This window comes from Sphingomonas agri (genome assembly GCF_038148795.1).
In the GTDB taxonomy this organism is placed as follows: domain Bacteria; phylum Pseudomonadota; class Alphaproteobacteria; order Sphingomonadales; family Sphingomonadaceae; genus Sphingomicrobium; species Sphingomicrobium agri.
In genome coordinates this window covers 388,840-446,510 of the sequence record NZ_JBAPEU010000003.1, presented here as the reverse complement: position 1 = coordinate 446,510, position 57,671 = coordinate 388,840, and the positions used below count along the sequence as shown (strand labels likewise).

General features: G+C 61.1%; 50 protein-coding genes (2 of these 50 only partly in view). 13 read left to right on the top strand and 37 right to left on the bottom strand.

What is annotated here, in order from left to right; all coding sequences use genetic code 11:
• Window positions 1-293, top strand: partial view of an EAL domain-containing protein gene (locus V8192_RS14340; RefSeq protein WP_341633782.1) — the end only. Its footprint begins 568 nt before the window's first position; 293 of the gene's 861 nt are visible here — the last part of the coding sequence; the start codon falls outside the window, past its left edge; it ends in the stop codon at window positions 291-293.
• Here the strand turns inward: V8192_RS14340 and amaB are convergent.
• The 3 genes from amaB to V8192_RS14325 all read right to left on the bottom strand — a co-directional run bounded on the left by amaB (window position 246) and on the right by V8192_RS14325 (window position 3,470).
• Window positions 246-1,709 (bottom strand): L-piperidine-6-carboxylate dehydrogenase, encoded by a 1,464-nt coding sequence (gene amaB, locus V8192_RS14335; protein ID WP_341633781.1) that lies wholly within the window; start codon window positions 1,707-1,709, stop codon window positions 246-248. The two genes, V8192_RS14340 and amaB, sit on opposite strands and share 48 nt — an antisense overlap.
• Window positions 1,706-2,860, bottom strand: a complete 1,155-nt coding sequence (locus V8192_RS14330) for an aminotransferase (RefSeq protein ID WP_341633780.1) — start codon at window positions 2,858-2,860, stop codon at window positions 1,706-1,708. The genes amaB and V8192_RS14330 overlap by 4 nt, the downstream gene beginning before the upstream one ends.
• Before the next feature lie 118 nt (window positions 2,861-2,978).
• On the bottom strand, window positions 2,979-3,470 hold the full coding sequence (locus V8192_RS14325) for a PilZ domain-containing protein (protein ID WP_341633779.1): 492 nt from the start codon (window positions 3,468-3,470) through the stop codon (window positions 2,979-2,981).
• A gap of 179 nt (window positions 3,471-3,649) precedes the next feature.
• On the opposite strand from V8192_RS14325, the gene V8192_RS14320 reads away from it, so the two are divergent.
• Window positions 3,650-4,804, top strand: coding sequence for a glycosyltransferase family 4 protein (locus V8192_RS14320; protein WP_341633778.1), 1,155 nt, complete (start codon window positions 3,650-3,652; stop codon window positions 4,802-4,804).
• Here the strand turns inward: V8192_RS14320 and V8192_RS14315 are convergent.
• The 8 genes from V8192_RS14315 to V8192_RS14280 all read right to left on the bottom strand — a co-directional run bounded on the left by V8192_RS14315 (window position 4,736) and on the right by V8192_RS14280 (window position 13,402).
• Window positions 4,736-6,085, bottom strand: a complete 1,350-nt coding sequence (locus V8192_RS14315) for a capsule polysaccharide biogenesis protein (RefSeq protein WP_341633777.1) — start codon at window positions 6,083-6,085, stop codon at window positions 4,736-4,738. The genes V8192_RS14320 and V8192_RS14315 overlap by 69 nt on opposite strands.
• Window positions 6,082-7,605 carry a capsular polysaccharide export protein, LipB/KpsS family gene (locus V8192_RS14310; RefSeq protein WP_341633776.1) on the bottom strand — a complete coding sequence of 508 codons (1,524 nt, stop codon included), beginning with the start codon at window positions 7,603-7,605 and terminating at the stop codon, window positions 6,082-6,084. The genes V8192_RS14315 and V8192_RS14310 overlap by 4 nt, the downstream gene beginning before the upstream one ends.
• A 447-nt stretch (window positions 7,606-8,052) precedes the next feature.
• Window positions 8,053-8,805 (bottom strand): DUF5672 family protein, encoded by a 753-nt coding sequence (locus V8192_RS14305; protein WP_341633775.1) that lies wholly within the window; start codon window positions 8,803-8,805, stop codon window positions 8,053-8,055.
• A 22-nt stretch (window positions 8,806-8,827) separates the two neighbouring features.
• The gene (rfbA, locus tag V8192_RS14300) at window positions 8,828-9,700 is read right to left on the bottom strand and encodes a glucose-1-phosphate thymidylyltransferase RfbA (protein WP_341633774.1); all 873 of its coding nucleotides are present in this window, start codon (window positions 9,698-9,700) and stop codon (window positions 8,828-8,830) included.
• A 13-nt stretch (window positions 9,701-9,713) separates the two neighbouring features.
• Window positions 9,714-10,604 (bottom strand): dTDP-4-dehydrorhamnose reductase, encoded by an 891-nt coding sequence (rfbD, locus tag V8192_RS14295; protein WP_341633773.1) that lies wholly within the window; start codon window positions 10,602-10,604, stop codon window positions 9,714-9,716.
• 4 nt (window positions 10,605-10,608) lie between these two features.
• Window positions 10,609-11,667, bottom strand: a complete 1,059-nt coding sequence (rfbB, locus tag V8192_RS14290) for a dTDP-glucose 4,6-dehydratase (RefSeq protein ID WP_341633772.1) — start codon at window positions 11,665-11,667, stop codon at window positions 10,609-10,611.
• Window positions 11,658-12,233, bottom strand: a complete 576-nt coding sequence (rfbC, locus tag V8192_RS14285; RefSeq protein ID WP_341633771.1) for a dTDP-4-dehydrorhamnose 3,5-epimerase — start codon at window positions 12,231-12,233, stop codon at window positions 11,658-11,660. Before rfbC ends, rfbB begins: the two co-directional genes overlap by 10 nt.
• A gap of 71 nt (window positions 12,234-12,304) precedes the next feature.
• On the bottom strand, window positions 12,305-13,402 hold the full coding sequence (locus V8192_RS14280) for a polysaccharide biosynthesis/export family protein (RefSeq protein WP_341633770.1): 1,098 nt from the start codon (window positions 13,400-13,402) through the stop codon (window positions 12,305-12,307).
• Between the two features lie 319 nt (window positions 13,403-13,721).
• On the opposite strand from V8192_RS14280, the gene V8192_RS14275 reads away from it, so the two are divergent.
• The 4 genes from V8192_RS14275 to V8192_RS14260 are packed head-to-tail and all read left to right on the top strand — an operon-like array spanning window position 13,722 to window position 17,353.
• On the top strand, window positions 13,722-14,894 hold the full coding sequence (locus tag V8192_RS14275) for a KpsE/RkpR family capsule polysaccharide export protein (RefSeq protein WP_341633769.1): 1,173 nt from the start codon (window positions 13,722-13,724) through the stop codon (window positions 14,892-14,894).
• Between the two features lie 58 nt (window positions 14,895-14,952).
• Complete coding sequence (locus V8192_RS14270) at window positions 14,953-15,696, top strand: ABC transporter permease (protein ID WP_341633768.1); 744 nt, start codon at window positions 14,953-14,955, stop codon at window positions 15,694-15,696.
• On the top strand, window positions 15,693-16,400 hold the full coding sequence (locus tag V8192_RS14265; protein ID WP_341633767.1) for an ABC transporter ATP-binding protein: 708 nt from the start codon (window positions 15,693-15,695) through the stop codon (window positions 16,398-16,400). The genes V8192_RS14270 and V8192_RS14265 overlap by 4 nt, the downstream gene beginning before the upstream one ends.
• Window positions 16,401-16,444: 44 nt before the next feature.
• Window positions 16,445-17,353, top strand: coding sequence for a hypothetical protein (locus V8192_RS14260; RefSeq protein WP_341633766.1), 909 nt, complete (start codon window positions 16,445-16,447; stop codon window positions 17,351-17,353).
• A 27-nt stretch (window positions 17,354-17,380) separates the two neighbouring features.
• Here V8192_RS14260 and V8192_RS14255 read toward each other — a convergent pair whose 3' ends face one another.
• From V8192_RS14255 to V8192_RS14220, 8 genes are all read right to left on the bottom strand, one after another.
• Window positions 17,381-18,475, bottom strand: a complete 1,095-nt coding sequence (locus tag V8192_RS14255) for a glycosyltransferase family protein (protein ID WP_341633765.1) — start codon at window positions 18,473-18,475, stop codon at window positions 17,381-17,383.
• Window positions 18,472-19,713 carry a hypothetical protein gene (locus V8192_RS14250; RefSeq protein ID WP_341633764.1) on the bottom strand — a complete coding sequence of 414 codons (1,242 nt, stop codon included), beginning with the start codon at window positions 19,711-19,713 and terminating at the stop codon, window positions 18,472-18,474. Before V8192_RS14250 ends, V8192_RS14255 begins: the two co-directional genes overlap by 4 nt.
• A 34-nt stretch (window positions 19,714-19,747) precedes the next feature.
• Window positions 19,748-21,958 carry a hypothetical protein gene (locus tag V8192_RS14245; RefSeq protein ID WP_341633763.1) on the bottom strand — a complete coding sequence of 737 codons (2,211 nt, stop codon included), beginning with the start codon at window positions 21,956-21,958 and terminating at the stop codon, window positions 19,748-19,750.
• 2 nt (window positions 21,959-21,960) lie between these two features.
• Window positions 21,961-22,596 (bottom strand): hypothetical protein, encoded by a 636-nt coding sequence (locus tag V8192_RS14240; RefSeq protein ID WP_341633762.1) that lies wholly within the window; start codon window positions 22,594-22,596, stop codon window positions 21,961-21,963.
• A gap of 61 nt (window positions 22,597-22,657) precedes the next feature.
• Window positions 22,658-24,373 (bottom strand): hypothetical protein, encoded by a 1,716-nt coding sequence (locus V8192_RS14235; RefSeq protein ID WP_341633761.1) that lies wholly within the window; start codon window positions 24,371-24,373, stop codon window positions 22,658-22,660.
• Entirely contained in the window at window positions 24,370-26,874 is a 2,505-nt protein-coding gene (locus V8192_RS14230; RefSeq protein WP_341633760.1) for a glycosyltransferase, read from the bottom strand. The genes V8192_RS14235 and V8192_RS14230 overlap by 4 nt, the downstream gene beginning before the upstream one ends.
• 45 nt (window positions 26,875-26,919) lie before the next feature.
• Window positions 26,920-27,432, bottom strand: a complete 513-nt coding sequence (locus tag V8192_RS14225; protein ID WP_341633759.1) for an FkbM family methyltransferase — start codon at window positions 27,430-27,432, stop codon at window positions 26,920-26,922.
• A gap of 230 nt (window positions 27,433-27,662) precedes the next feature.
• Window positions 27,663-28,316: an FkbM family methyltransferase gene (locus tag V8192_RS14220; protein ID WP_341633758.1), complete on the bottom strand. Its 654-nt coding sequence runs from the start codon at window positions 28,314-28,316 to the stop codon at window positions 27,663-27,665.
• 191 nt (window positions 28,317-28,507) lie between these two features.
• Here V8192_RS14220 and V8192_RS14215 point away from each other — a divergent pair, with 191 nt between their 5' ends.
• The gene (locus V8192_RS14215) at window positions 28,508-29,686 is read left to right on the top strand and encodes a hypothetical protein (RefSeq protein WP_341633757.1); all 1,179 of its coding nucleotides are present in this window, start codon (window positions 28,508-28,510) and stop codon (window positions 29,684-29,686) included.
• A gap of 36 nt (window positions 29,687-29,722) precedes the next feature.
• Here V8192_RS14215 and V8192_RS14210 read toward each other — a convergent pair whose 3' ends face one another.
• The 3 genes from V8192_RS14210 to V8192_RS14200 all read right to left on the bottom strand — a co-directional run bounded on the left by V8192_RS14210 (window position 29,723) and on the right by V8192_RS14200 (window position 32,807).
• Window positions 29,723-30,640 (bottom strand): FkbM family methyltransferase, encoded by a 918-nt coding sequence (locus V8192_RS14210; RefSeq protein WP_341633756.1) that lies wholly within the window; start codon window positions 30,638-30,640, stop codon window positions 29,723-29,725.
• 19 nt (window positions 30,641-30,659) lie between these two features.
• On the bottom strand, window positions 30,660-31,556 hold the full coding sequence (locus tag V8192_RS14205; protein ID WP_341633755.1) for a hypothetical protein: 897 nt from the start codon (window positions 31,554-31,556) through the stop codon (window positions 30,660-30,662).
• 201 nt (window positions 31,557-31,757) lie between these two features.
• Window positions 31,758-32,807: a class I SAM-dependent methyltransferase gene (locus V8192_RS14200; protein ID WP_341633754.1), complete on the bottom strand. Its 1,050-nt coding sequence runs from the start codon at window positions 32,805-32,807 to the stop codon at window positions 31,758-31,760.
• Between the two features lie 173 nt (window positions 32,808-32,980).
• On the opposite strand from V8192_RS14200, the gene V8192_RS14195 reads away from it, so the two are divergent.
• Window positions 32,981-33,652 carry an FkbM family methyltransferase gene (locus V8192_RS14195; RefSeq protein WP_341633753.1) on the top strand — a complete coding sequence of 224 codons (672 nt, stop codon included), beginning with the start codon at window positions 32,981-32,983 and terminating at the stop codon, window positions 33,650-33,652.
• An 8-nt stretch (window positions 33,653-33,660) separates the two neighbouring features.
• On the opposite strand, the gene V8192_RS14190 is transcribed toward V8192_RS14195, so the two are convergent.
• The gene (locus V8192_RS14190) at window positions 33,661-34,911 is read right to left on the bottom strand and encodes a right-handed parallel beta-helix repeat-containing protein (protein ID WP_341633752.1); all 1,251 of its coding nucleotides are present in this window, start codon (window positions 34,909-34,911) and stop codon (window positions 33,661-33,663) included.
• A gap of 148 nt (window positions 34,912-35,059) precedes the next feature.
• Between V8192_RS14190 and V8192_RS14185 the strand changes: the two genes are divergently transcribed.
• The gene (locus tag V8192_RS14185; RefSeq protein WP_341633751.1) at window positions 35,060-35,956 is read left to right on the top strand and encodes a Kdo hydroxylase family protein; all 897 of its coding nucleotides are present in this window, start codon (window positions 35,060-35,062) and stop codon (window positions 35,954-35,956) included.
• On the opposite strand, the gene V8192_RS14180 is transcribed toward V8192_RS14185, so the two are convergent.
• The 9 genes from V8192_RS14180 to V8192_RS14140 are packed head-to-tail and all read right to left on the bottom strand — an operon-like array spanning window position 35,953 to window position 46,899.
• Window positions 35,953-36,963 carry an FkbM family methyltransferase gene (locus V8192_RS14180; protein ID WP_341633750.1) on the bottom strand — a complete coding sequence of 337 codons (1,011 nt, stop codon included), beginning with the start codon at window positions 36,961-36,963 and terminating at the stop codon, window positions 35,953-35,955. The genes V8192_RS14185 and V8192_RS14180 overlap by 4 nt on opposite strands.
• Window positions 36,963-38,093: an NAD-dependent epimerase/dehydratase family protein gene (locus V8192_RS14175; RefSeq protein WP_341633749.1), complete on the bottom strand. Its 1,131-nt coding sequence runs from the start codon at window positions 38,091-38,093 to the stop codon at window positions 36,963-36,965. The genes V8192_RS14180 and V8192_RS14175 overlap by 1 nt, the downstream gene beginning before the upstream one ends.
• A 2-nt stretch (window positions 38,094-38,095) precedes the next feature.
• Window positions 38,096-39,211, bottom strand: coding sequence for a GSCFA domain-containing protein (locus V8192_RS14170; RefSeq protein WP_341633748.1), 1,116 nt, complete (start codon window positions 39,209-39,211; stop codon window positions 38,096-38,098).
• On the bottom strand, window positions 39,204-39,947 hold the full coding sequence (locus tag V8192_RS14165) for a hypothetical protein (protein ID WP_341633747.1): 744 nt from the start codon (window positions 39,945-39,947) through the stop codon (window positions 39,204-39,206). Before V8192_RS14165 ends, V8192_RS14170 begins: the two co-directional genes overlap by 8 nt.
• Before the next feature lie 5 nt (window positions 39,948-39,952).
• Window positions 39,953-40,750, bottom strand: coding sequence for a hypothetical protein (locus tag V8192_RS14160; RefSeq protein WP_341633746.1), 798 nt, complete (start codon window positions 40,748-40,750; stop codon window positions 39,953-39,955).
• Complete coding sequence (gene kdsA / locus V8192_RS14155; RefSeq protein WP_341633745.1) at window positions 40,747-41,589, bottom strand: 3-deoxy-8-phosphooctulonate synthase; 843 nt, start codon at window positions 41,587-41,589, stop codon at window positions 40,747-40,749. Before kdsA ends, V8192_RS14160 begins: the two co-directional genes overlap by 4 nt.
• Window positions 41,574-43,235, bottom strand: coding sequence for a hypothetical protein (locus tag V8192_RS14150; protein WP_341633744.1), 1,662 nt, complete (start codon window positions 43,233-43,235; stop codon window positions 41,574-41,576). Before V8192_RS14150 ends, kdsA begins: the two co-directional genes overlap by 16 nt.
• Complete coding sequence (locus tag V8192_RS14145; RefSeq protein WP_341633743.1) at window positions 43,232-44,710, bottom strand: hypothetical protein; 1,479 nt, start codon at window positions 44,708-44,710, stop codon at window positions 43,232-43,234. Before V8192_RS14145 ends, V8192_RS14150 begins: the two co-directional genes overlap by 4 nt.
• Window positions 44,707-46,899, bottom strand: coding sequence for a hypothetical protein (locus V8192_RS14140; RefSeq protein ID WP_341633742.1), 2,193 nt, complete (start codon window positions 46,897-46,899; stop codon window positions 44,707-44,709). The genes V8192_RS14145 and V8192_RS14140 overlap by 4 nt, the downstream gene beginning before the upstream one ends.
• Window positions 46,900-47,198: 299 nt before the next feature.
• Between V8192_RS14140 and V8192_RS14135 the strand changes: the two genes are divergently transcribed.
• Window positions 47,199-47,921: a hypothetical protein gene (locus tag V8192_RS14135; protein ID WP_341633741.1), complete on the top strand. Its 723-nt coding sequence runs from the start codon at window positions 47,199-47,201 to the stop codon at window positions 47,919-47,921.
• A 62-nt stretch (window positions 47,922-47,983) separates the two neighbouring features.
• Here V8192_RS14135 and V8192_RS14130 read toward each other — a convergent pair whose 3' ends face one another.
• Complete coding sequence (locus V8192_RS14130; protein WP_341633740.1) at window positions 47,984-49,459, bottom strand: glycosyltransferase family 2 protein; 1,476 nt, start codon at window positions 49,457-49,459, stop codon at window positions 47,984-47,986.
• A gap of 690 nt (window positions 49,460-50,149) precedes the next feature.
• Between V8192_RS14130 and V8192_RS14125 the strand changes: the two genes are divergently transcribed.
• Together V8192_RS14125 and V8192_RS14120 are read left to right on the top strand one after the other, a co-directional pair.
• Complete coding sequence (locus V8192_RS14125) at window positions 50,150-50,932, top strand: outer membrane protein (protein WP_341633739.1); 783 nt, start codon at window positions 50,150-50,152, stop codon at window positions 50,930-50,932.
• 213 nt (window positions 50,933-51,145) lie between these two features.
• Entirely contained in the window at window positions 51,146-52,507 is a 1,362-nt protein-coding gene (locus V8192_RS14120; RefSeq protein ID WP_341633738.1) for an FG-GAP-like repeat-containing protein, read from the top strand.
• Window positions 52,508-52,804: 297 nt separating this feature from the next.
• Here the strand turns inward: V8192_RS14120 and V8192_RS14115 are convergent, their stop codons facing one another.
• Window positions 52,805-55,291, bottom strand: coding sequence for an FG-GAP-like repeat-containing protein (locus V8192_RS14115; RefSeq protein WP_341633737.1), 2,487 nt, complete (start codon window positions 55,289-55,291; stop codon window positions 52,805-52,807).
• A gap of 5 nt (window positions 55,292-55,296) precedes the next feature.
• Complete coding sequence (locus tag V8192_RS14110; protein WP_341633736.1) at window positions 55,297-55,554, bottom strand: hypothetical protein; 258 nt, start codon at window positions 55,552-55,554, stop codon at window positions 55,297-55,299.
• 471 nt (window positions 55,555-56,025) lie between these two features.
• Between V8192_RS14110 and V8192_RS14105 the strand changes: the two genes are divergently transcribed.
• A complete protein-coding gene (locus tag V8192_RS14105) occupies window positions 56,026-56,910 on the top strand; it encodes an alpha/beta fold hydrolase (protein WP_341633735.1) in 885 nt (294 codons plus the stop codon).
• 77 nt (window positions 56,911-56,987) lie between these two features.
• On the opposite strand, the gene V8192_RS14100 is transcribed toward V8192_RS14105, so the two are convergent.
• Both V8192_RS14100 and V8192_RS14095 read right to left on the bottom strand, forming a co-directional pair.
• A complete protein-coding gene (locus V8192_RS14100; protein WP_341633734.1) occupies window positions 56,988-57,611 on the bottom strand; it encodes a glutathione S-transferase family protein in 624 nt (207 codons plus the stop codon).
• Window positions 57,612-57,666: 55 nt separating this feature from the next.
• A protein-coding gene (locus V8192_RS14095; RefSeq protein WP_341633733.1) for a hypothetical protein crosses the window boundary here: on the bottom strand, window positions 57,667-57,671 show its 3' portion. It continues 325 nt past the right edge of the window; the window shows 5 of its 330 coding nt (coding positions 326-330); the start codon falls outside the window, past its right edge; it ends in the stop codon at window positions 57,667-57,669.

Genomic DNA, 57,671 nt, shown 5'->3' with positions numbered 1-57,671 from the left:
CCCCTTATTCGCGCGATTCGCGGCTCATCATCCAGGCAGTGACCGATCTTGCCCATGGCCTCGGGCTCACCACCACGGCCGAGGGAGTCGAGACCATCGAGCAGTTGCGGCTCATCCGGGAACTCGGCTGCGACTGTGTACAGGGTTATCTCGTTTCCGCGCCGATCCAGGCGAATGCGCTCAAGTCCTGGATCCAGAAGTTTCGCCGTGCGTGGCCGGCAATGATCGCCGAGGAGAAGCTTGCGCTATGGCCCGACGTCGAAACGGATTCCCTGGGCGAGCGGCAGGTCTGACCCGAAATTGATCGTGTTGGTCTGGCGGCGCATGTAAGCGCGCCAGCTGTCGGAACCGCTCTCGCGTCCGCCGCCGGTTTCCTTCTCACCGCCGAACGCGCCGCCGATTTCCGCCCCCGACGGTCCGACGTTGACGTTGGCAATTCCGCAATCGGAGCCGCGCGGTGACAGGAACAGCTCCGCCTCGCGAAGATCATTGGTGAAGATCGACGAGGAAAGCCCCTGCGGTACGCCATTGTTGAGCGCGATCGCCTCCTCGATATCCCGGTAGCGCAGCACGTACAGGATCGGGGCAAATGTTTCCTTGAGGACGCTGCCCTCCTGCGCAGTGGCCTCCACGAGCGCTGGTCTCACATAATAGCCGCCCGGGACCGCATCGACCCTTTCAACGTCGTCGCCGATCACCTCGCGCATCGCGTTGAAGGCCGCTTCGTCGATCAGCGGCCCGATTAAGGTGTCGGAATGCCTCGGGTCGCCGATCTTCACGAGGCCGAAGAGGCTTTTGACACGTGTTGCGAGCTCGTCCGCGATGCTTTCGTGGACGATCAGCCGGCGCAGGCTCGTGCAGCGCTGCCCTGCGGTGCCCGCGGCCGAAAAGAGAATGGCGCGGGTCGCCAGTTCAAGATCAGCGCTCGGAGCAACGATCGTCGCGTTGTTTCCCCCAAGCTCGAGAAGGGCCCGGGCAAACCGGCCGGCCACGCGCGGCCCGACCTCCCTTCCCATTGCCGTTGAGCCCGTCGCCGACACGAGGGCGATCGCCGCCTCGTCGACGAGCGCTTCTCCGATCTCGCGCTCGCCCTGGACGAGCTCGACCAGTCCATCAGGCACATCGCCAAACCGCTCGGACGCCCGGCGCACGATCGCCATGACGAGTTCCGCACAAAGCGGAGTTTTCTCGCTCGGTTTCCAGATTACGGGGTTGCCGCACACCAGCGCCAGCGCGGCATTCCACGCCCAGACCGCCACCGGAAAGTTGAAGGCGCTGATCACCAGCACCGGGCCGAGGGGATGCCATTGCTCCATCATCCGATGATTGGGGCGCTCGCTCGCGATCGTGAGGCCATAGAGCTGCCGAGAGAGACCGACTGCGAAGTCGCAGATATCGATCATCTCCTGGACTTCGCCGAGGCTCTCCTGGATGATCTTCCCGCTCTCGAGCGTCACGAGCTTCGCAAGGACCGGCTTTGCCTCGCGCAGATATTCGCCGAGCACCCGTACCAGTTCCCCCCGCCGCGGTGCCGGAACCCGCCGCCACTCCAGGAAGGCACGCGCGGCTCGCTCCGCGGCCCGGCCCGGATCGCCGACCGTCACCCTGCCGATGGCGCTTCCATCGATGGGAGAGAAACTCGCAAGCCGCCCGCCGCTTCCGATACCGGCAAGATCGAGAATGCTGGCTGCTTCATCGGCCGGAGTCATCGGAACAATTCCCTCGCCCTTGCCATCGCTTCAATACCAGCGTCGATGGTTTCGTCCTTCTTGGCAAAACACAGCCGCACGAAATGCTGGGGCGCGTCACGATCTGCAAAGGGTGAGAGCGGGATAACCGCCACGCCAGCCTGTTCCACCGCGGCGCTGGCAAAGGCCTCATCGTCCATGGCCAGCCCCGATGCCGCAAGGTCGACGCACAGGAAATAGGTCGAGACAGGATCGAAAACGGCATAGCCCGCTTCCCGCAAGCCGGCGGCGAGCCGGTCACGCGCGCGCCTGAACCTTGCGCGCATGGGCGTCAGCCACCGATCCCCGTCGTTCAGTCCGAAGGCCGCGGCAGCCTGGAGGTTTGGAGCAGTGGAGAAGGTCAGGAACTGGTGCGCCCGTGCGACGACGTTGACGAGTTCGGGCACCGCGACCATCCAGCCCACTTTCCAGCCGGTGAGAGAGAAGATCTTTCCCGCAGACCCGACCTTGATGGTCCGCTCCATCATGCCGGGTAGTGAAGCGATCGGCCGGAACTCGTCGCCATCGAGAAGGACGTGCTCCCAGACTTCATCGCTGATTACGATGAGGTCGCGCTCTCTTGCGAGCGAGGCGACCGCTTCCAGCTCCTCGCTCCCGAACAGGCGGCCAGTAGGATTGTGCGGGTTGTTGAGTATGATCGCGCGCGTCTTGGGACCGACCGCAGCTTCGAGCCTTTTGCGGTCGATCCGCCATTGGGGCGGCTGGAGCGCCACCTCGACAGCGATTGCCCCTGCTCTCCTTATGGTCGGCGCGTAGCTGTCATAGGCCGGGGTAAAGATGACGACCTCGTCGCCCGGTTCGATTGCAGCGAAAATCGCCGCGCCGAGCGCCTCGGTCGCACCGCTGGTCACGCACACGTGATCGGCGGTCAGCTCCTGCCCGAAGTGCCTGCTGTAGTGGTCTGCGACCGCGGTTCGAAGCCCCGGCAGGCCGCGCGAAGGGGCATATTGATTGGAACATTCCACCAGGGCGCGGGCGGCCGCTTCGAGGATCTCGGAAGGCCAGCCGAAGTCCGGAAAGCCCTGGCCAAGATTGATCGCGCCGGTTCGTGCCGCGGCAAGGGACATCCGCTCGAACACGCTCGTCTTCATCTGTTCGTAAAGCGGGTTCACGGCCTGCCCCTCCTTCGAACCGCAATAGCGGCGGGGTAAGCGGATGAAAGCAACTTTCACGCCTCAGCGCGAACGGGCTCTTCGTAAGAAGCACCAGCTTCGCTGCGCTATTTCTCGGCTAGCCGCCGAGTGCAGCCTCAATTCGGGCAAGGGGCGCCGCAAATGCTTGTTTTGCCATTCCCCAGATACCAAAGGACAATACGACAGCAATCGCTCCAACGCCCACAAACTCGAAGGCACGGCCCCGCAGCCGGGCATCGTCGGTCTTCTGACGAGGGAGCCTGCGGCGCTCGACGATGGTTCCATTGAACGCTACCAGCTGAAGAGCGCTGGACTGGCCGACGGACATGATTTCCTCGACCGGAAGCCGGTCATCCGTCGCAAGGCCGGCCCGCGCGCCGTCGCGCCAGACAACGCGCGCGACGATCACGTGATCTCCGCGGCGCAGCTCGACCTCGGTTCCCTCAGGACCGGCGCGGCCGGACTGGACCATGAGCCCGCGAGAGGAAATATTGAGGATGCACGCATCGCTCCACCTGGCGCCGCTCCGAAGGCGGGCGGGAAGGACGACGCGCCGGCGAAGCTCACGGGGGCGCTGACTCGGGTTCATCCTTGAAGCAAACATCTCCGCGCCGCTCTAGTTCGCCCCCAATGTCTGATCTTTAAAGTATTGCTCCGTAACGGATTTATCCGCTGTGCAGTCCAAGCTCGTTGACGTCCATTGCAGTTCTTGTGATGGCGCGTTCACCCGCATGCCGAACCGCCACTCATCCTTGCCGTTCGTCCCGAGTGCCTGACGAGGTCCCTTTCCTGCTTGACGTGACGCGCCTCGTCTGGCGCCGCTGGAGAGGACGAAATCCGACCGGCATCGACCGCGTGTGCCTTGCTTATCTGCGCCGCTTTGCGGGCCGCTCGCAGGCAGTAGTCAACCACGAACGGTTTCGCCGGATTCTCGATCGTCAGGCTTCGTTGGAGCTCTTCGCATTGCTTGAAGAGCCAACGCCCGATTTCCGGCGAAGATTGATGGCGGGGACACTCCGGCATCTCGGCCGCTTCAACGGCAAGGGCAAAGGCCGATTATATCTGAATGTCGGCCACACCGGGCTCAATTCGCCCGGCTTTCGATCCTGGGTCCAAGAAGCGGATGTGCGGCCCATCTACCTCGTGCACGACCTCATACCCATCACGCATCCCCAGTTCTGCCGTGCAGGCGAGGCCCGCAAGCATCGCGAACGAATGAGGACGGTGCTGACGAGTGGAGCCGGCATCATTGGCAACAGCAGGACGACGCTCGATGATATTTCCGTCTTCGCGGCAAACGAGCATCTGGAAGTTCCGGCCACCCTTGCAGCCTGGCTCGGCGCCGACCCCCTGCCCGCTCCAGACAGGCTATCACCTTCGCAACGTCCGACCTTTGTCACCCTGGGAACGATTGAAGCGAGGAAGAACCATCTCCTGCTTCTGGAGATCTGGTCCAGGCTGGTTGGATCTCTTGGAAATCAGGCGCCGCGCCTCCTCGTCATCGGTCAGCGGGGCTGGGAAGCAGAGCATGTCTTCAGGCTGCTCGACGGAAAAGGCCTGAAGGGACACGTGCTCGAACTCAATCACTCCACAGATCAGGAGCTCGCGAACCATCTTGCATCGGCGCGCGCGCTCCTCTTCCCGAGCTTTGCGGAAGGATATGGACTTCCCCTTATCGAGGCCCTTACGGCCGGAACTCCGGTCATCGCCAGCGATTTGCGCGTGTTCAGGGAGATCGGGGCCGAAATCCCCGCTTACTTGAGCCCGTCGGATGCCGCCGGATGGGAAGCAGCAATTCTCGACTATGCGCGTGTCGACAGCGCTGAACGCGCGGCACAGCTCAAACGAATGAAGTCATTCCGAAAGCCGGATTGGAGCACTCACTTCGACAGGGTTGAGGCTTGGCTCGGGGAATTCGACTGAGCAACCGAGCCGAACCAGTATCGATTCGACGAGCGTCGTCACTGCCGATTCACTCGCAAGCCCGCCCCGAACGAGGCAGCGGTCGACAAGAACACGGCGAAACGCCCCGTAAAGGCCCGGCTCGGGCGGAGCCGGATCGTTCCAGAATTCGTCGACGTGCCGGGCGAAGGTCAGTCCAGGGATGTTGTAGACCGCGTCGCCAAGCGTGCAGACGGGACTTCCGGCCGCCAGGGCCAGGGTTGCCGACGTGCTGTTCACGCAGACCATTCCGCTGGTCTCAGCAGCAAGCTGCTCGAGATCTCCGCCATCGACGAAGTGGACCCGTTCGCGAATACCAAGGCGCCGTGTTCTCCGGTCAATGAACCGCCGCCAGTTGAACAGCGACGTGTCGAAAGGGTGGGCCTTGATCAAAAGATGCGCTTCTTCGGGCGCGTGGCGCGCAAAGCTTTCCATGACGTAGGCCGCGGCGGCGCGCATGTCCGGAAACGGCGAATGGTTGCGGATCTGATAGTCGCCCGAGAGCTGCAGCGGGAGCAGGAAGAATGGCTTGCCCTCGAGCTGCTTCAGGACCTCATGGGTCTGACGGGCGCGGAGGCCTTTCACCAGATACTTCCACCCCCAGCCGACGGCCTCCATTAGGGCCGAACCCGGGCGATGCGTGTGATAATGGGGATATGCGAAACGGCCCGCATGGACCGCGATATAGTGACGCGCCGTATCGCGCACGCGCCGGCGGAAATTTGCAGTGACGGGCGGCAGAAACGGCTCCGGGGGAAGCGTTCTTGCCTGCTCGATGAACCAGTCCTTATTCCTGGTGAGCCGCGAATAGCCGTTCACTCCGTCGAGCTCGAGCGTCATCCAGTGCGGCCGGAGATACCCCTCTTCAAGAACGTAGGTCCGAACCCCGCGCAGCGCTGCAATCCGGCGAGCTGACGCGTGATAGGGACGGCAATCGCCGAACAGAAGGATGTCGGTGATCTGATGCTCTCGAAGGAAGTTGTCGATGAAGACCGGCCAGTTGCGGAAACGGCCGCGGAAATCGGTCGCGGGCTCGGGCCAGTCGATCTCGTCGCCCGCACAGATGTTGATCCTCTCGACCTTCATGCCGCGCTCACGCATCGAGGTCGCCAGCTGGTGGAGCAGCGGACCAGGAGGTCCCTGAAGGAACAGGAACGCGCGTCGTTCAGGTCTGGGCCTTGGGGGGCACGGACGCTGCGGCACCTTTGCACGCGCCGGCTGTGCCGGCAGTAGAAGGCTGAGATTTCCCGTCGGTCTGTTCACTGGACCAGGCTCCTCAAGCGACGCATGAGCTTGCCCTGGAGCCGGCGTACACCGACGACGATGCCAGGATCGCGCTCACCGCCGGCGCTGAGGCGCGCGACGACGATCTCTGCAGGACAGGGCAGGCCGGTTTCAGGATCGAGATAGCGTGGATAGAGCAAAAGCGTCGCAGCGACGAGCTCATCGAGGCTGCGCCTCGCGCTTCGCCGCTCGGGCACTGGACCAAGGTCCCTCGTCAGCCCCCAACCGGCGTAAAAAGGCACGCCATGGGCAGTGACGGACTTGCCTCGAAGCAAGGCCTCGAACCCCGCGAGCGAGGTGTTCACGTGAACCTCGTCAACCATGGCGATGAGCGAGGCAATCGGAAGTTCGCCGACGATCTCGTCGGCATATCGGAGGCACGCGTCGTCGGGAATGGCACCGCGGCGATGTCCGGCAAGCACGTCCGGATGAGGTTTGAAGAGAATGTAGGCGTCGGGCGCCTCCCGGCGGACCCTCGCCAGGAGCTCGAGGTTGGAGGCAAGCCCGCAACCGCCAATGGTCACCGCCCGATCATCCTCGACCTGGCCCGGAACGAGGATGTGGCGACGTTCAGCCGTCCGCCGCTCGAGGACTGCCGTTGCGCGCTCGTACTTGCCGATGCCCGCATCGACGATAAGACGCCGCAGCTCTCCTGCACGCTCAATTAGGCCGGGACTGAAATCGCCGGCCTGGAGAAGCTCCTCCAGTTCGCTTGGACGCGATGGGTCGAAATGCGGGCCAAGCCGGTCTGCAACGATCGAGAGGGGCGGCACGCAATCGGCTCCAAGACCTCTCGAGCGCAAAAAACCGTCTTCCACCTCGATCAGACATACGCCCCGGCGCTCGAGCTCGTCTGCCGCTGCAAGCGCCTTCGAACGCCAGATTGCGACGGGAGCATTACCCGTCGCCTCGGCGACGCTTCGAAGGAACCGGAAGGGCGAACTCCCGTCCCACAGCAGGGGCGCGACATGGTCCTGCTTCCAGAAAGCGAACCCCAGGCCACCTGCGGTTCCGCGGTTGGAATCGATCAGCCGTCTCCAGAAGCCGCAAAGCTCGATCGCATCGAGCGCGTCGATCGGCTCGGCGGTGAACGGGTTGACGAACGCGAGCCTCGAGAGGGGTTCGCCAACGAGCTGAACTGGTCCTGCTGCGTCGAGACGACCAGTGCCCCCGTCGTCCGTCATGATGTGGCACGGAATGGATAGCAGGGCGGCGATCGCGCGAACCTCATCATCACCATCGGTGACGAGCGCCCGCGCGCCCGACAGCATGTGCCAGGGATCGCAGTCGCCTGAACATACAAAAATGCCGCCGGGAACCTGCCGGTCGGCCCGGCCTCTTTCCCAGACGACAATGTTTGATTGCGGGTACAGACGCTCAGCAAGCTCCACCCCTGCAGCGGAGCGAACGAGCACCTGGTCTATCGGAAGGCATGGCTGCGACGCCCAGAAGCTTCCACCGACGCGATGATGACGCACCGCATCGATGATTGCGGACACATCGGCGCCTCCAGATAGCGGGCCGCTCTCGGCTAGGTGACGAACTCGTGCCCCGGGGAAAGGCGGGATGCGCAGGAACGTTTCTCGATCCGCGACTACGAGAGGCGCGGACATCCGAGCCCGTTCGAACGGCCGGTCGGCCGTTGCACTGCAATCGGGCTGGCGCAAATTCCCCTTTCCTCTCAGAACGATAGTTGAATCGTCCTTGGCCACGTCTTTCCCCAGCCGAGCCACACCATTCCCTATCGCTCGTGACCGTCCAGTCAAGCGCGGCAGGAGCTCGCTCTTGCAGTCCAGCTGCAAGTTCACTCCAGTTATCGAAAAGTAAACGTAAATTGTTGCCGGACTGCAACAGAACGGCACAACAATATTAGCCCGAAATGATTACCCGGCCGTTTGAATTGCGCCAGATGTGCGCCAATCGAGGGCTCGCCTCCGAGCGTTCGGCTAGGACATCAATCTTCCTAGCATGGTGGCCGCAAGCCGCGCGCGGCCATGGAAGATTGCCCATCGCAGTAACTCCCATCGCTCGTTCCTCGCGAGAAGTGCCGGATCGAGGTCGCGGAAGAGTACAAGCGCATCCTTCGCCGAAAGGTAGCGAACGAGATTGAAGGCACCGTGGAATCCGAACTCCCGCCCGCTGGGCCGTGATCGCTCATAAGCAAATTGGCGTGCGAGACTTTCCGGCGCAAACCGCAGCCCCTGTTGCTCGAGAAGCGGACGGAAGAGCCGCGAAATCATGATGTCCTCTGCCTCCCTGGGGTTGAACGGCAAGCCAGCACAGGCATCGAGTAAGCGGCGGGAGCGAAGCGAGAAGCCACCGTTGCCGACGTTATGGCTATCCCGGAAATGCGGCCAGGGCGCGCCGATATAATCATAGTCGAGAAATGCCGGATTCCAGTTGGCACCCTCGAGGACGAACCCGTCCCATTGAACACAGAGCGCATGGCTCGTCCCGATCTCGGCCGAGAGCTTCTGCAGCATGAACCTTGAATAATCGGCCCTCGAAGCGAGCCGGTCGATGCGGCGCCATTCGATCTTGCCGCCCGCAATTCCTCGCAAGGGCTGATCGCTCAGAAGCAGGACATGGCCGAAATCCGCCTGCCGCATGCATGCGTCCAGCGCGCGCACCGTCGGTTCGATCGCTACGCTCGTCACTGCAACGAGGGTCACAGCCGAAAGATTGGGGCGGGAATTCATCAGGGCGCGTGGATCCGGAAGATCAGGCGCCTTCCTTCAGCACCCGCCGCAGATAATTGGCATAGTCCGACTTGCCGTGCCTTGCGACCACAAGCTCCATCTGCCGCTCGTCGATAAATCCCATTCGAAAGGCGATTTCCTCGGGGCATGCGATTTTCGTCCCTTGCCGCCGCTCGAGCGTGCCGACGAACTCGGCTGCCTCCAGCAGGCTGTCAGGTGTTCCGGTGTCGAGCCAGGCATAACCGCGGCCCATCACCTCGACCTTCAGCTGGCCCTTCTCAAGGTAGGCCCGATTGACGTCGGTGATCTCCAGCTCCCCCCGGGCCGAGGGCTGAATATTGGCCGCGATATCCACGACCTGTTCGTCGTAGAAATAGAGTCCGGTCACGGCCCAGTTGGATTTAGGCTGCGCAGGTTTTTCCTCGATGCTGAGGGCGCGCATGTCGTCGTCGAAGTCGACGACGCCATATCGTTCCGGATCAGCGACGTGATAGGCAAAAACCGTGGCACCCGAGGAGCGAGCGCGCGCGCGCTCGAGGACCTCGGGCAGTCCGTGGCCAAAGAAAATATTGTCGCCAAGGACGAGGCAGGAGGCTCCGCCGTCAACGAAATCGGCGCCGATGGTGAACGCCTGGGCCAGTCCCTTGGGCTCGGGCTGCACGGCGTAGGAAATGCTCGTCCCCCATTGTGATCCGTCGCCGAGCAACTGGCGGAACAACTGCGAGTCATGTGGCGTGGTGATCACCAGAACATCGCGAATGCCCGCGAGCATCAGTGTCGTCAGGGGATAATAGATGAGGGGCTTGTCGTAGACCGGGAGCAGCTGCTTCGAGACCGCAAGCGTCATCGGGAACAGCCGGGTCCCGCTTCCTCCTGCCAGAATGATCCCCTTCATCAACCAGGCCTCCTCACGCGCCGTCTTGAAGCAGGCGCTCGACAACCTGTTTCACGGATTGATGCCAATCGGGCAAGCTGACGCCGTGGACGCGCGCAAGCCTCGATGAATCCAGCCGCGAATTGGCCGGCCGCCGGGCAGCGGTCGGAAAATCGCTCGTGGCAATATGCCTGACCTTCGCGTCCGGACCGCCCAGGTCTGCAGAAGCGGCGAATACGGCTTCAGCAAACTCTGCCCAGCTCGCCTCTCCTCTCGCAGTCATGTTGAATATGCCGCGCAAGGCGGGATCCTCGTTGTCGAGAAGGTTCCGGGCAACGGTGAGAACTCCATCGGCAATATCGAGCGCACTCGTCGGATTGCCGCGCTGGTCGGCGACGACGCCGACTTCGTCGCGGTCGCGAGCAAGCCGCAGCATCGTCTTTACGAAGTTCGACCCGAACGGGCTGTAGACCCATGCGGTGCGCAGCACCGTGCTATTGGGATTTCGGGTCAGTACCGCCCCTTCTCCCGCGAGCTTGGACGCGCCGTAGATCCCTTGCGGACCGGTCGCGTCGTCCTCGTCATAGGGCGCGGGTTTGGAGCCATCGAAGACATAGTCGGTCGAAAGGTGAATGAGCGGGATCTGAAGGCTGCGCGCCGCATCGGCGAGCGCGCCGGGCCCCTCGGCGTTCACCGCGAACGCAATCTCGGGCTCGCTCTCGGCCTTGTCTACCAGCGTATAGGCGGCGGCCGAGACAATGACCTCGGGACGCACCGCCTCGACTGCCTCGACGAGGGTGTCACAAGGCCCCGCAAGATCAAGCTCGGGGCGGCCGAGTGCGATGATTTCGAAGCCGGCCGCGGGGGCACGCTCGCAAAGGGCACGCACCAATTGGCCCTCGCGTCCGGTGACGAGCATGCGCATGGCGTTAAGCCCTGGCAGACTTGACGAGGCCAAGGCGCTCGCCCTTGTAACGCTCGCGCAGGGGCCGCCACCACCAGTCATTATCGAGGTACCACCGCACGGTCTTTTCGATGCCGGTGTCGAAGTTTTCGCGCGCGCGCCAGCCAAGTTCGGCCTCGAGTTTGCTTGCATCGATTGCATAGCGCGCATCGTGACCTGGCCGATCGGTCACGAACTCGATGAGTTCCTCGCGGGCGCGGTTGGCGGGTGCGAGTTGATCCAGCACGGTGCAGATGGTTTGCACGACCTCGATGTTGCGACGCTCATTGCGGCCACCGACATTGTAGGTCTCGCCTGGACGTCCCTTGGCAGCGATAAGGTCGAGCGCGCGGGCGTGGTCCTCGACGTAGAGCCAGTCCCGGACGTTTTCGCCCCTGCCGTAGACCGGCAGTCTTTCGCCAGCGAGCGCATTGAGGATCGTCAGCGGGATGAGCTTTTCGGGAAAGTGATAGGGTCCGTAATTGTTCGAGCAATTCGAGACTACGACGGGCAGGCCGTAGGTGCGGTGCCAGGCCTTGGCGAGATGGTCGGACGAGGCCTTCGAGGCAGAATAGGGCGAACTTGGATCGTAGGGCGTGTCCTCGGTGAACAGCCCCTCGTCGCCAAGCGATCCGTACACCTCGTCGGTGGAGACATGGAGAAAGCGAAAATCATCCTGTGCCCGCCCTTTAAGCCCGGACCAATAGCCGCGCGCGGCATCGAGCAAGGTGAACGTGCCGATCACGTTGGTCTGAACGAAATCAGCCGCTCCAGTGATCGAGCGGTCGACGTGACTTTCGGCCGCAAGGTGCATGATCCGGTCCGGCCGGAAGCCTTCGATCGCATCGTCCATCGCCTTCCGGTCACAGACATTCTTGTGGAGGAAACGATAGTTCGACTTGCCCTCGACAGCCCTTAGCGAGGGCAGATAGCCGGCATAGGTCAATGCATCGACATTGAGGACGTCATGGCCCTCCTCGAGCACGAGGTGCCTCACGAGGGCCGAACCGATAAACCCGGCGCCGCCGGTGACCATTACACGCATCGGCTGTTGTCCATCTCAAAATAGCGGGGAAGGTCGGATAACTTCGGCTGTGCCCGATCCTTGGCAGACAGGGTCGCCGGATCGGCAAAATCGGGCCATGTGACGCCGATATCCGCATCGTCCCAGGCGACGCCCTTGTCGTTCTCGGGGCTGTAATAGCTCGTCACCCTGTAGCTGATGATGCTGCTGGCTTCGAGCGTGCAGAAGCCGTGCGCAAAACCCACCGGCACCCACAGCTGGTTGTTGTCGCTGGGCGAAAGGGTGACCGAGACCCAGCGGCCGTAGGTCGCGGAATCCGCCCGGATGTCGACCGCGACGTCGAGGATCTTCCCGGCAAGGCAACGAACGAGCTTTCCCTGTGCGGCAGGGTGCGACTGGAAGTGGAGGCCGCGGACGGTCCCGCGGCGAACGCTCAATGATTGGTTGTCCTGGACGAAATCCACGGGGCCAGCGTGTTTCGTGAACTCGCTCAAGCGGAAGATTTCCGAAAAATAACCCCGTTCGTCCTCGATCTTCGAGGGAAGGATTTCGACGGGGCCGTCGAGGTCGAATGTGCGGATTTGCATCCTCTGTTCCTGTCAGGAGCCTTAGACCTGCAGTTGCCGCGACAGCGCCAACTGCGCAATCCTCAGCTATCTCAAGGAACGGCCTGCCCCAGTCCAATGAGGGCGAATGCCATCGAGGAAAGGATCGAGACGAACTTCTGCAGATCGCTCAGCGGCGCGTTCGTTACGTAGAGCACATCCTTGTTTCGCATTGGAAATCCCTGCGCCACAAACAGCGTCGATGCCTTGCTGAGGTCTATTCTGTAGATGACCGGAATCCGCCCGTCGGGCGTGCGACGTGCTGTCGCCGCGATTGCCGGATCAAGCGCAGCCGGATCTTCGAAACGGAAGATGTAGGCACCGCGGATGTTCGCCTGGTTGTCCTTGAGGCCGCCGACCCGGCCCAGTGCCTCGGCAAGCGTCAGCCCAGTCGCTTCGAAGGGAATTTCCGCGCTGGTGTTCGTTGCGCCAAGAGCAGTGAAGCTGAACGGCTGGTAGAGTGCGGTGACAATGTCATCCGGCCCCATCCGGATATTTTCATGCGGGTTTCGGATGACGCTTTCGAGCGGCATGTAGGCGACCCTGCCGTTGCGGGTCACCTCCACCATGATTTTTCCGACGGGCTTGTTGACGCCGCCCGCGCTCGTCAGGACATCGAGCAGCCGCTCTCCACGCGGCGTCAGCGCAACTCGCGTCGCCTTCCCGTCGTCCCCAACGACGGCGACGGTTGCGCTCGCATTTTGAGCAAGGCGAACCGAAACCTGAGGATCGTGCGCCTTGCGTGCGAGCCGCGCCGCGATTTCCCGCTCGACCTGCTGCGTGGTGCGGCCGGCGGCCGGAACCGCTCCTGCAAAGGGCACCGTGATCCGTCCGGTGGAATCGACCATCATCTCCGGAAGTCCGCTCCTGACGCCGAGCCCCGCGGTGGCTGCGAGGATATCGGTCGAGCCTGCGCCCCCGAAGCTCGTGTTCGCTCCGAAGAGGGCGGCGGGAGGAGCTTCCCAGATCGTCACCTCGAGCACGTCTCCAGGTCCGATCAGATTGCCGCTCGGCGGGGCATCACCGAGGGTCTGCGAAAAAAGACCAGCGCCGCCTGCCGCAATCATCCGCCGAACCGCGGCATCCGTTACGTCGACGACCGTGATCGGCGCTCCGGCCAAGGTCTCCTTCTTGGCCGCCTTGATCTGCATTGGGTTGGGCCCGCTGGCTCCAAGAGACGAACAGCCCGCAAGAGCGGCAAACGCCAAGGGCAATACCTTCAGTGGCCATCCCGCGCCGGATGCGCGATTGCCCCTTTCAAAATTAACCATTATCACTCCGCCTGAAGGATTTTCGCAGGGTCTTTAAAGGGCTTACGGTAGCCGCTCAACAAGGAAACGCCATCCGAGATATCACCTTGCCAACAGCTGAATCGCGCGGCAGACGCCCCGCGATGTGTTCAATCGAGGTTCAGTAGTTTACCCTGATTGGCCATTATTCCACGACACCAATTCGTGAGCATCACATCGCATGGAACTTTTGCCCATCACCGGCAAGCCGGCTGCAACTGACGAGGCGCTCGACACGGGCAGAGTCAGCTTCGGAAGATTCCGGAAGGCGCCTAAGGTCGACCGCCTCTTTCTACTCGTCGTTGTCCTGCCTGTGGCGCTGGCCGTTCTTTACTTCGGCTTCCTCGCATCGGACGTGTACGTCTCGGAATCGCGTTTTGTCATCCGGAACCCGGCAAAGCCCGTGGCATCGACGCTGGGACTGGTCCTGCAGAGCGCGGGCTTCACGACCGGCGGCGACGAAGTCTATGCGGCGCAATCCTTTGCGACCTCGCGCGATGCGCTGAAGGCGGTCAACCAGCACGACGCGTTTGAGCGGGCCTATTCGAGCCCCGGCATCTTCGTCCTCGACCGGTTCAATCCCAACCGGCATGGCGGTTCGTTCGAGGACCTCTACAAATATTTCCGTTCGAAAGTGCTGCTTCAGAACGATACCACGACCTCGATCACGACGCTGACGGTGCGGGCATATAGCGCGCAGGAAGCGCACCGCGTGAACCAGGTGCTGCTCGACATGTCGGAAGCGATGGTCAACCGCCTCAACGAACGCGGCAGGCAGGACCTCATTCGTTATGCCGAAGACGAGGTGACACAGGCCAAGGCCCAGGCCACGTCCACGGGAATTGCACTGGCAGCCTATCGGAGCCGTGTCGGGGTCGTTGATCCCGAGAAGCAGGCTGAAGCTCAGATGTCGATGGTTTCCAAGCTTCAGGACAGCCTGATCGCGGCGCGTACCGAGCTTGCGCAGCTTCAGCGCTACACCCCGGAAAATCCGCGCATCCCGGTCGTCCAGTCACAGCTCCAGACGCTTCAGCACCAGATTGACGTGGAAATGGGCAAGGTGACGGGCAGGAACCACTCGCTGGCGCAGAATGCGGTCCAGTACGAGCGGTTGTTCCTCGAGAGTGACCTTGCGAACAAGCAGCTGGCGAGCGCCCTTGCGTCCCTGGAACAGGCCCGGAGCGAAGCCGGACGGAAACAGGCCTATGTCGAGCGGATCGTCGAGCCCAACCTGCCTGACTCGCCGATCGAGCCTCGCCGCGCCCGCGGGATCCTCGCCACGATCGCACTGTCCCTCGTCGCGTACGGGATCCTGAGGATGCTGCTGGCGGGCGTCAAAGAACATGCTCAGTAGAGAGGCTCCAGGCAAACCGCCACTAGTCGGCGAGGCGCCCTGGAAAATAGCACGCCGAGTGATCGGCGCGCTGATCCTGCGCGAGCTCCTCACCCGTTACGGGCGCAACAACATCGGGTTCCTCTGGCTCTTCGTCGAGCCGATGCTTTTCATCGCCGTCGTCACGGCCGTCTGGACCGCGACGGGGAGACTTCATGGCTCGACCATCCCGATCGTGGCCTTCGCGCTGACCGGATATACCTCGATGCTGCTTTGGCGCAGCATGCCGGCGCGGTGCATGGGAGCAATGAAGTCCAACAAGAGCCTGCTCTACCACCGCCAGGTGACGATCACTGACGTCTACGTGGCACGCGTGTCGCTCGAGTTCATGGCGACAACGACGAGCCTCGTCGCGCTCGGCATCATTTTCTGCTCGCTCGAAATGATGCCTGCTCCTGAGGACGCTTTCCAGGTGCTGAATGGCTGGCTGCTGCTCGCTTGGTTCGGGGCAGGTTTTGGCCTCACGATCGCCGGCCTTGCCGAGAAATTCCCGGTCATCGAGAATCTCTGGCCGCCCATCTCGTACGTCTTGATGCCCTTTTCGGGCGTCGCCTACATCGCCGACGCTCTTCCCCAGACGATGCGCGAGGTCGTCCTGTGGCTCCCGATGCTGAATGCCCTCGAATATATGCGCGAGGGCTGGTTCGGCTCGATGATGCATGCCCACTACGACATTCCATACGTCGTTGTTTTCAATATGATATTATCTTTCACAGGGCTAAGCCTGCTGCGGCAGATCGGTTTGGACACGAGCGAAGAATGATCCGGCTCACCAATGTCAGTAAGGATTATGAGACGAAGGCGGGGTCCCGCCGCGTGCTCAACAACATCAACCTGACCATCAACCGGGGCGAGCGCATCGGCATCCTCGGGCGAAATGGTGCGGGCAAGTCGACCCTGGTGCGGCTGATCAGCGGAGCGGAGCCTCCGACCTTGGGGACGATCGAGCGTAACATGTCGGTCTCGTGGCCCCTCGCCTTTTCGGGCGGATTTCACGGCACGCTTACGGGCGCCGACAACCTTCGCTTCATCTGCCGCATCTATGGCGTGGATTTCGAACCCCGGTTCGAATTCGTGAAGGAATTTTCGCAGCTTGGCGTGTACCTCTACGAGCCCGTCGTCACTTACTCATCGGGCATGCGCGCGCGCCTGGCGTTCGCCGTCTCGATGACGATCGATTTCGATTGCTATCTCATCGACGAAGTCATGGCCGTGGGCGATCAGTTCTTTCGCGACAAATGCCGGGTCGAACTGTTCGAAAAGCGCAACGACAAGGCGATGATCATCGTTTCCCACAGTCACCGGTATCTCAAGGACACGTGCCATCGCTTCCTGCTGTTCCGCAACGGAGCGATCGAGGAGCACGATAACTTCGAGGAAGTCTATTTCCAGTACAAGGAACTCCTCGGGGAAGGCTTCGAGAGCATGGAGCAGATGGTCAAGGAAATGAAACAGGCGAACGCTTAGGTGAGGGAACCGGAAACAGCGCAGCTGAGCGGGTCCTACTGATCATGGCTCTCATCGACCGGCATCCCAAGGTCGCCGACTATTTCGTGGAGATGTCGCTTCCTGAGATCGAGGCGCGAGGCGGCATCGCCGACCTCTTCGAGGAAGGCCGCCTGGTCCTCATCAAGGATTATCGGCTCGATGTCGACTTCGAGGCTTTCGCCGCGCTCGCCAAGAGCACGGACTCGATCGAGGACCCCGAGGTTCGGCGCAAGCTCAAGAAGATGACCGCTCCCTATTTTTTCAAAGGGAGGACGCCGCAGGCTAGCGGAGACAGGCTGATCTTTGCCGATCCCGTGCGGCAGGCGATCTTCGATGTCCTATGTCGCGGCGACAGGGAAACGTTTGAAAGAGCGGCAAAGGCGCTTCGATTTGCCCATGACGAGGTGCTCAGGATCTTCGGGATCTGCTTTCCCGGTTACGAGACGTTTCGTTTCATACCGAGCGTCCGGCTCATTCGGACGATGTTCGAGAATTTGCACTGGGACAATCACTCGATCAACGATGATTTCCACCAGGCGCGGATATTCGCAAACCTGGACAGCCGGCCGAGGATCTGGAGCCTCAGTCACGGCTTCATCGACTGGATACGAAAGAATTACGAGCGATACGATCTGGGCCGCTTCGCCGGTTCGGACCCCAATCAAATGCTGGATTTCATCACAAGCACGGTTCTTGGCGGCACATTGAATACCTGGATGGACACGTTGCCAAGGCATCGCGTCGCGTTCGATCCGGGCGAAGTCTGGCTGGGTGAATCGCGCCTTCTCTCTCACCAGATCTATTATGGCGAAGCAGCCATGGTCTACATGTGGTTCGTGAACAGCGCGTCGATGGCAAACCCGAGCAACCGCTTCAACGCCCGCGTCGAGGCCGTCCACCGTCAGATGCAGGAACAGGCGAAGGCTGCTTAGGGCAGGCTGATCCGCGCGTTCAGGGAGCTATCCTGTCGCTTGCTGCTTCATCGCCAGGGCCCGGCTGAAGATCTCGGTGACCTGCGAACGAAGACACTCATGAGTATAGGCTTCGTGTAGCCTCGCCTGTGCCCGCTCGACCATTCGCTTGCGAAGATCCGGGCGGTAGACGAGCTCGAGAAGCGCCCTTTTCCAATCCTCTTTTGAATTGGCGAGGATGCCCGCGCCGTCGGCACAGGCCCGCTCATAAAGCGGCAGGTCGGATGCAATTACAGGGATGCCGGCGCTGCTATACTCGACCCACTTGGTGTCGGCCTTGCTGCGGTTGAAGGGATTGTCCTCGAGCGGCGCAAGACCGATCCACCAACCGAGCGTACGCAGGTGAGCAAGGAACTGCTTATAGTCGCCAACTGCCTCGATGTGACGGACACGGCGGCCGAAACGCTCCATCTGCGGAGGCATTTTGATCGTTCCGAAGACCTCGAACTGCATGCCCGGCACAACATCCATGACCTCGCAGATCGCGGGAAGGACCATTGCGAGATCGGCCGCATGTCCGCTCGTGCCCATATATCCGATCACCGGACCGCTCGCAGGTGGCAGCAAGGCGCCGATTTCATCAGGACGAACCGAGCAATAGAGGCTTCCGGAAATGATCGCGGTCGAGATTCCGTGATCTTCAAAGCGCCTCGCAAGCTCGCTCGTCGAAACGTAGAGAAGGTCGCTCTGTTCGATATTCTGCCGCAGCGCCCGCAGGCGCTCGGGACTGTTATAGGCCTTGTACTTTGCTTCGCCGAGGCTCGCCGGCACCGCGAGCAGATCATCGTCGATATGAAAGACGACCGGGATTCCGGCTTCTCGCGAAAGCCGGATCCAATCGAGGCCGAGCTCCGACGTATATCTCGAAAGAACCAGTACGTGCGGACCGTGGTCACCGAATGCCTTCTCGATCCCGCCCCGGTCCGGCAGGTGCGTTTCGAAGCTGATCTGGTAGGCCGGCGCCCCGCCGCGACTTTCGAACGGCTGACCAAAGCTGATCATCTGCGTCGCCGTCGGTCCATTCTTCCCCTCATGGACCACGAGCACCCTCCTTGAGGACTGAAGCTCGGGACGGTCGGTCACGCCTTCGTCTCCACCAGCACATCCTTCGAGAGGACGATCGGGCGCTTGACGCGCTTTGCAGCACTCGAGGAGAGGATGCCGCTGGAGCGAATTGCCCTGTGGTCATCGACGGGGCGAGCATCAATGCCGGCAAGTCCTGCAACGATGAGGCGGGCAAACCGGCGATAGATTTCGTCAGGATCAAGCGGCATGTCGAGCCTGCGAAGGAAGGCGTCCTGGCGATCGATGATCATTTCGCGCCGCAACCGTACGTCGCGCTCGAACCCAAGCCAGTCGTCGAGAGTGCTGATTTCGGTCAGTCCGTCGTAATTGCTTGCATCCATGATGCCCGCGGGATCGCGCCATAGCCCCACCGGGAGCCCGGCAAGGATCATGTCGAAGATGATCGTCGAAGGCGCCGAGATGCCGAAGCTGTAGTTCGCCATGTTGAGCCGGGACGAGGGCTGCATGTTCAGGTGCACGTTTGGCGGCAAGGGAACGTTGTTCTTCAGGACGTACTGACCGCCAGGATGGGGACGAAGCGTCACGGTCTGCGACCTTTTCGCCATCTCGGTGCAGAAATCGAAGAAGATGTTCATGAAGGATGTCTTGTGATCGCCGGACGCTTTTAGCCGAACGGAATGAAGGTTCTCGCAGACGAGGCCCCCGGCAACCGGCGACTGCTCCTTGTTGAAGCTCGGTCGCTGCAGGAGCGTCGGGGGTCCCGTCACATAGAGTTTCGAACGCTGGGAGGCGGTTAGCGAAGTAAGGGAGGCAGCCCCGAACCAGCTGCAGACGACGTCCGCCCAAAAGGAGATGTTTCTCCCGTGGCTGATCACATGCTCGCGGCTTTGCAGGAAGCCGATGCATTCGAAACCATGCTGCAACGTCACTCGCAGGTAGCTTGCGGGCGCGACCTCGAAGATCTCGGCTGTCTCGCGGTGGGCAGCAAGGTTCGATTCGCTCGCTGCAAAGATAATGCCGCCACCACCATCGAGGACTGCATAGGCTTCATTCACTGACCCGAAGAGATGCATCGTCGCACCGGTCGCTGCGGCCATTGCGGCAACTTCGCGCTGCCAGATCTTTTGCCGGTCCCGTTTCAGGAAGGCCTGCGAAACGAGAAAGCCGATCTGCGCGTCCGTTTCCCGCGCGGCAAGATAGGCAAGGCCGCGAACGATGTTCACGTCCTGCACGAGGTTGATCGCGAAGATGATCCTCTTTCCGCTGCCGGGGCGGGACGCTCGCTTGCGAATCATGACTGGCCCAGATGCCTTGATGTGGAAACAGGCATCAGAAGAGTTCGCGGACTAGGCTCACGCGTTCCAGAAGGTCGGCCCAGCGTCGCGGCTCGACATACACGCCCCCGAAAGGGTCGATGGAATCGCGCCGCTGATGTGGACCGCAAAGCAAGGCCCCCACCTTCGTCGTGCACCAATTGCCAAATCCCGCATCCATGAGATCAAGGCCGATCCGGATGTCGAGAGCGCTCGGGGGTACGGGCGCGGACGGACGCGGCAGGGCTGCAAGCGCACTCCTTCGGAAAAGGGTCATGAGAAGGGTGTTCGCAACCACGGGATAGGTGAGCTCTGGAAGAGCATCGAACACGTCGGGTTCCGCAAAGGAAAGGTGCGGGGCCGTCGAGAAGGAAACGCCGCTGGGGAAAATGCCGGCGCTCACCGGCTGCAGGACGGCGAGCTTCTTGATGACTTTTTCGCCCTTGAGGAGGCAGCTTACCGACCCGATGGATCCATCGCCCTCGAGCAGGGCGCAGAGGAAGCCGAGTGCTGCGGGGTCCTCCAGACGAACCTGGTCGCTGATAACCAGAATGGTCTCGTTTTGCGCGGTCTCGGCAACATCTCTCAAATCCGCATCAGGGGAGATCGCGGACCAGCCCCCTTCCCCGCAACTGCGGTTCAGTTCATTCACCAATCCGCCTTCGTTCGAGGACAGTTTCACCAGGAACTCGATTGGAGCGCCTCGGGCGAATTTCCGTAGCGACGTCATGAGTGCACCCGCTCGAGCGCCCTCGGATGCCTCGAGGACAACGCTAAGCTGCGCGGGCCCCGCCTCATCGGCGGCGATGGTCGGCTCCTCCTCCCAACGCGCCGCACTTTCCGGAGCCAGCCGACGGAGCGCGATTGCGATATGGCCGCGACCGGCGTCCACTCCCCACTCTTCGCCCGCTTCCCCCGTTTCAGTGGAATGCGAACGGAGGATAGGAACATTGGTGCAAGTTTCGCTCGTCGAGGGCAACAACACCGACCAGCGCGGGCGGTGGCTGTCGGCCTCAGCGACGAGATAAGGGGCAAGATGCCGGTCGCCCGGTCCAGGCCGGCGCGAGACCAACACACCGATGGTCGGCATGCAATCGGAAGGAAGGATGAGTTCCAGCCCGGCGCTCGGCCCTTGCAAGGACAGCCGCGAGATATTGGCTGCGTGATCAGGGTCTGCCGAGCGTGCCTCAAGGTTCAGCTGGAATACTGCTGCGAGCCACTCCTGGACCTCGCCCGAAAGTGCAACCGCAGATTCCGTTGACCCTCGGTCGACAGCAAAGCTTCCAACCGAACGCCGCGGCCAACCGCGCCCGCCGACAGCTTCCTTCAGCAAGGCTTCCGACAGCGACCAGAAGTCGTCCATCGGGTTGGCTTCGGTTTGCTGGGCCTTGAGCTCCGCCCAGTGGACTCCGCCAGGCAGTAGTGACGGGAAAGGCATCAGTGCGATTCCCCGCGTCTTCCCCTCGGTGTCCGAGAGTTCCAGCAGGAGCGGCATGAAGGGGTGGAGCAGCAAGAGGTCGAGAAAGACAGGCCCGACCGTGGGAAGCTGAATGCCTTCGCCGAGCGTGGACAGGTCGTTCGGGCTCGCCGGACTTGCCTGGTAGGCGCGAATAACGAGGGATGATGCTGCAGGGCCTGCGTTGGTGCCGCCCGCCAGCATCAGCCGCAGCGTCGACCGGTCGGCAAACCAGGCGTTCTCGATCCGCGCCTCGCCAACCTGGAATTCCTGGGCCCCGCAAGAAACGCGAAGTTCGACGTCGGGCTCTTCGGCCGTTTCCGGCAATCCGAACAGGCGGGCATATGAGGCCAGGGCATCGAGGCCGCGCGCGCGCACGTCGCCAGGCTGGAACGGGCCTTCCGCCATTGTCTCGATGCTGATCCTTTCATTGCCGTCACGGCCGTGCCTTGGCGGCGCCGCTGCGGGCAGCACGTCCGCGGCATCGAAATCGGCGGGGCGATCGATGATGGCGGGCCCTTCCGGAGAAAGCTCGACGACCTGCCCGGCGGCCTCAGTTTCAACTGCGACAAGAGCTCCTCCATCCAAAGGAACCGGGGAAGCGGCTTCGGCTTCCTCGGCACGGCTTGCTGCCGCGCCGTTAGGACTGCGGCCCATCAGCCGGCCAAAGCGCCGGTAATGCTCTTGCGGACGCAGGCCGCTGAGGGCGACGTCCGGATAGGTCGCCTGATACCAGTCGGCGTTGAAATCTGCTGGAACCCTGCCTGCCATCGCTATCGTCCCAACACTGCGGGCTCGGACGGCAAGACGGCCGGTCTGCCCGACCGAGGCCGCCCGAACCAATCGCTTTGCGCCTGAGCTGCAGACGGTCCCTTCATGAAGTCGGTGATGGTTTCCTCCAGTCCCATGGCTTCGAACGCCACGTGCAGGCCCGCATCGAGACTATAGCCAGCAATCGAATAGGAGGCGCCGCTTCTATAAACCTCTCCTATCCTGTCGAGGAACGGACCGGCCCGCTCGTCGGTAAGATCGATGACGAGGTTCGTTGCGATCAGTCCGGTCTCATCGACGGGTTGTGGGGCAAAGGTCAAAAACAGCTCGCCCTTAACCCTCGAGTGCAGGCCGGGCCAAAGTTCATCGAACCCGGCGGCGCTCCGCATCAGCACGGCGAACTCAAATCCCTTCCTCTCCTCAACCAGCCGGCGCAAGCAGTAGAGGTCGTAGGCGTCCCTGAAACATTGTTTGCCGGCCCCCTCGGGCTCCGCCGCCCTCGCGAGCGTCTGCAGCTCGGCAATCTCGGCCGGATAACTGGCCTCGATGTTGAAGGTCGAGGCTGCCTGTTCGGCATCGAATTTCCCCGTCGTGATGACGAACTTGGTCGCGTTCGGGGTATCGATGCCCCGCATCATCGCGAGGCACCTGGTGGATTCGGCGGCATTTATCGCCGGACCACAAATGAGGAGGCGCGGTTCAGACAGGTTCCCGCTCCTCCAGTTCCATCAGCATGCGCCAGGCGCGCCCGTCACCAATCTCCTCGAAGGTGAATTGGTTGTAGGCGAGGTGCGACAGCCATGGCTCGCGGTCCGGATAAACGGGGGATTCGATCTGATCCAAATCCGTCAAACCGACGGGCGCGGCTGCGCTGGCCGGATCGACGAACACGGGAGTGCCAAGGCACGCGGCCTCGATTGCGACGTTGGACGAGTGCGTGACAAGTGCGTGTGCGCCTTGAAGCGCCTCTTCGAGTGGTACCGCGGTTTCGCCCGGCTGGGGCTTCACCCGGACGGTCACCGGGCGATCGGTACGACGAGAGAGCTTTTCGAGCGTGGTTTCGAGCCAGCCAGCACATCCGTGAGCGGCCATGAAATAGTCGGTCGGCGGACATACGATGACTTCTCGCCCGGACTTGCGCCACGGCAGCAGACCGATGCCCAGATCCGCGGCCCGGTCCATCGGGCATTCCCGAACTGCCCCGGCCTCATAGCCGTTTCTGGTGATCCTGTAGGCCTTTCCGTGCCCACGGTTGAAATAGGCGTGGTCGATATAGAAGTAATAGAGACCCTGTGCCTTGGCCTGGGCGAGAATACGGTCACTCTGACGAAGGACGCCCCAGACGACGGGAATGTCCTGCAGCTCAGGCGGTTCATCCTCGGCATAGGCAATACGGCATCCAAGACCGCCGGCGAACGCCCGGATGACGGGATTGCCGCCCCCTCCCCGATTCAGAAATGCGCTGACCATCCACGGTTCAAGTCGTGACGGCGGCACGTGAAAGCCCAGGTTGCGTACTGCCTGTGCTTCGGCCGCGACGCGCAGTTCAATCCGCACTTGCCGGGGTTCAACCGTGAGGAAGCGTGCCGGCATTCGGATCTTGATGCACTGCTCGGCGCCGATCAGCTCCCGCCGCTGCCGGACAACGACGGAGCTCTCGCCAGATTCATCAACTCTGCTGACCAGAAGCTCGCCGCTGTCCCATGAGCTAGCTATCTCGAGGCTACCTTCAGGCGAAAGCAGCACCTGGAGCTGACGCTTCGCTACGGGTTCAGGATTGAGCTCGAATGGCGGTTCGGCCGCAGTCGCAAGAGCTCTTGGGTCGGCACGAAGCGTTGCCGCAAGCGCTGCATTCAGTCCGGCCCCTGTCAGGCGCCCTGGCTCTTCGGTCCACGTCGAAAAATCGCCCGCTCGCCCAAGAAAAAAGGGCTCGCCATCCATTGGCCACGGCCCGCCGGGCGCAATTGCTGCTCCCGACGCGATTGCTTCAAGGACAGCCGCGGACAGGACGCAGGGAATGGGGAAGAAAGCGAGGGTTGCACCGGAAGGCAGTCGCTCGATGACGTTTGGGAGGTCGGCTCGCGACGTCATGTGAACCAGCCCGAGCCATTCTTCGCGCCGGGCTCTTGCTGCAGCAAGACGCGTCATCGCCGCCGTCGGAAAGGCGAGTACGACCGTCGAGGACAGGCCGGCGCTGGCAAGGAGCTGGATGAGCCCGACGTGAAGAGGAATATCCTCCAGGCGGCTCAAGGCAGCGACAGCGACGACCGCCGGCTTCTGGTCGTGCTCGACGGTGCGCTGCTCGTCGAGCCAGTGCAGCCAGTGCCTGCTGGCCCAGCCGAGCAATCTTGGATTGGAGTTTTCGAGCGCGCGGCGTCCGGCGATGAGCGCCGCAAGCTGCATATCGGCGCTCATTGTGCGAGCTTCACCACGGCGGAACTGAATGCGTCCCAGCTGTATTGCTCGACCGTCTCACGAACATCGCCCTCCAGCTCGAAGGCCTTTTCGATAAGTTCGGCGATCCTTTCCGCCGGAGCGTCGAGGTCGAAGACATAGCCGTTCCGGCCGTGATCGATGAGGTCCGGAGCAAACCCCGTCCGGCTCGCGACCGGAACGGCATTGCTCATCATGGCCTCGACCAGTGGGATCGGCCCTCCTTCTAGGCTCGAGATCGAAAGATAGACGTCGAAGTTGGCATAAATGGCCGGATAGTCCCTGTAGGGAGCCGTCCTGTAAGTGAAGTTCGGGAGCGCCTGCATCTCTTCGAACAGCGCATATTGGTTCCAGTTGCGGCCAACGAGCATGAACTCCCGGTGCGGGAGCAGTTTAAGGACTTCGAGCAGGCAGTCGGGGTTTTTCCGCTCATAGAAGGAAGACGACAGGCCGACGATGCCATTCCCTCGCTCGTGATACCTGAACAACCAGGGATCTGCCGCTCCCAGAATTACGGCAGTCTTCTCCTCCGCAAGGCCCCGTTCGATCCATAGCTGGCGGTTCGACTCGCAGGCGAAGACGACCTTCGTCACGCGCTCGAATGCCAGCAGCAGCCTCGCGACCGAATTTGCATTCTCTTCTCGTGGATGAGTGTACCAGACGAACGTCTTTGAGTTTTCAAGCTTGTCCGGCTGCTCGTCGACGAACGCCTGAAACAGGGCATAATGAGAGAAGAAGAAGTTTTTTGCTTCCGGCGGGACGTCCGGATGATAGCACACCTGCCAGCTGTCAGGCTGACGAGAGCCGATCTCACGGCAAATGCCGTCCAATATCCACCCTCGGGCCTTCTCGTTGACGATGAAGGACCAGTCGACGGTTCCATCATCGTTCAGACGTTCGTCGAAGGGACCCGGATTGCGAATGCTCGGGATTTCGCGATCGACGTTCGCGAGCGCCGAGGTCCGTGAGAAGCGGGCGACCGCCTCCTCGCTCGTCAGTACCGGGATACCGAGCTGCGCTGCATAGCCACCGACGAGCTTGGCTACCGAGGCGGAGCGTCGCTCGACAACGACGCCAGCGCAATCGACGAGGAGGTTGCGAATCCCCTCGAGACGGCCGGAATAGAATCGCGGATATTTGCGGGACAATCGCAATATCCGCCCGAAACCGGGCTGCGACTCCACGAGTTCGCTCGAAACCAGGAGGACATATTCGATGTCACGGTGCTGCTTGACCGTGCTCAGCAATGCATGGGCCTTCTTTACGTCGTCGCCGGGCTCGAGGATGAGGAGGTAGGTATTGCGCCGGATTTGAGCGCGCGCTGCCCGACCCAGCCTGATCGAGGCACTCAATAGGCTCGCCCAGATCGTGCCGATCCGCTCCGGCGTGTAGCGCGGCAGGATACGCCGGGCAGAAGCAAGGCGCGGCGGGACAAAGCGCTGCCGCGAGGGGCCAAGGCACGAGCGCAGCGCGTCCTTCATTCGCCCGACCGCAATAGCATCGTCGAATTCCGAGATTGCCGGACCTTTTGCAGTGATGACCGGCACTCCGGCGGCAAAAGCCTGAAGGACCCGGCTGGAGGACTTTATCTCGCAAAAATCATCGTCGCCCGTGGTGAGAAGGGCAGCGTGGGCGGATGCAAGCTCCGAATAGACGGCTTCGGGCGACCAGGGCACGTATCGCGTGAGAAAGCCGCATTCGTGGACGAGCGCCTTGTAAACGGGCTCGCTGTTGCTGATGATCACGAGTTCGAGCGGGATTTCCTGGTTGACCGCCCGCAGCGATTTGAGCGTGGGTTTGAGGCTGAAGATGCCGAAGTTGCTGTGGCTTGCGCCGTAGTTCCCGAACCAAACGACCTTCTTGGGCCCGAACGATTGGGGACGGCCCGGCCCGGTCAACGCGCCTTGAACGTCCTTTCCCGTGATCGCCTTGTAGGTCGCGCGATAGACGTTCCAGGTTTCCGCAACGTCCGGAATCACGTGCACCTTAAGGGAGGGAAAGCCGTTGTCGGAAGCGTAGCCAGCGATGCGGTCGGCCATCCTGGCGCTCGGGACCGTCACTCCTGCCAGGAACGGAACAATGCCGAGAAATCGCAGGAGATTCACCCCGAACTCGTTCTTCACGTAGCCAGGCGCGATCATGTCGTCGCAAAGATCGAGGAAGACCGGCACGTGATAGAGCCTGGCCTTGGCAACGAGGCTTGGGACCGCCTTGTCGATGCGCTTGACGAGAATGATGGCGTCGAGCGTTGGAAGCGCGTTCTGCATTTCCGTAGCCGACGTGAAATAGACGCTCTTGAAGCGCGGCGAGAGGACACGCGCGAAGTGGAAGCAGCGATAGCGGATGCTCGCCGAGTCAACATCGAGAGACTTCAGAAGCCAGCCGATCCGGTAGGGCCGAACGAGACTGGGAACCTGCGTCAGCGGGGAGAGCACAGCCCCCTCGAACTCGACGAAGAGGTTCCTTTCGCTAGCTAAATCCATCTGTATCGAACCTGCGCCAATGCGGACCGTTTGCCGAGCTTCGTCCTAGTCGCGAACCATCACGAAATCCCAGCCGCGCTTGTCGACCGCGACGTTCCGATAGCCGATACTCTCGAGATATTCCTTGGCGGAATATTGCGCTTCGCCGTCGAGCACCACGTGGTTCTGCTCAATGACGATCACCGGGTTCCAGCGCTCGATGGTTCGGGCGCCTCCGAGCAGCACCTTCTTCTCGAACCCCTCCACGTCGATCTTGATGTAGTCGACGTCCTCGAACTCGAACGCATCGAGCGTGTAGACCGGGACGGTCCGCGGCTCATTTCCGGCGCTTGGCGTATGGCTCCCCGCATACATCTGGATTTCGCCAGCCTCGTCGCCAAGCGCGCATTTGTAATGAGTGACCTTGCCCAGATCGACATTGTACCGGAAATTCGGCCAGATCCGCGGATCGAATGCGTGAACGCGGTCAAAGTCGAGCTGAAGATATCGGGTGAATTCTCCGACCCGACAGCCAATATCCAGCGCAACTCTGAAGTTCTCGATGAACGGCTTGCTCAACAAGTAAGTCAGTTTGCATGGATGATCCGGGTCGCTCTTGGGAGGACCCTTCGGCAGATACAGATAGTCGTCAGCCGCCCATTCTTCTTGATACGGGTTATCGGGCCATTTGGTCGGCGGGGGGACGTTCGGATGTTCCATGACAAGCTATCCGATTGGATAAGGTAGGGATTTCGGCGGTTATGGCAGCCAGCCCCGAGGCCAGCAAGGCACGGGAACGGAAGCGCCCCCTATTCGCGAACCATCACGAAATCCCAGCCGCGCTTGTCGACCGCGACGTTCCGATACCCGATACTCTCGAGATACTCCTTGGCGGAATATTGCGCTTCGCCGTCGAGCACCACGTGGTTCTGCTCGATGACGATCACCGGGTTCCAGCGTTCGATGGTGCGGGCGCCTCCGAGCAGCACCTTCTTCTCGAATCCCTCCACGTCGATCTTGATGTAATCGACATTCTGGAAGTCGAACATGTCCAGCGGGAAAACAGGCACGATCCGCGGTGCTATTCCCAACCGTTCGTGGTGCGCCCCGTCGTACATCCGAATGTCGCCCCGCTCGTCGCCGAGCGCGCAATGATAATGGGTGACCTTTCCAAGATCGACGTTGAAGCGGAACTTGGCGCAAAGCGTGGGATCGAATGCGCTTACCTGGTCGAAATCAAGCTGGAGATAGCGGGTGAACTCGCCGACCCGGCATCCAATGTCCAAGGCCGTCCTGAAGTTCTTGATGAACGGCTTGCTCAGCAGATAGGTCAGCTTGCAGGCGTGGTTGGGAAATTCGCCAGGACCTTCGGCGGAATACATATAGTCCGTCGCGGCCCAGCTCGCTTGATAAGGGTTGTCCGGCCACGTCGTGGCAGGTGGCAGATTTGCCTCTATTTCCATGCTGATAAGCCGTTGGTCTGGATGAGTGACAATGTCCGGCGATTATGGCAGGCGAAACCGGGGGCAGCAAGGCTGAGACGAGGCCAAAGAGGGTATTCAAGCGAACGATGAGCAAAGCCGAACGTCCAAGATCTCAACGAGTTAAGTCCTGTGTTTTGGTGCTGGGCGGCGACGGACGAGCGTCAGCGGCGATGGCGGGAGTCCTTGGCAGTCTCGGTTGCGGGACGCCCAGGAGTGCCGGCGCTGCCTCTCAGTCCCAGCGGATCTGCGACTTCAACGACGAATTGCTCGCTTCGGCCGGCTCCTCGCGCGACGATTTCACTCCTTTCTACGAGGCATGGCTGCAGTCGCCGCGCGCGCCCGAATTCCTCGATCGCGCCATCGCGCTTCTGGAAGAGGAATTCGGCTCCACCGAGCTTTTCGTTCTGTCCGACCCCAGCATTTGCCGACTGCTTGCTTTCTGGATGGAGGCGCTCAAGCAATTTGGCTGCACGCCCGAGGTAATGATCGTCGCGCGCAATCCAGCTGAGCCCTTGGAGAGTTCGCGTCAAAACGAGGCGCTCGGCCAGATGGTTTGGCTTCGCAACATGCTCGCCGCCGAGAGCGGGACACGCGGCATACAGCGCGCCTGCACCAGCTTCGATCAACTCGTCCGAGACTGGGAAAACGTCGCCGCGAAGGCGCAGACGGCTCTGCAGTTGATCTGGCCAAGAGCAATCGCGAGCGTCGAATTCGAAGTCGCATCCCTGTTTGACCGCCTCGGCCAAGATCGAAGCATCCCGGGCGCGGGGAGCAAAGCGCTCCTGCCGCCCTGGCTGCAGCAAAGCTCGGAAATCCTTTCGCGCTGGGCAGAGACCGGAGAGAATCCTTCCGACTACGAGGCGCTCGACAGGATCAGGGCCGAATTCGACGTTGCCGCCAGCGCTTTCGCGCGTGTCATCAGGGGAGCTCATGCCATGGAACCCGGGTCTTCGTCAGGAACGCGCCCAGCACGCGCGCCCGGAATGCATGAGACCCAGAGCAGCGATGCTATCGGCCTGAAGGCCATGCTCCAGCAGCAGCGCCGGAAGACCACTCTTCTCAACGCCGACCTGCATAAGCAAATCGAGGCCCGGGAAACCCTGGAAGCCCAGCTGATCGAAGCACAGGCCGAACTGGAGGCAAGCCGGGCACGCCGCAAGGAGATGGCACGCGTGATCGCCAACCGGGATGCGAAGATCGACCGCCTCTATGGCGAACTTGGAGCGCTGCAGCGGCACGTGCTTCGCTCCAGCCCCTTGTGGCAGGTGAAAGCGGCCTTCCGTCGCCTCGGCCGTTCGGTGCGGCGGCCCGTTCCGCCGCCTAATCCGGAGGCGCAGTCACTCAGCTGATCAAGCGGCCTTTCCGGCCGCTGCACAAAGGAGACGTCAAGCCGTCTGGGGTGCCGGCACTGGATTGGGCGGCACGAAGGTTTGCGTGAACTCCTCGAAGAAGCGGAAGTAATCATCATCCTTGAAAAAGATGAAGTTTGCTCCGCCCTTGCCCCTGCTCATGAGCGACTCGATCTTACCTTCCGGCATATATTCATGCTGATTGATCCGCAGCTGGTGCTGCGAGAGCTTCCAGCCTTGTGATTTAAGATGCGCCACGACCTCGAGGCTCTCCGGAATCTTGAAGTCCACTTCAAGCAGGATGGTCTTGAGCTCGGGCCGCTGAAAGGTGTTCGCAGCACCCTTTGCAACCTTATATTCGAATCCGTCGACGTCGATCTTGATGTGATTGGGGGGCGGCAGCACCTGCCGGGACACGAGCTCGTCCAGCGGGAAGGAAACGCAGCCCTGTTGCGGGCGCTTGTCCCGTTCGATCATCCGCCCGCCGATCAGCCGGTCGGCCTTCCACCAGTTCTCGCCAAAGTCATGATGCGAACCGGCGTAGCTGAAGCCGCTGAGGTGAAGCACCGAGACATCCGCAACATCCGTGATCGCCATGCAATAAGCCGTCACACGGCCGTGAAGGTCATTGACGAAGATATTCTTGTTGAGCTCGGCATAGTTCAGTGCCTCCGGCTCGAAGGCAAAGACACGGCAGCCGACAACGCCGGCATAAATGGCGTACATGCCGACGTTGGCACCGATATCGACAACGACCTCGTCCGGACCGAAGGTCTCGATCCAGGGAATGGTGAGCGGTTCCTTGGTCAGCAGGCTCCGGATGCGCTTCTGGGACTGGCGCGAGGTTGCGACATAGCGAACGATCCGGCCACTGACGTCCAGCTCCTCGACTGGCAGCGAGATAATTCCCGCCTCGAAGTCGCGTTTTGTCGTCGATCGGATTTCTAGAGGCATGCAACGTCCATTTCAAAATTCACCGGGCTTTTGCCGTGCTTGGAAGACGTTCGTCGCCGTGACCGTGCCTCTGATGAAGCCGGGCGATGCGAGCGTCGAACGTCAACTCCGGGCGATCCATAGTCTGAGGATTGCTAAAGTACATCGCCGCAAAGGCTTTTTCCCCATGATAGATCTGGTGGGCAACAATGCGGGTCTCGCACAGCCATACGTCGCCCTGCTCGAAGGCAATGTGATTTTTCGGCAGACGGTCCAAGCAGGCGCCTTTCATCCCGCCGACGGTCTTGTTGACGAAGCGGTTGAGATCGTCCCCGATCTTTCCTGCGAGTTGGCCAAGGTCGTGCGTGTCGTAAATCGTCTCGGCAAAATCATCGATCCGGTGGCTTGTCCGCCACAATCGCGGCGAAGCAGCGATGTTCGTAAATATGCGAACCTGGTGGAAGGGTTCCACTATCCCGAAATTGTCCCAGTGCAGGTTCTCGAACATCGTGGACGTGAATCGCCACGTGTAGACGGTGCGGGTCGCCACGTACTTGGGGAAAAGCCTTGAATAGAGAGCATCCGACTGTGCATCGCCGCTCTTCACCTGCTCCTGAAAGTAGGAGAGCTTGCCGGCATCGCGATTGAAGACGTTCTGGAAGACGAACTGATCGAGTGAATTGGGGCTTGCGGGATCAAGACCGATGACCCGGTCTCCGCCATATTTCTTGAGCTTCCTGATGATTTCGTCAGGTCCCTCGACGTCGAAGTCCAGACTGTTCAGAAAAGCATAATCGAGATCGAAGCGAACGCCGCGCAACAAGATTAGATTGCCTTCCTCGTAGAGCGCTCTGACCCTTGCACAGTCCTCGGCGGACTGAAGATCCATCTCCACGAAATGTTCGGCTACCAGGGGGTCGCGGACGATCGTCGCCATGTTAAAGCGTTTGCTCCCAGCCGCTCAGGCGGACGCCGACAAGTAGGACAAGCCGCCTTTCGCCGTCAAGGCGGCCACCCTGTAATACGCACCGCCATGAAGTTACCATTATCGTTGACCGAGCAACGAAAAATGATTGATCGAAGTCGTGGGTAACATAGCGGGCCGCATTAGAGAGCCGTTGGACTTTGAACGATCCTGTCATTTTGACGCGATGACGTGGAAATCCTTCGCATTCCGGCTATGAATGATTGTATACTTTGAGAAATGACCTTGAGATACCGAGAATTCCAGAAGCTCCCTCATATTATCGTTGGTATAATAGTGCATATGGATCGAAGACTTCGAATCGAATAGCTTCTGGGCCTTGTCGGGCGAACTGCGCGCGTGGCCGTATCGCTCGTAATGGCTGAATGACGGAGCGAAGCCGCCGTCGCGAAACTCCTCCATCATCTCCGCCATGCTTGTGGGGTCGGCAAGATAATCCTTCGAGCCGATATAGTCGGGCACGACCATCATGACCTCCCCTCCCTTCCTCAGCAGCTTTGACCAGCGCTCGAGGTGTCCGATGGGATTTACGAGATGCTCGAATACGTGGCTTGAATAGATGAAATCCAGGCTTTCGGGTGCGACCGGGATCTCGTGGGCTTCACCCACGATGTAGAGTGGCTCCAGTGCCGGGTCGAACTTCATCTTGTAATGTTCGCCGTAAAGCTGAACCCATTCCTCCGCCGGCTTCTGTTCGACGTAGAGGACGTCCGTCTCATCGCTCGGGTGGATATGGGGGTTGGGCCCGGGGCCAAGTTCGACACCCCTGCCCTTGCACCTGCCGAACAGCAAGGAGCGATCAAGGTCGAAGTGACTGGCGATGAAGACGGGTGAAGGACCGCTGCAGTAGATCTCAAGATCCAGCGGCAAAGCGACCGGATCGACCGGCCATGGAAGCACGATAGGCTCGAAACCCCGGTCGTGGACCTTCAGCCTTCGCTTCGAGACGGTCTTCCCGTTGCTCAGGAAGCGGACCGCAACTTCGGTGTCGCCGTGCAGCCCCTTCGCATACCATCCGATCGAAGCTGCTCGACTTCTGAAAGGCTGACATTCCGTCGCCCTCTCGACGTAAATCGATCCGCCATCGACATCGAGCTTCACTCCGCGCCACGTAAGGCCATTGTGCTCAAGGCGCATCTTCCCGACCTTCCTCGATCGAGCAAAACGTTCGTTGTGATTGGCGATGAGGTAGACGAGATTCATGCCGCGCCAGATGCTCCTTTCCCTATACCAACGAGGCGACGGCTGAGCGTCAAGGCCTTGTGTTCCCAACGCCTTTCCAGCCGCTGGCAGACAGTTGCAAGCTGTACAAGTTCACGGCTTAGCACAGCTTTTGGGGGTAGCGATCGGCGCGGCCATCGTGTTTAGGCTGCCGCATGGAAGGCATTCAATGTCACGGCCTGTGGGTCCCGGAGTCCGACGCCCGGGTTTTTGAGCGCTACGCCGAGTTTGAAGGTCTGCCCGATCTCGACGTCAGCAAGGTCGCCAAATGCATCGCGCTCAGCCCGGCTTTTGGGACGGCCCTCGACGTCGGCGCCCACGTCGGAGCCGTGTCGGTTTATCTCGCCCGCAAGTTTGCCCACGTCGTCGCACTTGAAGCTGTTCCGACGACGTTCGAGTTCCTTCGCCGCAACACGGCCGACCTTGAGAACGTGACGGTCCTGAATGTTGCCGCAGGTCCGAGCGAGGGAGAGGTCTATCTTTCCCATTATCCGCATCACGGCCAATTGTCGCATGTCGCGCCCGATCGGGAGGTGCCAAAGACGCACAGGGTCGGGCCAATCCCCGTGCGGCCGATCGACAGTCTCCATCTTGGGGAGCTCTCCTTCATCAAGATTGACGTCGAGGGCTTTGAACTGCCGGTGCTCGAGGGGGCGAGGCAGTCGATCGAGGAGTTCCGGCCACTGGTGCTGGTCGAGCAGAACGGAAACGAGGAACTCCATTTCGGCCGCCCCAGAAACGAGGCGTCGGCCTTTCTCGAGCGGCTTGGAATGCGGCTGCACCCGGAGGCGCCGATCATGGGCAAGGACCGGCTCTACACCTTCTGATCAAGACTTCAGGATCGCCAAGCCCCCGACCGCGACGCCCTCGCGTGCCCCTCGCTCGTGCAACCCACGAGCTCGTTGCCATCCTCGGGCCGGAGGGTCGCCGGAACCTCCGAGTAGAAGCCGAATTTCATCGTCCTCACCTTCTGCCTGTCGATCGCACGGCAGCGGACGAAGCGAATGCGCTTTGGAAAATCGAGGTCATAATCGCCGCGCCGGATGATGAAGCCCGACGGCGCGGGAAACGAAATGTGATTATAGCCGGTGTCGAGCGACGTGCAGTCGAGGAAAGTGCAGTCCTGCGTCTTGAACGGGAGATTTGCCTCGGCTGGTCCCGAGGCCATGAATCCGTACATCCCGCACCTCTGGGCAACGTGTCCCACAACCTTGCAGCCCACGGCGCTGTTCGCGAACTTCACCCCCACCGAACCGCAATCGGAGCTGTGGCCACCATTGATCACGCATTGCAAGTTGCCATCAGAACCCGTGACGTCGATGCCCTGGTCTACGTTTCGAATCTTCGGCCCGATGATGGTGACCCGCCTGTTCTTGCTAAGTGCAATGCCACGCGTTCGCAGATTGGCGAACCTGCGCCCGACGTAGGAAGCGTTGCCGGTGAGGTCGGAGACGACGGGGTTGTGAAGGATGCAATCCCGGTTGCCGTATAACCAGATGCCCTGCATGACATCGTCGGTTGCTGCTGCATCGTCGAAATGCGCATCTCTCACGACAAGATTCTCGTACCTGCTCCCTGAAGTTGCCCAAATGGCGATGAGACTGTTCTTGCCATCGCCGAAGGCTTCGACGTTCCTCACTTCGTGATTGGAGCCGCCCTCGATCCAAAGGCCAAAGGTCGAATTCATGTCACCGGTGCGCGCAGCTCGACCCAGATCGATTTCGAGACCGTCGATCTGGATGGCTTCGCATTTTTCGAAATGAAGGGTGCTGACACCGTTCGCCGGCGAGATCTGCCTCAGACGCAGCGACTTGATCCGAGGCGCCTGCCCCCTCGTCACGCGAAGAGCGCCGGCGACGGCGAATACGGCGTTCCCGCCATCGATCGGACGGCCAGACCTCAGGGCTTCGGCAAAGGCCCTGTTCAGCGCTTCTAAATCGTTGGAAGCTCCATTTCCCCGGGCTCCATGCGACCGGGGATCGACCGCGGAGCCGCCGGAGGTTCGAACAGCACCCGATTTGAGCGCGACTGCCCCCGCGGCGCTTGCGCCAAGTGCGCTGATCAGGAATTCGCGGCGCCCCAGCATCACATTTCTGACCTTTCAAACCACCGGGTATCAAAGTCCCCTAAAAGCCTGAACGACCGGGCCACGAAGAAGCTCACGAGGGCGACATTTCCTTGTCCGATCAATTGCATCCGCTAAGGAACGGACAAGACCTGCCGGGGGCACGTATTTGGCAAACCTCTTCATCAATCCGAACCTGCCGAACTATTTCGTCGACGCCCCTGAAGTGACCTCGGCGGCGACGGCTCGAAGCTATGTGCCGGAGTTCGAACAGGGAAAGGTCGTGACCTTCCCGAACCTCAGGGCCAAGATCGACCATGAGTTCTGGGCCGGGCTCGACACCAACAAATATCCGGCACTGAGGAAGTTCGGCGGATCTCTTCAGGACGACAATCGGGTTACGGTGAAGCTCCACCGCGAGTCCCTTTCACAGCGGGGCCTCGAGGGCCCACTGATCGATACGCTCTGCGAGCAGTTCGAGGCGATCTACGGGGCTCTGCTCCCGGCATACCGTTCGATTTTTGCCGAATATTCTTTCGAAAAACGCAAGGTCGTCTGGCGCCTCAACACGCTGATGAACGAGAACATGCACCTCGATGTCTACGCCGAGGAACGAGACGAGCATTTCGCCCGAATGTTCATCAACCTCGATAACCAGCCGCGCATCTGGCAGACGAGCTGGACGGCTGATGACCTGGTGGAAAAGCTTAAGGGCAGATTTCCCTCCGAGGACCTCCGCGAGAAGAGCCGCGCCGACTTGTGGAAAGATCTTAGTTTCTCTCTCTTCGGCAGCTCACCTCAGCAATGGTGGGACGACCAGCCACATCATGTCGCCTATTTCGCTCCGGGCGACATCTGGATCGTCGACAGCCGCCAGGTTTCCCACCAGATCTTCTATGGACGGAGGGCATTGTCGATCGACTTCTCAGTGAAGAAGGAATCGATGAAGGATCCTTCGCGTCACTATCTCTCGTTCATTGACCGGCTCCGGGCGGAGCCACCCTCGCCTCCTGCCCGTACCTCACTTCTCAGCAGGGCCGGCGCGGCATTCCGGCGCCGCGCCTAGGGCGCCGTCTTCACAAGCTCCGAAACGTCGAGAGGCTGGCCTGGCGTATAGGCGTCAAACAGACGAGCGAAGATTTCGTCGTATTTCGGGTCCTTGTAGAAGATGTAGTTCAGCCCGCCGACGCCGCGCTCCTGATAGGATTTGATCTTCTCGACAGTGAACTTCACCTCGCGGTTGATGCGAAGCTGCTGCCAGGAATAGCGCCAGCCGAGCTTCGTGAGCCGTTCCACGATCGCCAGGTTTCGCGGGTCATCAAAGTTGATCTCGATGAGCACGGTCTTGAGACCGGGACTGGAAAGCGTTTCGATCATTCCCTCGACGACGCGATGCTCGAGACCGTCCACATCGATCTTGATATGGTGAGGTGCAGGCAGACCCTCCGCAACGAGCGTGTCTAGCCGGTGGCCCACGCAGCCCTGAACGCGGCGATTGTCCCTGCTGACATGCCAGTCATGGGCGAACGCCTTGTCCTCCTTCCAGCTGTTTTCCTGGAAATCATGGTACGAGATGCCGAGGCCGAAATCGCTGAGCAGCAGCCTGTCCAGCTTGTCTACGTCACTGAGCGCAACGCAGTATCCAAGGACCCGGCCGTGGAGATCGTTGAGATAGATGTTCTTGTTGAGCTCGGCGTAGTTGAGCGCTTCGGGTTCAAATGCATGGACGAACGCCTTGCGCATGACTGCCGCGTAGATCGTGTACATGCCGACGTTGGCGCCAACGTCGTACAAGGTCTCGCCTTCCGCAAACGTATCGATCCACGCGAGCGTGATCGGTTCTTTCGACAAGAGGGTGCGAAGCCTCTTCTTGCTGGATGAGCCGGTCGTTGCGAATCGCATTCGCTGACCCCTCACCTCGACGTCGGCGAATTCCATGTCGAGCCACTTGGTCTGAACGCGGCCCGTATTCGCCTCGGAAGCGCTTTGCGGCTTCGATTGCTCCGCTGTTGCCGGTGGAGCAGCTTCCTGCGCGACGCGCCTCAGAAACCTTGGGACTGGAAACCTACGCATCATGCCATCAACTTCCGGGCCTTGAGCTCGGCATTTGCATGGTCGAGCAGGTCTTGGGGAACGGGCTGGTCTGCCACCCAGGCGACAAATCGCCTCATTCCGGTTTCGAGGGATATGGCGGGCCTGAACCCCGTGACGGCCTCGAGCCGCGAGACGTCGGCGAAGTTGTGCCGGATATCCCCCACGCGGTACTGGCCGGTGACCTCCGGTTCTATGGCAGAGTTCATGATTTGCTGCAGCATGTGCGCAACCGCCATGATCGAAGCGGCAGTGCCCGAGCCGACGTTGAGCGTCACCCCGCCGCGCTGGGGCTGATCGATGCACCGGAGGATCGCGGTCGCGACATCCTCGACGTGAACGAAGTCGCGCGTCTCCAGCCCGTCTTCGAAGACCGGGAGCGACAGGCCGAGGCGAATTCTCGTGGAGAAGATCGACAATATCCCCGTGTAGGGATTGCGCAGTGACTGTCCCTCCCCGAACACGTTCTGCAGCCGGAGGATAGAGTGCGAAATGCCGAGCGCACCGCAAATCACCCGCACGAGATCTTCCTGAGCGAGCTTTGTCGCAGCATACACCGAAGCCGGCGCAAGCCGGTCATCCTCCCTCGTTGCAGCAGGCTCAATGACGCCGCCGCACTCTGGGCAGGAAGGCGTCCATTGCTGTTCGGCCAGCTGCTGCTGCGTCCGCCCTCCGGGATAGCGGCGGACACCTGCAGGATCGCAGGTCCGGCAGATATAGGCTCCCTCTCCGTACACGGAACGGCTCGATGCCAGGATGAAGTTTTCAGCTGAGTGGCTGGCGTTTGCGAGGATATCGAGGAGCAGCGCCGTGCCCTGGACATTCACCCGGTAGTAGCGGTCGATCTCGTACATCGACTGGCCCGTCCCGGTTTCGGCGGCGAGGTGCACGATGGTCGTGATGCCCTCAAGCGCGCGTTCGACGTCCTGGCGCAGGTTGATGTCGCCGCGAAGGAACTCGGCACCGGCCGGAGGCTCGTATCTGGCCCCTTCACCATGAACCTGGGCCGAGAGATTATCGAGAATCCGGACGCGGTGACCGGCCGCCAGGGCCGCACGCGTCAGATGCGTGCCGATGAATCCGGCTCCGCCGGTGATGAGGATATCCGTCACTGCTATTGTCCGGAAGCGGCCTTCTGCTCCGGGTCAAGGCCGGCTTCATCGCATTCAACCTGGACCAGATGTGCCGCGAGCTCGCGGTGGTCGTTCGCAGCCTTGCTCGCAGCGCCAGGAGAAGGAGCGGAATCGGGCCGGCTCGGCGTTTCGGCGTTTTCGCCAGCGACGTGCTTCAGGAAGAGCTCCATTACGTGCTCCACTCCGTTCTCGAGCACGTTCCGAAGATCTTCCGCGTAATAGGCACCGCGCGAGAAGGCTCCCGTAATGATCTCGTAGGACGGGAAATAATGCACGTGGGGAAAGCGCGATGTCAGCATTTCGGCGGCGACGCGCAGCACCGACTTTGAATATGTCGTCGCAGTTAGGACGTGCTGGTCGGTGCGGGCGGTCGCCGCAAGCGGAACGGGCGAAACGGTGAGGATGACTTGGGCGCCCGGGTTGACGCGCGCGAGGTGCATGAGAAAGGCCGACATTTCGCTGACGACGTCGTCGACCGTCTCGTTGCAGAAAACATGCCTGTCTTTGTCGAACACGCCGCCGGAGACGCCCGGACACACGGGAAACACCGCGCCGTCCTCTCGGGAAACCCAGCATTCGGTCAATCCCAGCGTGAAGACAAACACGTCCAGCTTCTTGAACATGCGGCGGACGGCAGTGAGATGCTGATCCCGGTCGAGCCGCATCTCAAGTTCCGAGATGAACCCGCCAGGCTGTGCAGTCGGCCTGAATGGATCGAGAAAGACGTCAGGAGCCGATTGCCAGCAATCTTCTGCAGGCTGGAACAGCCCGTGGGCCCGCTCGAACAGCTGCAGGAGCTGACGCGAGGTATAGATGTTGCCGTAACGGGCGGAAAAGAGCCCGTAATTGTTCGCGAGACGGACACCTTCGGGAAGCACCGGATGTCCCGTCTCTGCCAAGAAATAATTGTAGCCGCCCTGCCGGAGGTAACGGGCAATGTGCTGGGCAAAACAGCTTCCGGCAGTTGCCACTCTTGTATTGCGGTCAATCTTGATCCCGAGATCGACCACGGGGTCGATCTCGCGCGGCTCGACGCTGCCGACGGAACGGCGCCAGGATGTGTGCGCCGGTGCGCTCTTGTAAGGGTGATCAGTCATTGAGAACCCGGGGGTGACTTTCGAAAATTTCCGCTATCTGACGAAGAACGAGCGCCCCGTAGCCTGAATTGGCATGGGTGACATCGTCATCATAATATATTTCCTTGAGAAATCCGCGATCGTCGAACGCAGCACGTGGAGCCGGCAAGAACCGCATTCCCAATGAATCGGCCCATTCGGCCATGAGGCGCTCTTCCAATAGCCAAAGCTTCAATCGGCTCTCCGCCTTTTCCACTCCAAAGTCCTCAACAACCTTGTTCCGGTATACCCGGTTCTTCGGCCTCATAAATCGCTCGAGAATGAACTCGTTACTCCACTTGGGCGGCGGCGCGCTCAGGACAAAGATGGGACAGGACGCGCAAGTTATGAGGGTACGGATCTTGTCGACATCGGCGAACTGGGCTTCGAAAGCGCTGACAATTGCCCGGTGCGGGACCCGGACCTTGGCGTCCGGATCGGGCCTCTCGCCCGCGTGGAGAAAGAAGTCGAACGCCTCTCCCGAACGCACGAGGCCCAGCAGATTATGGTAGCCGTGCAGGACTGAGAGGAAAATGCGGTCCTCGGGCGAAGCATTGGCAGCAAGCTCGCACGCCTCGCTGAGCGAAATCGAATGTTCGCTCGGGCGCTTGTCCTGCAGGCGGTAGACCGAAATCGCGCCATAGGAATCCGGCGCCTCGGCGAGAGCCTGCGCAATGGCCTCGCAATGACTGTGACCGATGACGATCGCCCGTGCCAAGGTGGTCAGGCCTCCGCTTCGCCCTGCCCGGCCGCGAGCTCCAGCATCTGCCTCAGCACGATCTCGCCGTAGCGCCGGTTCGCATGGGTTACGTCTTTGGCGTAGTAGCGCGGCGCGAGATATCCCTCGGGAGTGACTCCGCGGCCTGGCGGCCTCACGAGCGTGATACCCAGTTCCCCGCAAAGCTCGCCAAGGCAATCGAGCTGGACCTGCCAGCACTTCAGCCGGAGGCCGGCAGGGGTTGGCCCCATGTTCTCAATTCCAAGGTCGGCGAAGCGGCTTTCGAAATGGGTCCTGATGAACTTGTTGTCTTTTTTTGGCGGCGGCGGCGCCAGATGGAACACCCTAGCGCTGGTCGCTTCGCGGATTTGCTTCAGGACCGGGCCGATGGCGCCCCGAACTCCCTTCGAAATATATCCCGCCACGGTCCGGAACGGGACGAGTTCTGCTCCAGGAGAGATGCGGTCATCGGGAGAACTCATGAAGTCGTAGCTGATGGGATCGCGCACGGTGCTGATGACCGCATATTGGTTGCCGCCTACGGCGGAGAAAACCAGGTCGTCAGGTCGGAAACTACGGATGTCGCTGCAGAAGTCCTCAAGGGTCGAATCCCCGACCGCCTTTCCATCCTTCTCCTTCAGAAGACGATAGATTCGGATATGTTCATAGTCGCCCTTGCGCTCCGGAAAGTCCTTAGCGCTGATGAGGGCGGCCGTATGGCTGTCGCCAAAGACGGCAATCCGGGATCCTCCGGCGGGCTCCGGCGGTCGGATGAGGCCCCGTATCTGAGAGAAGAAGCTCATCCGGTTACGATCGGCGAGAAGCTCTTCACGAGCCGATCCACGGCCTTCATCTGCTCTAGATAGGGTCGCAGGGCATCGAGCGGCAACGCGCACGGGCCATCGCACAGGGCCTTGTCCGGGTCGGGGTGAGCTTCGAGGAAGAGCCCGGCAATCCCAAGCGCCATTCCTGACCTTGCAAGTGCGGTTGCCTGCGCGCGGCGACCGCCGGCGCTTTCACTTCGGCCGCCGGGCTTCTGGAGAGCGTGCGTCGCGTCAAAGACCACCGGCGCCATGTCTTTCATGAGGTCCATGCCCAACATATCGACGACCAGGTTGTTGTAGCCGAAGCTCGAGCCGCGCTCGCACAGGATGACCTGGCTGTTCCCCGCCTCCCGGCATTTGTTGATGATGTGCTGCATTTCCTGCGGTGCGAGGAACTGCGGCTTCTTGATGTTGATGGGGCGGCCCGTCTCGGCCAGCGCCGATACGAGGTCTGTCTGCCGCGCAAGGAATGCCGGCAGCTGCAGGATATCGACGACCTTGGCAACCGGAGCCGCCTGGTAGGGTTCGTGGACGTCGGTCAGGACCGGCACGCCGAACCGCTCCTTGACCGCGGCGAGTATCTCCAGGCCCCTTTCGAGCCCCGGCCCGCGGAAGGACTTTATCGAAGACCGGTTTGCCTTGTCGAATGAAGCCTTGAATACGTAAGGAATCTCCAGCTCCGTGCAGATAGCAACGAACCTCGAGGCGACGGCCATGACCGTGTCCTCGTCCTCGATCACGTTCATGCCGCCAATGAGAACGAACGGACGGTCGTTCGCGAAGGTGACGCCGCCCTGTAATGTTACTGTATGTGGCAAACTTGCACTTTCCTGTTCTTGTAAGCCTGATCCCGTTGCTCGCGGACAACTTCCTGGGCCCTTTGAAGCAAATCCAGCAGCTGCTCGCGGCGGCGCTCAGGACTATCGGATTGCTTCGCTTTTGGGAGGGTCCGCCGGCTGATCGCGAGCCGCTCATCCACATTGTTGACCAATAGGTCCAGAGGCCAAGGCCGGTCCTCGGCGGGATTGGACAAGATCTTGCCGCCCCCATTTGGTGCATCGGCATTCCCGCTGGTGATAACGGGCACATCCTGGCCGCGAGCCCATTCGATGATCCTCTGGGCAGCCGGTCCCCGATAATCGCAAATGACGATCACCGAGGGATTAGCCCTGTCGAGATCGAGGCAAAGCCGCGGCGCGTTGCGTTTCCCTCCCGACGCCTCAAGGTCCGGGGCGGTCATCACCATGGTCGTGACCTCGCCGCGGGCGATCAAGGGCGCAAGCACCCTTTCAAATTCGTCCTGAAGGCCGGTTCTCCCGCCGTTCGTGATGAACAGCAGCCGCTGTCGCTCGGCCACGGATCCTGGCTTTCGAACATCCATCCTCGCGGCGGCCTCGAACAATTGCGCGAAGCGGGAGAAGACATCGTGAGGATCAAGGATCATTCCTGAATCCTCGAGGAACTTCTCCTGGGCGGCGATGAAAGGCTCGGGATGAGCTTCGGCGGCGAGCGCAAACTTCTCCCAATCCCGGGCCGAGGAGACGATTGCGAGACCCTCGTAGCTGCTTGTGTCCATGGTTCCGGCACTGTCCCGCCAAACGGCGGTCGGTATCCGCGCCAGCAACATGTCGACGAGGACCGTCGAAGGCGCGGAGATGCCGTAGGAAAACTGTCGAAGGTCGAGGCGGTACATCGGGGCGTTCTCGACCTTGACGTTCGAGGGAACGGCCAGGCTGTTCCTGAGGAAATATTGTCCTCCGGGATGCGCCCGGAGCCGGACATCTCTCTTTCTCTTCCTCATGCGCCTCGAGAAAGCGTCGAACACGGCGACAAATTCCGATTTGAAATCGGTGGTCCCGCTAAAGCGCACCGAATGGAGGTTCTCGCACACGATCCCTGGCGCCCCAGGCGCCTTTGCAAGAGGGCTCTCCGGCAACTGCAGCACCGTCGTTGGGCCTGTCACCAGCAGCTTCCGAAGCTGCGAGGGAGCCATGGACGGCAATCGGTCGGCGCTCGTCCAGGAACAGACGATGTCAGCTGCAAACAGCGCGCTTTTGCCGTGAGCGCGCTCGTGATCGGCGCTGTGACGAAAGCCGACGCATTCAAAACCGTGTTGGACGGTGACTTTGAGAAAGGCCGGAGGGGCATGGCGGAAGACGTCGTGAGTTGTGGCGTGATTTTGCAGGTGCGATTCGCTCGCGCTGAAGAGCAGCCCGCGGCCCGTGAGGTGGGACTGAACCTCCCAGTCATCGTCGAAATATTCCACTCGCGCACCGCACTGCGCGGAAATCTCCTCAATCTCATGCTGCCAGATGCCAAGCGTGTCGCGGGCCGTGAACTTCGTTGAGACGAGCAGCAATGCATCGAAGCCGAAGTCCCGCGTCGCCATGAATGCAAGCGGACGCAGAACGTTCACATCCTGCACCAGGTGAATGAGGAATATCGCACAGGGACGCGAGCTCATTGGGCCGCTGCTTTCGACGCGCCGAAGGGCAGCGGGGAAACCTCCGAGAAGATGGTTCGCAATGGCCCGAAGGACTGGGTCAGTCTTTGCTCGATGCGCTGCATGGTACTGGCATAGGTAGCAAGCTGGAACGGAACAGGCGCAATCCTCCAGTCAAAGGCTTTTCCCTGCATCTCGCAAGCGCCCGTTTCATCGAACAGCGAGACGAATTCTCCGTTGCGCCTCGAGCGCTGGCGCGCCTCAGGAAGAAGGCGCTGCGCTGCCGCCTTGGAAACCACCATCTTCAGCGCTGCGCCGGCACCCCGGAACATCACATCGAAATCAAGTGCGGCCGAGCAATAGGGGCTTGCAACCGACAGACCCTTAACTTCCCTGATCAGTCGGTGAGCTTCGATCCTCGTGGATTGCCCGTGAATGAGGCTGATCGGCCGCTCCTGACGCGCGGAGGGGGGCGAGAGGTGATTGAGGAAGACAGCAAGTCGCGCAGCTTCAGTTTCGCTCGACGCCAGACACTCGACTAGCCGGCCATACGCTCCCATGCTTTGATCCGAAAATCGCATCGTTCCGGTGGCGATGTCTTCCGCGAGCTCCCGGGCGTCCCGGTAAACCAACGGTTCCAGTGCCGCACACAAGGGGTAGCCGACAGACAGGATCTGCGTGCCCGAGGACAGCGCCGTAATCGCGCGATTGAGCGACTTGGCAATGCTGAAAGATCCCGCATTAACGGGCAGGAATGCGACCATGGCATCGCGCAGCAGCTGGGCTTCGGCCGCTTGCGTCCACTCCGCCACTCGGGTGCTGACTGGAAGCTGTCCGATAAGTGACAGTCCGTCGGCGCTGAGGGAGCGCCTGTTGGTGAGGACCGTGAGTTCGACGTGAAAATCCTCGGCGCCCAGTTCCGCAAGATGATCGCGGTACGCGGCAAGATCGGCAAGTCCGACGGGGAAATAGGGATTGTCGCCAACGCCGAACCAGGCGGCGCGGACAAGCCGCGCGCTCCGTGCGGTCTCGGTCTTTTGCCGGATCAATTGCGGCAGGCGGTCGAATTCCTGCTTTGCAGCTGGATCATTCATCGTGTGAACTGGGATATCAGGCCTGTATCGAGCAACCACCTCAGCCATCGCCGCGGTCGAGCAGAGAGCAAAATCGCACGAACCGATGAGCTGCGAGAGCCAGTTGCGGTAGCGGGTGAGCCTGCTGTCCGCGCTTTGACTGAAATAGTCATCGAAGAGATCAAGGCCGACCAGCTTGCCTTGCCCGGACGCAATCGCAGCGATGATTATCGATCGGGCATCGTGGCACTTGCTGATGAGGACCGCATCATAATCTTCGCGGAGCGGATCGAATTGCGCGATGTCCAGCAGCCGCATTTCGACATCTTCGCGCCGAAGGTCGGGGGCGATACGGCCATAGCGGATGCGGGCGCCGGCCGACGCTTCATATTCCCTGGATGGAACGAGGACGGTCAGCCTCATCCGGCGTTGGCCCGAACATTCAACGAATGGTCCAACGGCGCTCGCGGGACGACGATGGACCGCCCCGCAGGTCGTTCGCATCCGACATTGCTTGCAGTGACCATGAACGAGCACAGATGATAGCCGCCGATCGTCTTGCCCGTCCGGTCCCCGATCCAGGCGCGGACGTTTGCGGCGCGGGTGAGCCACAAGTCACGAACAGGCGATGCAACGGGATAGACTGTACGCCACAATAGCCCAGCGAGCGCTCGAACATCATGATCCGTTGGCCGGCCATCGATCCTGCCGGCCATCTCGCCAAGGTCGAGCCCGGCGGTGTGCCAGCTCCGCCCGGGCTTTTCGCCGCGGATCAACACACATGAGGCCGTCTCGACGGATTGATGGCCTAGCAGGCGCGATAGCTCCAACGCCGTGCGCGGATCGTGAAGCATGGTTCCTGAACCAATGAAGGCGGCGAGTGGAGTGTCGATCCCAAGGCCCGCCGCCTTGAAATCACGAAAGAGAGCAGCGCGGCCTCCAAACCGCTCATTGGCCATCGAAAGCGTGGCTCGGTCCACTTGCCCCACGACAGCCAAAGCGTCGTGATCAGCGCCTGCTTGCATGCCCAGGGAATGGATGGCGAGAAAGAGATCTCCTTCATGCCACCCGCTCGCTTCGACTACCCACGTAATCGCCTCACGCCTGTTCGATGCACTTGGCAGGGCAGGATCTGCGACCGGCACCAGAAGCTCTGCGTCGCCGGGCCCGTTATCCCGGCAAGCGCGGATTGCAGCGGGCGGAAAGTCGAGAGGGATGGCGGATTTCCCGGCGACGAGGCGAGGCCACGTTCCGCCGCCCGGCGCCTCGAACTCGTCCAGGAGCGCAGTCATGTGTCGCGGAACGTCGACGAGACTGACCGGCATTGCGGGATCATGTCCCGCCACGACGAGCGGAACGATTGCCTCGCCCGCCTTGGCGACCTTGGCGGACCGGGGTTCAGTCAGAGCCGCGATCGTCGGCACCATGTCGTAAGAGAGGCGAATTCCCAGAGCCCCCTTTCGCAGCAGTTCTCGCGCTTCGCGCGAAGAGGGGCTGCGCGTTTCACCTGACGAGGAAATCTCGACTGCAACTCGCAAGATCTTCTCCAGCCACCCGCGCATGCGAGGCTGCAACACGGGCCCGGCACCGCCGTCGGCCCTGACCGGCTCGTAGCTGATCTGCCCGAGAGCAGGTTCGGCATCTCCGTCGAGCAGCGCGAGTAGCCGGCCTGCAAGGGCTTCGCTGTACGAGAGGGGGTCGATAAAGGCCCCAGCGTCAATTTCGGCAGCGCCGATCAGTTCAGGATAATGTGCGCCACCGCGGCAGAGCGAGGGGAAGGCAAGCAACCGGCACCCGAGAATGGCTCCATCGAGGTCGCAGAAGATGAAAAGTAGAGGATAGAAAGCATCTCGCAGCTGGAAATCCACGACGTCCAGCGGAGATGAAACAAGGCCCTCGCCCGCGAGCGCGAGCGCGCCGCCGCGCAATGGGTCGTGCTGAAGCGCCCGAACCACGAATTGCCGAACTTTGCCGGTCCAGCGCGTTCGCAGCTGGGACGAGTTCAGATACCAGCCGTCAGCCAGTTCGAATTCTGTCTTTGTCAGCTTTTTGGGCGCGCGTCGGGAAGCAGGCTGCTCGGAGGTCGAGAGCCGTTCAAAAAGCTCGAGCCCGCTTTCGACTTCACGGCGGAGCGGGCCCTTGCTGCAATAGCCAAGCGGCACATTTCCGATCTCGAGGGCGTCGGGCCGCTCGCGGTCGAGGCGGTAGGCTCGCAGCCAGGGCCGCGGCCTTTCTTCCCGCCGCGGAAACGAGCTGCAGGGAGCCGGGCCCGCAAAGTCAAAGCTCCGGGAGGTGCGGCTTTGGATCAGCACCCGGTGCCCGAAGGTCCCCCGCCCCTCTGCGTGACCGAACTCTATGTAATGAAGGAGGGGGTTGATGCCCGACCTTGCTACGTCCGAGTTTGCACGAAGATATGCCGAGGTCGCGAATTCGGGGCCTGGATCGCGCCCTTCCTGCCAGCCGCATGTCATGAAATGACGAAGCGGGTCGGTCCCGGCCTCCGCAACGTCAGGATAGTTGCGCAGATACCATTCGCCGTCGAACAACCCGGAATTCGCAACGAGCCGGCTTTCTGCCTTCCGGCGTCTTGCGCGCGCCGTTCGGCCGTTCATTGCGGCCAAAGTCCGGCGCCCCCCGCTTGCAATGGCGCGCAAAGAGCGGCGCAAGGGCAGTTCAGCCATGATCCCAACAGCCGTCGATGGAATAGCCAATCGCTCGAATATGCCCGGGCGCCCGCATTAAGATTTCATTTAACCTATTGGACAGAGAAAGCGTTGTGGCGCCGTAATATTTTGATCGCATTGTCGGAGGACGGAAACTCCTCATCAATTACTTGCCAATACGTTCGGAGCAGTGCAAGCGTAGTCGCCGTTCGAAGTTGTGCTCGAGCAGGTGCGGGGTTGGGGTTTTCATGGGCAACAGGGTAACTGCAAAAATCTTCGTCGGCTATGACAGCAGGGAGGACATCGCGTGGGAGGTTTGCAGGCACTCGCTGCTGCGCCATGCCGATGAGGACCTGATCGTCATTCCGATCCGGCAGGAATCGGTCCGGGAACTTGGGCTTTACACCCGCCCACTCGACAAGGGTGCCTCGACTGAATTCTCGATCACAAGATTTCTGACGCCCTATCTCGCGGCCCAGTCGGGCTGGGTCGCGTTCTGCGACTGCGACTTCCTCTTCACCGTCGATGTTCGCGAAGTGTTTGAAGGGCTTGATCCATCCAAGGCGGTCTACTGCGTTCACCACGACTATACCCCTGCCCATTCGATCAAGATGGATGGGAAGGCACAGTCGGCCTATCCGCGGAAGAACTGGTCGTCCTTCATGCTTTTCAACTGCGACCATCCCGATGTGCAGGCTCTCACGCCTGCGGTCGTCAACTCGGCAACGCCCGCTTACCTCCACCGTCTCGAGTGGGTGCAGGACGCAGCTTCAATCGGCGCGCTCGACCTCGAATGGAACTTCCTGGTGGGCGAATATCCCAGGCCGGAGAGTACGCCGCGGGTTCTCCACTACACGGTCGGCGGACCCTGGTTCGACTCCTGGCAGGACTGCGACTTCGCCGACTTGTGGCTGCGCGAGCGCGATCTCTATCTTCAGTCGCTCAACAGGCCGGTCCTCCAGGTCGCCTGAAGGCGCTTGGCCGGCGCGAGGTTCTCGGGCCGGGTCCTGGCCGGCTGACGCGATACACTGATCTAGAGAGCGACGTAGAAGCGCTCGCAGAACGGGCTTAGCTGCGGGTGGTGATAGGGATCCCGAAGCTGGTCCGTGTTCCAGTGACGTTTGAGAGCCGCGAGTTCCTTCGCAAATCGGACACGGTTCTCCTTTGCGCTGTCGCTGCCTCTCGACTTTGATTCATGGTGAATCAGCACCGCGCGCGGCTCATAGAATGACTGCCAGCCCCGAGCGTTCAGCTTAAGACACAGGTCGACATCGTTGAACGCGACCGGAAAATCGCTCTCGTTGAAGCCGCCCACATCAAAAAACTTGTCCTTGCCGACGAGGAGACATGCCGCTGTCACAGCGCTCACTCGCTGCGGCAGGCGATCGCGCAGGAAGTAACCGGTCTCTTCACCTCGCTGATACCGATGCGCGTGGCCAGCTCCACCGCCCACACCCGTTACCACACCCGCATGCTGAACGGTTCCGTCGGGATAGAGCAGGCGCGCCCCGACGGCTCCAATATCCTCCCTGATCGCCTGCAGGGCGAGCAGGGAAAGCCAGTCGCCGTCAATCACCTCGACGTCATTGTTGAGGAAGCACAGCAATTCGCCTTTCGCGTGCTTTGCCGCAAGGTTGTTCATTGCCGAGAAGTTGAAGGCGCCGGTGACATCCAGAATCCTGACGCCCTCCGACTTGAGCGCCTCGAAGTAGGCTAGGGTTTCGGGATCATCGCTGTCGTTGTTGACGACGATGAGTTCAACGTTGGGGTAGGCCGTGCGTCCCACTCCCTCAATGCAGGTGCGGAGCAACGAGAGCCGGTTACGAGTGGGCACGATGATGGAAACGAGCGGCGAGATCTTTGCGGCAAGCAACGGAGGCTTGGATGGGACGAAGGGGTCCGGCCGGCTTGCTCTGTGGTGCAGGACAACAGGCAAATGAACCGGCGGACCGCGCTTCAGCGCCGCCCGGACGAGCGTAGCCTGCCAGTCTTCGGATCGCGAGTTCGCAAGTTCGCCAAGCATGTCCGAAGTTGAGCGGATGATCGCAGACCCGGTAATGAAGTCATGGTGTTCGAATAGTTCGGGATTCCAGTCCGGCTTGAAATGCGGTTCCCGGCGCCCTCCCTCCCCTATGAGGTCATCATCGGCATAGATGATCCAGCTGTCCGGGAAACGCGCAGCGGCGGTCGAATAAATGTCGATGGCGTCCCTTGCCAATCGGTCGCCTGCATTGATGATGCAGAGCCAGTTTCCTTGAGAAGAGATCAGGCTTGCAAGTTCGCTCGCCCTGTCCGCTGCCGAACCGCTCGCCTTCAGGATGATTGGGGCTGGAGCTCGGGAACTTTCGATCGAGGCGATCGTGAGTTCGGGAGCCCCGGTCGAGCGGCCGCAATCAATCACCGGAACGATGAGCGGGGAGCGCGCAGGGCATTTCGCGAGGATGGCCTCATGGACGCCAGGCTCCACGCGGGCAATCCACAAGGCATAGGCATTGGGCGAGCGACCCATGAGCGCGGCCAGCCGGTTGCGTGAGCGGACCCGTAGTCTGCGCAGGCGCCAGAATAATGCCTTAGCGTAGCCTGGCGGATCGAACCGAAAAGCGTCGGCATGAACCAGCAACGCCAGCCAAGATCTGCGCAGGGCAGCAGACGCCGAGCGACGTCTCGAGGTTCGTTGCGAACCGCGGGTCGGAGACTTCGGACGCAACGTCTCTTCTTGATGGCTCGTGGCCATCACAGGCTTTCACTCATCCGAACATATCACTCTGGTTTGTGGAGTAAGAGCAGTGCAACTGCACGCCGATCGATGCTCGAGCCCCATGCTCCTTCAGTAGCCGACCATGATTCGGCTTGCGATCGCCTTTCTCACCTTAATTCAGTCGACGGCTGAGCGGCAATGATTCCCGCCACTTGAGAGTATGTTGCACTGCCGCAACACACCAATGCGAATTTGCGTGCTCAGACGGAACCGGACTCACTTATTCTGCGTCTCGCTTGCTGCACGATTGTTTGCTAAACTGCTGACGCGAGGAGAAGAACCGTTGGGGCCACTCAGTGATGAGCAGTTTCGCTTTGGAAATAATCGTCGTGCTGCTATTGGAACTCGCAGACTGCTTTTGAAATAAAGAGTAGTTTCGGAATTAACCAGCCGTTTACTTCTAAAAACAAAATCTAAGTTCAGTAGAAAGGGGTTACAAACATGAGGCGATTGCATACCGGCGTAGTATCGGCGCTCGCATTGGTGATGGGGCTTACGGCCGCTCAGGCCGACGCCCAGGGTCTCCGCGGCTTCCGGGCCGAAGTGGACGGCGGCGTCAGCAGCTTCCACTCGGAGGGCAACAGCAAGTCGAAGATCGGCTGGGGCGGCGCTGTCGGCGTCGACGCCTACGTGGCGAACAGCTTCGTTCTCGGCGCTGAAGGCACCTTCTGGTGGGCTCCGGCCGAGAACCACACGATCGATGGTGCTGGGCTTGCCAATCACAAGACCTTTGAAGAGTGGGGCGTTGCTGCCCGCGCCGGCTACGAGTTCGCGCCGGGTACACTCGTCTATGGTAAGGTCGGCTGGGTTCGCAACGAGCAGCGCAAGGAGTTCGTACCGTTCCTTCCGGGAACGACGACCCCTGGCGGTGCGGTGACCCCGGGCTATTACTACCATCACTTCCACACGAGTGGGCTCGTGTGGGGTGGCGGCATCGAGCAGAACATCACCGACATGTTCTACGTGAAGGCCGAAGGTCGTTATTCGGACTACAAGGACCACACCCACACGCTGACCGGCCTCATCGGCGTCGGCGTCCTGGTCGGTGGTGCTCGTGTCGAAGCGGCTCCGCCGCCTCCGCCGCCTCCGCCGCCGCCTCCGCCGCCTCCGGCGACGCAGACGTGCCCGGACGGTTCGGTGATCCCGGCTACGGACACCTGCCCGGCTCCGCCGCCTCCGCCTCCCCCGCCGCCGCCGCCGGCGCAGCGTGGCGAACGCGGCTAAGGCCGATACACATCGTCAAGTTTGGGGGCGGGCCTTCGGGTCCGCCCCTTTTCTTTGGAGTGAAGCCTCGGCCGCTGCCCGTCCCTAATTGGAACATCGCCGCCGCCCCTTCGCAGATTAAATTGTCTTTACTGTAAGGAACTTGGATACATCGGCGCCCGTTGGGTGCGAGCCCGGGGTGTTTGCCGGTGCAGGTAGAGCGAGGTCGAGAAGATGGGGACAATCACAGGTACGGCAGGTCCGGATTCACTTACCGGCACTTCCGGCGACGACACGATCTTTGGACTTGGCGGAAATGACACGCTGAATGGCGGCGCCGGGCACGATATCCTGACTGGCGGCGCGGGAAGCGACATTCTCATCGGAGGCATCGGGACCGATATCTACCAGGACACCGCCGCCAACTTTAACGGCGACGAGATCGTGAACTTCAAGATCGGCGATCGCATTCAGATAACCGATCTAGATCTTTCCCATGGTTCGATCGGACTGAGCGGGAACTTGGTCACGTACAACAACAATGGTGTCGGGGGCACGATTACGATCGACGACGTGGGACCGGGTCGCCTTGTCCTTCGACTGATGAATACAGGAGGCGTCGAGCTTCGCCTTCAGGAAGTCGCCCACAATGACTTCAACGGGGACGGCCGGAGCGACGTCCTGTGGCGCAATGACAGCGGCCGGGTCACCGACTGGCTGGGCAACGCGAACAGCGGCCTTAGCGGCAATTTCGCCAACGCCGACCTCAATGCCGGCCTCGACTGGCACATTGCCGGGACCGGCGATTTCAACGGCGATGGCCGAAGCGACATCCTGTGGCGCAATGACAATGGCGACATTACGGACTGGCTCGGCCAGACCAGCGGCAATTTCACGAGCAACTTCGGCAATGCCTATTACCAGCTCGACAATAGCTGGCACGTCGCCGGGACCGGTGACTTCAACGGCGACGGGCACGAGGACATTCTCCTGCGCAATGACAGCGGCCGCGTGACCGACTGGCTTGGCCAGGCGAACGGCAGCGGCGGCTTTACCGGCAACTTTGCCAATGCCGATTCCAACGCCGGGCTCGACTGGCACATCGTTGGCACCGGCGACTTCAATGGCGACGGGATGAGCGACATCCTCTGGCGCAACGACAATGGCGACGTGACCGACTGGCTCGGCCAGGCGGGCGGCGGTTTCGCAAGCAATTTCGGCAACGCTTATTACCAGGTCGACAACACTTGGCACATTGTCGGGACTGGCGACTTCAACGGCGATGGCACCGCCGATATTCTGTGGCGCAACGACAGCGGCCGCGTCACCGACTGGCTCGGCCAGTCGAACGGCACCGGAGGCTTCACGCCCAACTTTGCCAATGCCGACCTTAACGCAGGAACCGATTGGCACATCGTCCAGATCGGTGACTTCAATGGCGATTCCATCGACGACATCCTCTGGCGCAACAACAACGGGGACGTCACCAACTGGCTGGGCCAGGCCAACGGCAATTTCGTCAGCAACTTTGGCAATGCCTACTACCAGGTGGATAACACCTGGCACGTGCAAGATCCGATGACCCATCTCATCTGATCGCAATCACGAAGGTGGGAGTCCCGGCGAGCGCTAACCGCGCACGCCGGGACGCACCGCGCGCCTAGGCCCGGTCACCCGGACGAACTTCAAACCCTTATCGATCGCCTGGACGGATCAGAACGCCGGTCCAAGCCTCCTGTTCGCCTCACATCCCGCAAGGGCGCGATATTCGATCTCCAAGTCGGCCTCCCGATCGCGAGCGATCAAGGGCTGCAGCCGCTGAGCGCCCGGCTGCGGAACGCCCAGCATGGGGCACCCGGTCAGGAAGGCAATCGGCGGGCCTCGCGGCCCAGACTAGACGAGCGATTCCTGGACGTGCCAGCTGTTATCGATGTGGTAGTAGGCATTGCCAAAGTTGCTGACGAAGCCGCCGCCCGCCTGACCGAGCCAGTCGGTCACATCGCCATTGTCGTTGCGCCACAGGATGTCGCTTCGGCCATCGCCGTTGTAGTCGCCGGTCCCGGAAATATGCCAGTCGAGCCCGGCATTGGCATCGGCGTTCGCAAAATTGCTGACGAAGCCGCCACTTCCGGACTGGCCGAGCCAGTCGGTGACCCGGCCGCTGTCATTGCGCCACAGGATGTCCGTGCGCCCGTCGCCGTTAAAGTCTCCCGTACCGGCGATATGCCAGCTGTTGTCGACCTGGTAATAAGCGCTGCCGAAGTTGCTTGTGAAACCACCCCCCGACTGACCAAGCCAGTCGGTGACATCGCCATTGTCGTTGCGCCACAGGATGTCCGAGCGCCCGTCGCCGTTGAAATCCCCCGTGCCGACGATGTGCCAGTCAGTTCCGGCATTGGCATCCGCGTTGGCGAAGTTGCTGACGAAACCGCCGCTTGCCGCCTGGCCGAGCCAGTCCGTCACCCTGCCGCTGTCATTGCGCCACAGGATGTCCTCGCGGCCGTCCCCGTTGAAATCGCCGGTTCCCGCAACGTGCCAGCTATTGTCGATATGATAGTAGGCATTGCCGAAATTGCTGACGAAGCCCCCACCTGACTGCCCGAGCCAGTCGGTGACATCGCCATTGTCGTTGCGCCACAGGACGTCACTGCGACCGTCGCCGTTAAAATCCCCGGTGCCAGCGACGTGCCAGTCTGTCCCGGCATTCGCATCGGCATTGGCGAAATTGCTGACAAAGCCTCCGCTTCCCGCCTGGCCGAGCCAGTCGGTCACGCGGCCCGTATCATTGCGCCACAAAATGTCGTCACGGCCGTCACCATTGAAATCGGTATGGCCCGAAAATGACGAAGACATGATCGCGGCTGCAAGGCTCAGTTGGACCCCACTGCCCGAGGCCGCGCTCATGGAAAGCGCGCCGCCAGGAGCGTTCGACAAGGTGAGCGAACCGCCGCTGTAGGTCAGGGTCGATCCCGACAGGCTGAACGAGAAGCTCCCTAGACTTGCATCGCTGAACACAATTTTGTCGCCGACGGTAAAGTCCGTGATCTTGTCGCCGTTGTGGCCAGCAATCGTGTCTAGAAATGTGTCGTTCCCGCCACCCCCTGTAAGGACGTCATTTCCCAGCCCGCCGGTCAGGACGTTGCCTGCGGAATTGCCGATGATAGTATCGCTGCCGCTTCCGCCGATCGCATTTTCGATGACAACGCCGCGGCCGATGCTGAGATTGCCGATGTTGCCGTTGACGTTGGAGAACGTCTCCGGATTGAGATTGATCAGCTGATTGGCGGATGAACGCGAGTAATCGAGCGTGTCGTTGCCGCCACTGTCGAATATTGTGAGCGCAACGTTGGGGTACAGGCTGGCATCATAGACGCCGCCCGCGTTCGAGTTGAAGCCGTAAGTCGTGTTCCCGGTATGGGTGGTGGTCGAGAGCCCATACAGGGTTTGCATGGCAACGATGTCCGCTTCCATCGGAGTCACCGCGAAGTCGCGGCTGAACCCCTGGCTTGCGAAATAAGTATTCTGCCGCTCGTCGAAGTACGACATGATCGACGTTGACCAGGCGTCGTTCTGGAACAGCGCATCGGTCGAATAAGTGGCGTTGCCGTTATAGTCGCCGGCGTGACCCAGGCCTAGCGCATGCCCAATCTCATGGACGTAAGTCTGGAAACTATAGCTGTTGAGGCTGGTGCCGTAGCGGGTCACCCACGAGCTCGAGATATGAACGTGAGCGGAGCTGGTGATACCGCCCGAATAGCTTGCGTCCGTCGCTGCGACCGGGTTCCCGGTTGAGTCCTCGCTATCGTCGAACACAATCTGTCCGCCGGTCGCCACCTCCTGGAAATGAACGCCGATGATATCGGACCATTCCTGAAGGGCTGTCCGGGCAAGGTTCTGTTCCCCGGCATTCAAGGTGCTCATGTTGACGGAGATCGTGCCGCCCTGGCTCGCCGCAAAGTGATGTGAACTTCCTCCCCAGTAGCCCTGGGTTAGGTAAGCAGCGAGCGTGTCGATCGTCGCAAGCGGCGGCTGAGTGCCGGCCTGCACGGACACCTGGTAGGTTCCGCTGTAAGCATTGTTGAAGGCGCCAACGTCGACGTAATAGGTGCCGGACGAAGTGGGCGTGAAGGTAACCTCCGAGTTGCGGTCGGATCCGGACTTGATGTCGTCGTTCGTAAAGATGACCTGGCCCGAGGAATCCCGGATGTTGAGCAGCGGGTCCACGAGCGTGATGCCGAAGACGCTCGCCGTGACCTGCTGGCCCGCGACCAGATTGATCGCGAACCAGTCATGGTCGCCATTGGCATCGAGCACGTTCGTGGTGCTGCCGCCGACCGTCAGCGTAGAAGTCGTTGAAAGATCGCCCGGGATATCGGCCAACGCAGTTACTCCTTCGCCGCTTTCGCAACTTCGATTGCCAGCGCTTCTGCAAAGCGGCGGATCGAGTCCGGACTGAGCTCCCTGTCCATCACGGCGAAATTCTGGTCCGGAAGCGTGCGGCCGTTCACGACTAGGACCGCCGATAGTCTGGAAGACGACATCACGTTGATACTCGCGCGGTAGCGCGCAGTAGGTGCTGCGGCGGCGATTGCGCGTTCAATTTCGCTGCAAACGGCCTCGCTTCCGCCGGCGGCTCGGGGCAAGCTGGATGCATTGACCACCTCGCAGCGGCCTCGTGGTTCGTGACCCCTCGTGCTCACCGCGCCGGCACCTGCGGACCAAACCGCCGCACCAACGAAGAGCCATATCCCAGCAAATCTTCCCCGCATCCTCAGTGTCGTACGGCCGTTACAATTAACGTCTGATGACTTTTTTCTCAATATTACAAATGGTTACCGGACGGTTCACTTTTCGGCCGATACCCCGCTCTTAACGGGCCTTGCCACAAGTGGTGACGATTGGCGGGGGCAGTGCTCGAACCAGCGACCGCCGGTGTCAAAACCTTGATCCGTCGACCGGGGCCCACCGGCCGGGAGGTTAGCCCAGGGAAATTGTGCTTACCAATCGGTTAGGGCGGGCCGGTGCTGCTAGCCTCACACGCCCGCGCGGATTCGCGAACGCCCGGGATTAGAAGGAAAGAGCGTCCAGCGCTCGGCTTTGAGCAGGAGGTCGTCGTGAAAAGGAGAGAATTCGTGATGGCTGCAACCGGCGCGCTTGCTGCAGCGCCCGTGGCGCAAGCGGCAGTGATGTTGAGCGGTCCGCCAGGCCCCTCGCCATCAAAGTCGGGCTATGTCGATGTCAACGGCCTTCACATGTATTACGAGCGGCACGGACAGGGCGGGATCCCGCTCGTCCTCCTTCACGGCGGTTTCTCGGCGATCGGAACATCGTTCGGAGTGCTCCTTCCCGGGCTTTCAGCCAAGCGCGAAGTCATCGCGTTTGAACTCCAGGGTCATGGCCATACGGCCGACATCGATCGTCCGCTGAGCTACGAAGCGATGGCGGGCGACATCGGCGCTGCCCTCGAGGCTCTGCATATCCCGAGCGCAGACGTGTTTGGCTATTCGGTGGGCGGCGTGGTCGCGCTGCACCTCGCGCTTCAGCATCCCGACAAGGTGCGCAGGCTCGTGATCCTCTCGGCAACCTACCGGCGGGACGGAATCCAGCCGGGCCTCATGGACAATCTGGGCAAGATGCAGCCGGCGATGATGCACGGCACGCCCTGGTACGAGGAATATGAGAAGATCGCGCCAAGGCCCGAGGATTTCGACCGTCTGTTCACCAAGAAGAACGAGATGGACAAGAACCAGAAGGACATTCCGGACGATGCGATCCGTGGGCTGAAAATGCCGGTGCTCCTGATTGCCGGCGACAATGATTTGCCGACGCTCGAGCATATGGCGAAATTCTACCGCCTGCTGGGCGGCGGCGGCTTTGGAGACATGCCGCCGGGATTACCCAAATCCCGGTTGGCGATTCTTCCCGGGACATCCCACGTCACAGCGCCCAGCAAAAAGGTGCTTCTGCTTGAGATCATTCCAGACTTTCTCGACGGCTAGGAAGCGGCCGCCGGGCTTACTGTGGTTTTCGTCACCCTCGGATCAGTCGCCGCTGCAAGGGGGCTGCGAGGGGAAAGTCAGGCATAGGCATAGGGCCCGCCCCGCTCGAGCGCCTTGCGATAGCCGGGTCGCGCGTGAATGCCCTCCAGCCACTGCGCCAGATTCGGCCGGCCGTCCTCCAGACCGGCCCGACTGGCGGCAGCCTCGAGCGGAAAGCTCATCATGACGTCCGCTGCTGTGAATTCATCGCCGGCGAACCAGGAGCGGCCGGAAAGCTCGGATTCGAGCCAGTTGAAATGCACCGCCAGCATCCTGAGAACGACATCCCGGGCCCGCGCGCCTCCTTCCCCAAGCTGGCCGACGACCAGCAGCGCAAATAGCGGACCCATCAGTGAGCCCTCGGCATAATGAAGGAACTGCCGGTAGCGCAGCGCCTCGGTCGGGTTCTGTGGAGCGCCCATTTTCCCGCGCGCCTTCTCGACCAGGTATTCGATGATCGCGCCGGTTTCGACGACGACCAGTCCCTCGTCCTCGACAACTGGCGATTTTCCCAGAGGGTGGACGCGGGCCAATTCAGGAGGCGCGAGAAAGGTCTGGGGGTCGCGTGCGTAGTGCCTTACCTCGTAATCGAGGCCCAGCTCTTCAAGCAGCCAGAGGATTCGCTGCGATCGCGAGTTCTCGAGATGATGGACAATCACCATTGGGGTCACCTCCCGATCAGAACTTCCGCAATGCGCATGCGGGCATGGAAACTGTTTAGC

Bases quoted from the DNA above. Each gene is read 5' to 3' on its own strand.
- amaB (WP_341633781.1), bottom strand. From the start codon at position 1,709: ATGACTCCGGCCGATGAAGCAGCCAGCATTCTCGATCTTGCCGGTATC.
- rfbB (WP_341633772.1), bottom strand. From the start codon at position 11,667: ATGCGTGTAATGGTCACCGGCGGCGCCGGGTTTATCGGTTCGGCCCTC.
- V8192_RS14195 (WP_341633753.1), top strand. From the start codon at position 32,981: ATGGAAGGCATTCAATGTCACGGCCTGTGGGTCCCGGAGTCCGACGCC.
- V8192_RS14205 (WP_341633755.1), bottom strand. From the start codon at position 31,556: ATGGCGACGATCGTCCGCGACCCCCTGGTAGCCGAACATTTCGTGGAG.
- V8192_RS14100 (WP_341633734.1), bottom strand. From the start codon at position 57,611: ATGGTGATTGTCCATCATCTCGAGAACTCGCGATCGCAGCGAATCCTC.
- V8192_RS14180 (WP_341633750.1), bottom strand. From the start codon at position 36,963: ATGCGTAGGTTTCCAGTCCCAAGGTTTCTGAGGCGCGTCGCGCAGGAA.
- rfbC (WP_341633771.1), bottom strand. From the start codon at position 12,233: ATGCAAATCCGCACATTCGACCTCGACGGCCCCGTCGAAATCCTTCCC.
- V8192_RS14245 (WP_341633763.1), bottom strand. From the start codon at position 21,958: ATGGCAGGCAGGGTTCCAGCAGATTTCAACGCCGACTGGTATCAGGCG.
- V8192_RS14190 (WP_341633752.1), bottom strand. From the start codon at position 34,911: ATGCTGGGGCGCCGCGAATTCCTGATCAGCGCACTTGGCGCAAGCGCC.
- V8192_RS14125 (WP_341633739.1), top strand. From the start codon at position 50,150: ATGAGGCGATTGCATACCGGCGTAGTATCGGCGCTCGCATTGGTGATG.
- V8192_RS14260 (WP_341633766.1), top strand. From the start codon at position 16,445: ATGGCTCTCATCGACCGGCATCCCAAGGTCGCCGACTATTTCGTGGAG.
- V8192_RS14220 (WP_341633758.1), bottom strand. From the start codon at position 28,316: ATGGAAATAGAGGCAAATCTGCCACCTGCCACGACGTGGCCGGACAAC.
- V8192_RS14145 (WP_341633743.1), bottom strand. From the start codon at position 44,710: ATGAGGCTGACCGTCCTCGTTCCATCCAGGGAATATGAAGCGTCGGCC.
- V8192_RS14150 (WP_341633744.1), bottom strand. From the start codon at position 43,235: ATGAGCTCGCGTCCCTGTGCGATATTCCTCATTCACCTGGTGCAGGAT.
- rfbA (WP_341633774.1), bottom strand. From the start codon at position 9,700: ATGAAGGGGATCATTCTGGCAGGAGGAAGCGGGACCCGGCTGTTCCCG.
- V8192_RS14230 (WP_341633760.1), bottom strand. From the start codon at position 26,874: ATGGATTTAGCTAGCGAAAGGAACCTCTTCGTCGAGTTCGAGGGGGCT.
- V8192_RS14250 (WP_341633764.1), bottom strand. From the start codon at position 19,713: ATGATTCGCAAGCGAGCGTCCCGCCCCGGCAGCGGAAAGAGGATCATC.
- V8192_RS14325 (WP_341633779.1), bottom strand. From the start codon at position 3,470: ATGAACCCGAGTCAGCGCCCCCGTGAGCTTCGCCGGCGCGTCGTCCTT.
- V8192_RS14305 (WP_341633775.1), bottom strand. From the start codon at position 8,805: ATGAATTCCCGCCCCAATCTTTCGGCTGTGACCCTCGTTGCAGTGACG.
- V8192_RS14140 (WP_341633742.1), bottom strand. From the start codon at position 46,899: ATGAACGGCCGAACGGCGCGCGCAAGACGCCGGAAGGCAGAAAGCCGG.
- V8192_RS14265 (WP_341633767.1), top strand. From the start codon at position 15,693: ATGATCCGGCTCACCAATGTCAGTAAGGATTATGAGACGAAGGCGGGG.
- V8192_RS14235 (WP_341633761.1), bottom strand. From the start codon at position 24,373: ATGAGCGCCGATATGCAGCTTGCGGCGCTCATCGCCGGACGCCGCGCG.
- V8192_RS14275 (WP_341633769.1), top strand. From the start codon at position 13,722: ATGGAACTTTTGCCCATCACCGGCAAGCCGGCTGCAACTGACGAGGCG.
- V8192_RS14130 (WP_341633740.1), bottom strand. From the start codon at position 49,459: ATGGGTCGCTCGCCCAATGCCTATGCCTTGTGGATTGCCCGCGTGGAG.
- V8192_RS14280 (WP_341633770.1), bottom strand. From the start codon at position 13,402: ATGCAGATCAAGGCGGCCAAGAAGGAGACCTTGGCCGGAGCGCCGATC.
- V8192_RS14240 (WP_341633762.1), bottom strand. From the start codon at position 22,596: ATGATGCGGGGCATCGATACCCCGAACGCGACCAAGTTCGTCATCACG.
- V8192_RS14200 (WP_341633754.1), bottom strand. From the start codon at position 32,807: ATGAATCTCGTCTACCTCATCGCCAATCACAACGAACGTTTTGCTCGA.
- V8192_RS14215 (WP_341633757.1), top strand. From the start codon at position 28,508: ATGGCGGGAGTCCTTGGCAGTCTCGGTTGCGGGACGCCCAGGAGTGCC.
- rfbD (WP_341633773.1), bottom strand. From the start codon at position 10,604: ATGCGCATGCTCGTCACCGGACGCGAGGGCCAATTGGTGCGTGCCCTT.
- V8192_RS14210 (WP_341633756.1), bottom strand. From the start codon at position 30,640: ATGCCTCTAGAAATCCGATCGACGACAAAACGCGACTTCGAGGCGGGA.
- V8192_RS14160 (WP_341633746.1), bottom strand. From the start codon at position 40,750: ATGAGCTTCTTCTCTCAGATACGGGGCCTCATCCGACCGCCGGAGCCC.
- V8192_RS14170 (WP_341633748.1), bottom strand. From the start codon at position 39,211: ATGACTGATCACCCTTACAAGAGCGCACCGGCGCACACATCCTGGCGC.
- V8192_RS14120 (WP_341633738.1), top strand. From the start codon at position 51,146: ATGGGGACAATCACAGGTACGGCAGGTCCGGATTCACTTACCGGCACT.
- V8192_RS14135 (WP_341633741.1), top strand. From the start codon at position 47,199: ATGGGCAACAGGGTAACTGCAAAAATCTTCGTCGGCTATGACAGCAGG.